A 55575-nucleotide genomic window follows, 5' to 3' on the forward strand; every position below is an offset into this window, starting at 1 on the left:
CCTGTCGGCCGCCGCGCAAATGGCACTGGTGCTGCAGGCCCCCACCTTGCTGCAGCGGCGTGGACTGGATCTGCGGCGGCTGCAGCAGCAGGTCCAGGCCGCCTTGCACGAAAGCTGGCCCACGGCCAGACTGGCGGGCTTGATGCACCTGAGCGTGGCCCAGTTCCATGCCCGTTTTGTAGAGCTGACTGACCGCACCCCGCAGGACTGGCTGCGCGGCCTGCGTCTGGATGCAGCCGTGCTGCAGCTCAAACAGGGGACGGCACTCGAAGCGACCGCCTTGCGCTGCGGCTACGCCTCGGCAAGCGCCCTGGCCTATGCATTGCGGCGCGAGCGCGGCGTGACATCGCGTCAACTGCGTGAGCCGCGCTGAGCCGGCGCACTTCAAGCGTTTCTCGACAGATGGGCGGCCCGGGCCCGCGCATGATGGCTCACTCATGTCTGTCACTTCCGCTATCTCTTCCTCATCGTCCCGAAATGCCTTGGGTCCTGTCGGCCTGGTACTGGCGGCCGCCATGCTCTGGGGCACCACGGGCACGGCACAGTATTTCGCGCCCGCACAGCTCTCGCCCTACTGGGTGGGCGGCCTGCGCATGGTCATGGCTGCACTGTTCTTTGGCGCGCTGGCGCTGCTGCTGGACCGAGGCCATGCGCGCCAGCCCATGCGCTGGGCGCGTATCGTGTTCTGCGGCCTCTGCATGGCCATCTACAACCTCAGCTTCTTTGCCGGCGTCAAGGCCAGCGGCGTGGCCCTGGGTACGGCGCTGGCCATAGGCAGCGGCCCCATCTGGGCCGGTCTGATGCAGGCTGTGGTGCAAAAGCGCATGCCCAGTGCCCAATGGTGGCTTGGCACCTGCACCGGCGTGGGCGGAGGCATTGTCATGGCGCTGGCCGCCAGCGACAGACAGCATCTGCCATGGGCGGGCATGGCCCTGTGCCTGCTGGCCGGCCTGTCCTACGCCGCCTACGCCCTGGTCAATCAGGCCCTGGTGCTGCAATCGCGTGTGGCCACGGTCAACGCCTGGGTCTTTGCCTGTGCAGCCCTGCTGTCGCTGCCCGTTTCGGCCTGGCTGGGCGGGCCGCTGCAGATCAGCGCCGAAGGCTGGGCCGTGGTGATCTATCTGGGCATGGTCGCCACGGGCTTTGCCTATCTGCTGTTTTCCGTGGGCTTGCGCGGCATGTCTGCCGCGACCGGTGTGGCCCTGAGCAAGGCCGAGCCAATCACCGCCTTTGCGCTGTCGCTGCTGGTGGTGGGTGAGCGACCGGCCTGGTGGTCCGTGCTGGGTCTGCTCGGCGTGATCGGCGGTCTGTGGCTGGTAGTGCAGGCAGAGCGCAAGACTGCAGAAACCGTCTGACCCGAGGCCTCGTCGGGCTCGCATAGACTTGGTGCTCATGCACGCCCTCATCTCATCCCTGCGCCTGCCCGCCACCCGCAGTTGCCTGCTGCTTGCACTGGCCTGCGCGCCGCTGATGCCTGCACAGGCGCAGGTGGAAGTCGGCAAGGCATCCGTCATGCGTCAGCTGGTGCCGGCCGAGACGCTGGAGAACTCGGCGACCCAGCAATACCAGGAGCTGCTGCAGAAAGCCAAGGCCCAGGGGGCGCTGGCAGATGCCGGCAACCCTCAGCTGCAACGCCTGCGCACCATTGCCCAGCGCCTCATCCCTTATGCCGCGCAATGGAACCCGCGCGCCAGCCAATGGCGCTGGGAGGTCAACCTCATAGGCAGCAAGCAGATCAACGCGTTCTGCATGCCCGGCGGCAAGATCGCCTTCTACACCGGCATCATCGACCAGCTCAAGCTCACGGACGACGAGATCGCCATGATCATGGGTCACGAGATGGCCCACGCCCTGCGTGAGCATTCGCGCGAGCAGCTGGCCAAGAACCAGGCCACCAGCATAGGCATATCGCTGGGCGCGCAACTGCTGGGTCTGGGCGATATCGGCAATGCTGCGGCACGCCTGGGCGGCCAGCTGCTCAGCCTCAAGTTCAGCCGCAACGACGAAAGCGATGCAGACCTGGTCGGACTGGAGCTGGCAGCCCGCGCCGGCTACAACCCGCAGGCCGCCGTGAGCCTGTGGCGCAAGATGGGCCAGGCCACCGGCGAAGGCGGCATAGGCTTTCTCTCCACGCACCCGACAGGCCCCGATCGCATCCGCCAGCTGGAAGGAAACGTGCCGCGCGTCATGGGCTTGTACGAGCAGGCACGCAGGCGCTGAACACCGGCGACAAGGCGGCTGAAAACCCGCTTTTCGCCAGCCATGCGGCGCTCTATATTGGGCTGTGACAAGCGCACAGCACAGGAGTGATCGCACATGCAGGCCCTGGACACCCATGAAGTCTTCAACCAGTTCGATGAGCTGACCGACATCAACCTGCTGCAGTCCGATGCGGCCTTGCAGGAAGTACTGCAGCGCCAGCAGGCCCAGGGCTTTGTGCCGGCCCTGAGCCGATTTGCCCAGCAGCTTGGCGAGAAGCAGAACTGGGAGCATGCCGAGCTCGCCAACCGCCATACCCCCGAGCTGCAGCGCTTCGACGCGCGCGGGCGTGTGCTCGATGCCGTGGAATTCCACCCCAGCTGGCATCGCCTCATGGAGCTGTATCGCGAGCAGGGTCTGATCTCTCTGCCCTTCGAGAGCCAGGGTCGCGGTCGCTGGAGCGCCTGGGCCGCCGGCTTCTACCTGCACGGCCAGGTGGAGCAAGGCACGCTATGCCCGGCCACCATGACCACAGCGGCCATCCCCGTGCTGCAAAAAGAGCCCCGGCTCTGGAGCCAGTTGCAGGCCCAGTTGTTCAGCCACGAGTACGACGCACGCGATCTGCCGCTGGCCCAGAAAAAATCCATCTGGATAGGCATGGGCATGACGGAAAAACAGGGTGGCTCGGACGTGCGCGCCAACACTACGGTGGCCCGTCCGGTGCATGAGGGCGGCCGCGGCGGCGAATATCTGCTGCGCGGCCACAAATGGTTCTTCTCGGCCCCCATGTGCGACGCCCATCTGGTGGTGGCGCGCATGGCCACGGCAAGCGGCGAACTCGGCGGCCATGCCTGCTTTTTCGTGCCGCGCTGGCGCCCCGATGGCAGCAAGAACCCGGTGCGTGTGCAGCGCCTCAAGGACAAGGTCGGCAACCGCAGCAACTCCAGCGCGGAAGTGGAGCTGCAGGACGCCTGGGGCATTCTCATGGGCGAGGAAGGACGCGGCATTCCCACCATCATCGAAATGGCCAGCTATACGCGCTTGAACTGCGTGCTGGGCAGCGCGGCCATTGTGCGCAGCGCCACCGTGCAGTCGATTGCCTATGCACGTCAGCGCTCGGCCTTTGGAAAGCATCTTGCAGATCAGCCGCTGATGGCCTCCGTACTCGCGGATCTGGCACTCGAAAGCGAAGCCTCCATGCAGCTCGCCATGCATCTGGCGCAGGCCTATGAGTCGGAGGCCGACGGCGACCTGCTGGCTCGTGCCTGGAAACGCATCATGACTCCGGCCGCCAAGTTCTGGGTCTGCAAGCGCTCGGTGGAGATCACGGGCGAAGCCATGGAGGTCTTTGGCGGCAACGGCTATGTGCAGGAAAGCATCGTCTCGCGCCTGTTCCGTGAAGCGCCGGTCAACTCCATCTGGGAGGGCTCGGGCAATGTGATGTGCCTCGACGTTCTGCGCGCCATGGGCCGCGAGCCGGAAGCTGCGCGCCTGCTGCTGCAGGATCTCAGCGATATGGCTGCCGACCACCCCCTGCTGACGGCGACGGCGCAATCGCTGGCCAGGCGCCTGTCTGCCGCACCCGATGCACTGGAGCCGCAAGCGCGCCGACTGGTGCAGGACTTGTGTCTGCTGGCCCAGGCCTGCTTGCTGCACAGGCACGCGCCCGCCCCCATGGCCGATGGCTTCATCCAGACCCGCCTTGGCGCACAAGGCGGGGCCATGGTGGTCGGAGCGTTCGACCCTGCGGGGCTCGACATTGCGGCCATACTTGAGCGCGCCCTGCCCGCCTGAATCCGCTCAGGCCGCGACCAGTGTCTTCAGCTGCCTGAAGCTTTGCGCCAGGCTCTTGCCGCTGGTGTCCAACACATGGTCGGCCTTGGAATAAAAGGCCGATCGGCCGTCCAGAATCCGGCGCAAATCGTCCATGGCCTCGGGGTTGGCCGCCATGGGCCGCGTGTCGCCCTGGGCCACGACACGGCCCATATGCTCGTCGGGCTGGGCCTGCAGCCAGACCGTGGTGCAGTGGCTGAGCAACTCATTGAAGGTCGCGGGGTCCGAGACAATGCCACCCGGCGTGGCAATCACCACATCGCTGTAGATCTGCACGGCCTCTTCCAGTGCGCGACGCTCGTAACGGCGATAGGCACCCGCGCCATAGAGGTCGTAGATCTCGCGCACGCTGCAGCCGGCCACCCGTTCGATCTCCTGATTCAGCTCCAGAAACGGCACATTCAGCTGCTCTGCCAGCATGCGGCCCAGCGTGGACTTGCCCGCGCCGCGCAGGCCTATCAGGGCAATGCGAGAAGCCCGGTGCGGGTCTCCGCTGGGCGCCGTCCCCAGAATCTCTCCGGCCGCCAGTCGCACGCGCTGCAAATCGGCCTCGCTGCGGCCCTCGAGCAACTCGCGCAGAAGCAGCCATTCGGCGCTGGCCGTCGTCACATCGCCCAGCAACTCGGCCATGCTGCACTGAAGTGCCTGTGCGATCTGCTGCAGCACGAGGATGGAGACATTACCCGTGCCGTATTCGAGATTGGCCAGATGGCGCTCGGACACCACGGCCGCAGAAGCCAGCCCGCGGCGCGTGAGACCGCGGCGCGCACGCAGATTGCGCACCCTCTCGCCCAAGGCCTGCAGCAACGGGCTTTTGCCCGCCTCATCCCCTTCCGCAACCGACGCGGATGCCATGTCTAACTGATCCATAAAGCTCCTCAGAGGCCGTGAATGATAAACAGTCGGGGTTAACGCGAATCATGCAATATATTGCTTGACACTGCATTGTCTCGTATTTATCTTTTAATTGCACGCACAATATTGCATGTTGCACCAAAGATTTGATGCTGATCAGAACAGCACTTCAGGAGACCCCCATGACTGAGTTACTGGCCAACCATGTGGCAGGCCGCTGGCAAACCGGCAGCGGCCCGGGCAGTTTGTTACGAGATCCGGTACTGGGGGCCGAGCTGGTGCGTGTCGACGCCACCGGGCTTGATCTGGGTGCCGCCTTTGCCTTTGCACGCGACACCGGAGGCAATGCCTTGCGCGCCCTGAGCTACGCCCGGCGCGCCAGCCTGCTGGCCGATATTGCCGCCGTGCTGCAAAGCCGGCGTGACGCGTACTACGAGATCTCCACCGCCAACAGCGGCACCGTCAGAAACGATACCGCCGTCGATGTGGACGGCGGTATCTACACCCTGAATCAATACGCCAGATGGGGCGCAGCACTGGGCGACGCCAGACATCTGAGCGACGGCGAAGCCGTCGCGCTGGCCAAGGACGGAGCCTTTCTGTCCCGCCATATCCAGGTCCCGACGCGCGGCGTGGCGCTGTTCATCAACGCTTTCAACTTTCCTGCCTGGGGACTGTGGGAAAAGGCGGCTCCGGCCCTGCTCTCGGGCGTGCCCGTCATCGTCAAACCGGCCACGGCCACCGCCTGGCTGACCCAGCGCATGGTCAAGGATGTGATCGATGCCGGCATATTGCCCCCGGGCGCGCTGTCCATCGTCTGCGGCAGTGCCGCCGGCTTGCTGGATCAGCTGCAGCCCATGGATGTGGTCTCCTTCACAGGGTCTGCGGACACTGCAGCGACCATCCGCTCTCACGCTGCCATTACCCGCCATTCGGTGCGCAGCAATATCGAGGCCGACAGCGTGAACTGTGCAATGCTGCTGCCCGGCCATGGCCCGGACAGCGAAGCCGCCACCTTGCTGGCGCGTGAAGTGGTGCGCGAAATGACGGTCAAGTCCGGCCAGAAATGCACGTCCATACGCCGCGTGCTGGTGCCGCAGGCCCTGTATGACAACCTGGCCCAGGCCATCAGTGCGCAGCTGGCGAAGATCTCCGTGGGCAACCCGCGCAACGACGCTGTGCGCATGGGATCTCTGGTCAGCCGCGAGCAGTACGACGGCGTGCAGCAAGGCCTGGGGCGCTTGCTGGAACACACCACGGCCCTGCATGACGGCCGGCGCAATGCGCTGATCGATGCCGACCCGGCGATTGCGGCCTGCGCCCAACCCGTGCTGCTGGGCACCCAAGACCCCGATGGCAGTGCACTCGTGCATGACATGGAAGTCTTTGGCCCGGTGGCCACGCTCCTGCCCTACCGTGATCTGGCCCATGGCCTGGCACTTGCGCATCGCGGCCAGGGCTCGCTGGTCTGCTCGATCTACGGTGATGACGACCAGGCCCTGGCCGCCAGCGCCACCGAGCTCGCCGCCAGCCACGGCCGCGTGCACGTGGTCACGCCCGCTGTCGCCAAGCTGCATACGGGCCATGGCAATGTCATGCCCCAGTCCCAGCATGGAGGTCCGGGCCGCGCCGGCGGCGGCTCCGAGCTCGGCGGCCTGCGGGCACTTGATTTCTATCATCGCAAAAGCGCCATACAAGCTGCACCGCAGGTTCTGCAAGCACTGGCCGAAACGACGGGAGCATGAGCCATGACCGACTTCAGCCAAGCCTTCAACTTTGCCCAGCATCTGTTTGATCTCAACCAGGGGCGCGGTGACAAGAACGCCTACACCGATGACCAGGGCACGCTCAGCTATGCGCAGTTGCAGGAGCAGGCCCGCCGCATGGCCCACGGTCTGCTCGCTGCCGGCATCCATCGCGAGGAGCGCGTGCTGCTGGTCATGCACGATATGCGCGAGTGGGTGATCTCCTTTCTCGGAGCCATGTACGCTGGTGTAGTGCCGGTGGCGGTGAATACCTTGCTCACCGCAGCCGACTACGCCTACATGCTCGAGCATTGCCGTGCACAGGCGATTCTGACCAATGGCGCGCTGGTTCCCGTGGTGCAGCAGGCCCTGGAGCTGGCGCAACATGAGGTCAACCATATCTGGGTCGCCAGACCCGAGGAAGCATCGCCAGGCCTGCCGCCGGCCTTCGAGGCACTGCAGCCTTGGCTGCAGCAGCAAACGCCACTGGCCCACGCCGCCAGGAGCATGGGCGACGACCCCGGCTTCTGGCTCTATTCCTCAGGTTCCACCGGTAAGCCCAAGGGGGCGGTGCATACCCACGCCAACCCCTACTGGACGGCCGAGCTGTATGGAAAACCGGTGCTGGGCCTGAACGAAAACGATGTCTGCTTTTCCGCCGCCAAGCTCTACTTCGCCTACGGCCTTGGCAATGCCCTGACCTTCCCTCTGAGCGTGGGAGCCAGCGTGGTGCTGATGGCCGAGCGCCCCACGCCGGAAGCCACTTTCAGGCGCTGGACCGAGCACCGGCCCACAGTGTTTTTCGGAGCGCCTACGGGCTTTGCGGGCATGCTGGCTCACCCCGCCTTGCCGGCACGCGAACAGGTCAGCCTGCGCATGTGCTCGTCGGCCGGCGAAGCCCTGCCGGCCGAGATTGCCCAGCGCTTCAAGAACCACTTCGGTGCCGATATCGTGGACGGCATCGGCTCCACCGAAATGCTGCATATCTTCCTCTCCAACCGCCCGGACGATATACGCTACGGCAGCACCGGCAAGCCTGTGCCCGGCTATGCGGTGGAGCTGCGCGGCGAGGACGGACAGCCCGTGGCCGATGGCGAGATCGGCGATCTCTACATCAAGGGCCCGAGCGCTGCCCTGATGTACTGGGCCAACCGCGACAAGACGCGCGACACCTTCCAGGGCGCCTGGCTCAAGAGCGGCGACAAATATGTGCGCGACGCCGAGGGCTACTACACCTATGCGGGCCGCAGCGACGACATGCTCAAGGTCAGCGGCATCTATGTCTCGCCATTCGAGGTCGAGTCCACGCTGCAGCAGCACCCTGCGGTGCTGGAAGCGGCCGTCATCGGCGTAACCGACGAGCAGGGCCTGACCAAGACCAAATCCTATGTGGTGTGCAAGCCTGGGCAGAGCGCCAGCGAGGACGAACTCAAGGCCTTTGTGAAGAACCGGCTGGCGGCCTACAAATACCCGCGCTTCATTGAATTCGTGGACGAACTGCCCAAGACCGCAACCGGAAAGATCCAGCGCTTTCGCTTGCGGGAACTGGACACAAAACCACGCTGACGGTCTGCTGCAAGCGCGCAAAAATCGTTAGCGACAGCGTCATCCAACTAGGGCAATCGCTGGTATTGCTTTAAACCTAAAGTTGTTAGAGTGCGCTCGTGCATCAGTGCGAACCCCAGCACCACAGCCAGTCATATCCCTTGATCTGAGAACAAGCCGGCATTCATCCATCAACCAGCAGGAGACAAGCATGAGCAAGCAATGGGCAATATGGAGCGCGATCGCACTGGCTGCCGCCGCAAGCGGCAGCAGCGCCATGGCGCAGGAGAAGATCAAGGTCGGCTTCATGCTGCCTTTCAGCGGCACTTATGCAGCTCTGGGAGTGGCGATCGAGAACGGCTTTCGCATGCAGGTCGCCGAACAGGGCGGCAAGCTGGGCGGACGCGAGATCGAATACTTCAAGGTCGACGACGAATCCGACCCCGCCAAGGCCACGGACAACGTCAATCGTCTCATCAAGCGCGACAAGGTCGACGTGATCATCGGTACCGTGCACTCCGGCGTGGCGATGGCCATGGCCAAGGCCGCCAAGGAAAGCGGCACCGTGCTCATCGTGCCCAATGCAGGAGCCGATGCAGTCACCGGCCCCATGTGTGCTCCCAATATCTTCCGCAGCTCCTTCTCCAACTGGCAGACCGCCTATCCCATGGGTTTGGTTGCCGCCAAGGAGGGCAAGAAGACCGCCATGACCATCACCTGGAAATACGCGGCGGGTGAGGAAGCGGTGAATGGCATGAAGGAAGGCTTCGAGAAAAGCGGCGGCAAGGTCACTAAGCAGCTGACGCTACCGTTTCCCAACGTTGAATTCCAGGCCCTGCTGACCGAGATCGCAGCGGCCAAGCCCGATGCGGTGTTCTCCTTCTTTGCGGGTGCAGGTGCCGTGAAATTCGTCAAGGACTATCACGCCTCTGGCCTGTCCAAGACCATTCCGCTCTACGGACCGGGCTTTCTGACCGACGGCACGCTGGACGCCCAGGGCGAGGCCGCCCAGGGCATGCTGACCACGCTGCACTATGCCGACGAACTGGGCACGGCGCGCGACCAGGCCTTCCGCACCAACTACGCCAAGAACTACAAGCTGCAGCCCGATGTCTATGCCGTGCAAGGCTATGACGCAGCGCAGATGCTGGCCGTGGGCCTGAAGGCGGCCGGCGGCGACATCGGCAAGAAGGATGTCTTCCGCACCGCCATCGAAAAAGCCACGATTGCCAGCCCGCGCGGCGACTTCACCTTGAGCAAGGCCCACAACCCCGTGCAGGACATCTATCTGCGCAAGGTCGACGGCAAGGAAAACAAGAAGATCAGCGTGGCGGTGAAGGCGCTGGCGGACCCGGCCCGCGGCTGCCGCATGTAACAGAAGCAAGCCATACCGCCCTGGATACGTCGCTGCTCTGCGCATGCCGCACCTTGGGTGCCGGCCCCGGCAGAGCGCCTCGTCTCCAACGCGAATCCGTGATTCGCGGGGCGGTAGCTGCCGCTGCTTCAGCCCTCCCGCTTCAACAAGGATTGCCGTGGATCTCGCCACTTTTCTGGTGCAGTGTCTGAACTCGATTCAGTACGGACTGCTGCTGTTTCTGCTGGCCTCCGGCCTGACGCTGATCTTCGGCATCATGGGAGTGATCAACCTCGCCCATGGCAGCTTCTACATGATCGGAGCCTATGTGGCGTTCTCGCTGGCACCTTATCTGGGCCAGCATTTCATCACCATGCTGCTGGTCGGCGTGGTGCTGGCCGTGGTGCTGGGCTATTTTCTCGAATGGGCATTCTTCAGCTTTCTCTACGAACGCGATCACCTGCAGCAGGTGCTGATGACCTATGGCCTGATCCTGGTGTTTGAAGGCCTGCGTGCCATCCTTGTAGGCAACGATGTGCATGGCGTGGAAAAGCCGGCCTGGCTGGCCGGCAGCTTTCCTCTCATGGGCATGATGCAGTACCCCTGGTACAACGTGTTTGCCGCTGGCGCCTGCCTGCTGGTGGCGCTGCTGATGTACTACACCGTCAACCGCACGCGCCTGGGCATGATGATTCGCGCCGGTGCCAGCAACCGCGACATGGTGCGCGGCCTGGGCATCAACATCAAGCGCCTGTACCGCATCGTGTTCGCCGTGGGCGTGGCCCTGGCGGCCCTGGCCGGCATGATCGCGGCGCCCATGAGTTCGGTCTATCCGAACATGGGCTCCAGCGTGCTCATCATCTGCTTTGTGGTGGTGGTCATCGGCGGCATTGGATCGATTACCGGAGCGCTGATTGCCTCGCTGCTGGTGGGCTTTGTGGATACCTTCGGCAAGGTGTTCTTCCAGGAGCTCAGCGGCATGAGCATCTATCTGCTGATGGCCGTGATCCTGGTATGGCGCCCTGAGGGCCTGATGGGGAAAAGATGATGAAGTTTCCCTTGAGTCGCTTCGCGCCTTCCCCCTCTCTCGCTACGCGGGAGGGGGACAACACCTTCGCTGCGGGATGGACCTTGCCCGGTGTCCCCTGCTTGGTTCACGCCAGTTTTACAAGCAGTGCCAAGGATCATTGATATGAGCGACACCTCCTATACGCCGCTGCCGCAATCCAATCAGGCCTATGCCGAAGCCCCGGCCGTCACCAACCAGAGCCGCCCGATTCGCGCGCACAGCGTCTGGGTAGGGGTGGTGCTGCCGCTGGCCGCCGCAGTGCTGCTGGCGGCCGCCCAGCCCTTCTGGTCGGCCTATCTGTCCGATCTGGTGGTCAAGATAATGATCCTGTCCATCTTTGCGCTGAGCCTGCATATCCTGGTGGGCGGCGCAGGGCTGGTCAGCCTGGGCCATGCAGCCTACTTCGGACTGGGTGCCTATGCGGCGGTGAAGGCTGCCGGCCAGGACGGCAGCAACTTTCTCGTCATGCTGGGAGCCGCAGTCGGCGTCTCGGGCCTGTATGCGCTGGTGGTGGGCGCCCTGAGTCTGCGCACCAAGGGCGTGTACTTCATCATGGTCACGCTGGCATTCGCGCAACTGGCTTTCTTCGTCGTGCACGACGTGGGCTACTTTGGCGGCAGCGACGGCATCTACCTGATGCAGCGTCCGGCCATCGGAGCACTGGACATGGAAAGCAGCAGCACGCAGTACTTCGTGGTGCTGGCCACACTGGTGCTGGTCTATGCCTTCATCGCCATGCTGCGTCACTCCCGCTTCGGCCATGCCCTGGCCGGTATCCGGGTCAACGAGCAGCGCATGCGCGCTGCCGGCTTTGCCACCTACGGCTACAAGCTCGCCGGCTTTGTGATCGCCGGTGCGCTGGCGGGGCTGGCGGGCTTTCTGCTGGCCGCACGCGATGCCGTGGTCAACCCCGAACTGCTGGCCTGGCACCATTCCGGCGAGGTCCTGCTGATGCTGATTCTGGGCGGTGTGGGTTCTCTGCGCGGTGCGGTGCTGGGCACCATCACATTTGTGCTGCTCAAGGAGCTCCTGAGCACCCATGCCATCGTGGGCAATGCCGCAGACCACTGGCAGCTGACGCTGGGCCTTGCCATCATCGCGCTGGTCGCGCTGCTGCCCAAGGGCCTGGTCGGCATCAACGATAAATGGCAGAAGAAGGCAGCAGCGCGGACCGGCAAGTCGCCAGAAGCTGTCGAGCAAGGAGCGGATCATGGCTGATGCAGGCAATGCTCCAAAGATGTCCGTGCGCGGCCTGACGCGGCGCTTTGGCGGGCTGGTGGCCGTGAACAATGTGGACCTGGATCTGCATCAGGGCGAGGTCCATGCCGTCATCGGCACCAACGGCGCAGGCAAGTCCACGCTGATCAACATGCTCTCGGGCGAGATAGCGGCCAGCAGCGGCAGCATTGCACTTGAAGGCCGGGACGTCACGCAGATGCCGCAGCCACTGCGCGCCAAGGCCGGCATCGGCCGCAGCTACCAGCGCACCACCATCTTCCCCGAGTTCACGGTGCTGGAGAACTGCCGGCTCACTGCCCAGGCCCAGGCGCTGCCCAGGCCCTGGCGCATCTGGGAGTCGGCCCAGCATTGCGCGGCCAGCATGCAACGGGCGCAATCTGCGCTGCAGCGCGCTGGTCTTGCCCAGCATGCCGGGCGCATCGCCGGCAGCCTGAGCCATGGTGCCAAGCGTCAGCTGGAAGTCGCCATGTGCCTTGCCACGGCACCGCACGTGCTGCTGCTGGACGAACCTCTGGCAGGCATGGGCGCCGAAGAGACAGAACGCATGCTGGAGCTGCTGCAGGAGCTCAAGTCCGCACATGCCGTGCTGCTGGTGGAACACGATATGGATGCCGTTTTCCGCATTGCCGATCGCATCACCGTCATGGTCAACGGCAGCGTGGTGGCCACGGGCACGCCCGATCAGATTCGCAACGACCCGGTCGTGCGCACCGCCTATCTGGGAGAGGAAGAGCATGCTTGAAACAAAGCACCCCCTGAGCGGATCTGCCGCTTCCCCCTCTCTCGCTGCGCGGGAGGGGGACGGCACCATCGCTGCGGGGCGGCCCTCGCTTGGTGCCTCTGGCACAGGCACGCGCCCACTTTCCGGGACTTCGAACCATGCCATGTTCAGCCTGCACGAGGTGCACAGCTTCTACGGCGACAGCCATATCCTGCACGGCATCTCGCTGGATCTGCCCCAGGGCCAGGCCGTGGGCCTGCTGGGCCGCAACGGCATGGGCAAGACCACGCTGATCCGCACGCTGATGGGCTATGTGCCGGCGCGCTCGGGCCAGGTGTTTGCCGATGGCAAGGAGGTGACGAATTCCGCCCCCGAGAAAATGGCGCGTCTCGGCATTGGCTATGTCCCCGAAGGTCGCGGCGTATTTCCCAATCTCTCCGTCAAGGAAAACCTCTTGATGAGCGCCAGAGCCGGCCTGGACGGTAGCCGAAGCTGGACCTACGAGCGCGTGCTGGAAACCTTTCCACGCCTCAAGGAGCGACTGTCCAACGGCGGCGATCAGCTCTCGGGCGGCGAGCAGCAGATGGTCTCCATAGGCCGCGCGCTGATGACCAACCCGCGCCTCATGATCCTCGACGAAGCCACCGAGGGGCTGGCTCCGCTGGTGGTGGCCGAAATCTGGCGCGTGATTGCCCAGATCCGCGAGACCGGCATCTCCACGCTAATCGTGGACCGCGACTACAAGAAGGTGCTGGCCCATACCGACAAGGCCGTGGTGATGGAAAAAGGCCGGCTGGCCTTGCAGGCGGAGTCTGCGGATCTGCTGCAGCAGCCGCAGAAGCTGTCGGCGTTGTTGGGAGTGTGACTGTCGTCTTGTTTTGATAGCTTTTCAGGCCTGATAGATAAGCGTTTGAGACCTGCTCTGTTTGATGTTTGGATTGCAACCGTATGCCTGATCTATGGACAGAGGCCGGGACTCGCCCCGGCTGGCGACCTACTTTCTAGCGCGCTAGAAAGTAGGCAAAGAGCGCTATCCGATTGCCTGTGTCCCTGCGCTTCGCTCCGGGTAAACCTGCGTCACACAATTCAGCCTACGGTGCCGCCCAACTCGCTGCGCGGCATGCCGCTGCGCTCAGACAAACGGCGGCAAGTCAGTTCACAAAGCAATGCTGTCCTGCGGCAGCATTGCCCGCAGCCTGCACCGCGTGCCGCAGGCACAGCCAGACGGGTGGGAGCGGACAGCCTGCAAGACTTGTGGCGAAATCAGGCTCAAGCGCTTATATGAATTGCGGTGGCAGCTATCAAATTTATCTCGGAGCTATCCTGTCTCCGGTATTGCCCCTTGTGCCCACGCCTGCGACGGCAGCCTCTTGTGGCGCGCGGCTGCACCGTAGAGTGCAGACGCATCGTCATCACTTTTACGGCAATGTGTTTGAACGAAGAGCGAAGCTCGAAGTGAGTTTTGCCGTACAGCCACAAGAGGTTGTCGGCGCAGGTTGCCCACAGGCGAAGCCGAAGGGACGTGGGCAGTAGGGGCCTGCTCTTTGCCTACTTTCTTGCGAAGAAAGTAGGTCGCCAGCCGGGCGAAACCCGGCCTATATCCTCAAAACAAAGCGGTCTCGCAAACCAAAACCTACTGAATCCCGCCCAACGAAGCAGCATCCAGTCGCACATTCTTTGCGGCCTCGGGCGGCAGGATCGCCATCGTCAGGCTGCAGTTGCAGGTCAGCTTGCCTTCCTCATCGCGCAGCTCCACCGCCCAGACATGCGTGGTGCGCCCGAGGTGCGTGGGCCGCGCCGTGGCGGTGATCCAGCTGCCCTTGCGGCCTGCGCGCACATGGCTGGCGGTCACGCTCAGCCCCACGCAGCGGTAGCCTTCGGGAATGCTGCAGGCCGCAGCCATCGACCCCAGCGTCTCGGCCAGCACCACGCTGACACCGCCGTGCAGGATTCCGTAGGGCTGGCAGGTGCGTTCATCCACATGGATGCGGGCGCGCACATAGTCGTCGCCGTATTCGGTGAACTCAATGCCCAGATGGGAAATTGCAGTGTTTGCGCTGCCTGCGTTCAGCGCTTTCAGATCGAGCTCTCGGGTCCAGATCGCCATACCAGTCCTTGTGGTGCATGAAAAAAGGACGCTCCTTGCAGAGCGTCCTTCGATGCTAAGGACTTGGAGCAGCAGACGCCAGCACCAAGCGGACTATGCAGCATCACCCAGTCAATGCCTCAAGCCATGTGGCATAGCGGACAGTGCACCCACACGCCAAGTCAGAGACACCAAGCAAGGCCTGGGCGGCCCCGCCTGTCCTCCCCTGGGGGAAGCCGCGAAGCCGCCCAGGCGCAGCAGCTCAGCGGGAGCCTATTCAGGCGCGCATATCGCCCTTGTCCATGAAGCGCTGATGCCAGGACAGCGCCTCGGTCAGGATATGGGGCGTGTGCTGTGCACCCTGCTGGCGCGAGCGGTCGAAATAATCCTGCAACTGGGCGCGGTAGTCCGGATGGACGCATTGGTCGATGATGACCTGCGCACGCTGCTTGGGCGACAGGCCGCGCAGATCGGCCAGACCTTGCTCGGTGACGATGATCTGGGTGTCATGCTCGGTGTGGTCCACATGCGAGCACATGGGCACGATGCAGCTGATCTTGCCGTCCTTGGCCACCGAAGGCGTGACGAAGAAGGACAGATAGCCGTTGCGGGCAAAGTCGCCCGAGCCGCCGATGCCGTTCATCATGCCCGTGCCCATGACATGGGTGGAGTTGATGTTGCCGTAGATGTCGGCTTCGATCATCGAGTTCATGGCGATGATGCCCAGGCGGCGCACCAGCTCGGGATGGTTGGAGATTTCCTGCGGGCGCAGGATGATGCGCTCGCGGTAGAAGTCGATGTTGTCCTCGAAGTCCTTGTAGGCCGCCGCAGACAGCGAGATGGAGGTGGCCGAGGCCTTGCTCATCTTGCCCGCGCGCAGCAGATCCAGCATGCCGTCCTGCAGCACTTCGGTAAAGCCCAGCAGGTTCTCGAACGGGCCGGTCAGCAAGCCTGCCAGCACGGCATTGGCCACATTGCCCACGCCCGACTGGATGGGCAGCATTTCCTTGGGCAGGCGGCCCATCTTCATCTCGTGGACCAGGAAGTCGATGATGTAGCCAGCTATTCTTTGAGAGTTTTCGTCCGGTGTGGCGAACACATTGTCGCGGTCGCCCTTGTGGGTCTCGACCACGGCCACGACCTTGGCGGGGTCCACCTTCAGGTAGGCATCGCCGATGCGGTCGTCGGCATGCGTCATGTTGATGGGCATGCGGCGCGGCGGGATGGCCGTGCCGTAATAGATGTCGTGCATGCCCTCCATCCGGGCGGGCGGCTTGGTGTTGACCTCCAGAATCACCTTGTCGGCAATCTCCAGCCAGGTCTTGTTGTTGCCCACGGCCGTCGACGGGATCAGCAGGCCGTCGGCGGTCACGCCCAGCACCTCGATCACGGCGACGTTCATGTGGCCCAGAAAACCGAACCAGGCATGCTGCGCCACGTGGGACAGGTGCATGTCGATGAAATCGATCTCGCCTGAGTTCACAGCCTTGCGCGCGATGGGATCGGTGTTGAAGGGCAGGCGCTGACCCAGGGCATGGGCTTCGGCCATCACGCCGTCGCACTCGGCGGCGGTGGACGCGCCGGTCCAGACATTGATCTTGTAGGGCTTGCCCTGGGCATGCTCGGCCTTGGCGCGAGCCGCAATGGCCTGGGGCAATGCCTTGGGGTAGCCGGCTCCGGTGAAGCCGCTCATGCCGACATTGACACCGTGGGGAATCAGGGCGGCTGCCTCTTCGGCCGTCATGACGCGCGAGAGGAATTCTGGGTAACGTACGCGATCTGCGATGGACATTGCATGCTCCAACTAAAAAAAACCGCCCGAGTAGGGCGGCATATCTCCAGCGAGAAATGTTACCAGCGCGGAACATTAATACCGGGATTCTCGGCAAAGGCCCCGCGCTGCTGTCAGGGGAATGTTCCCCCGATTACATGTTGGCACTCACTTGGCCTGTACCTTGGTTTCAGATTTGCGCTCGCCCATGGCCAGCAGTGCGTACAGGATGATGGCGCCGAAGGTGGCGCAGCCGATGCCGCCCAGCGCGAATTCGCCGAACCTCAGCGTGAATTCTCCGGTGCCCAGAATCAGGGTGATGGCAGCCACGATCAGATTCTTGGTGTCGGAAAAGTCCACCTTGTTGTCCACCCAGATCTTGGCGCCGGCAATGGCGATCAGGCCGAACACCACGATGGAGACACCGCCCATGACGGGCAGGGGAATGGCCTGGATCAGCGCACCGAACTTGGGCGAGAAGCCCAGCAGCACGGCCAGCAGGGCCGCCACAAAGAACACGGCCGTGGAGTAGATGCGGGTCGCCGCCATCACGCCGATGTTCTCGGCATAGGTGGTCACGCCCGTGCCGCCGGCTGCGCCGGAGACCATGGTGGCCACGCCGTCACCGATGAAGGCCCGGCCCATGTACTGGTCCAGGTTCTTGCCCGTCATGGCCGTCACGGCCTTGATATGGCCCAGGTTCTCGGCCACCAGAATGATGACCACGGGCACGATCAGCAGCATGGCGTTGCTGGTGAACACCGGCGCATGGAAGCTGGGAATGCCGAACCAGGCGGCATTGAGCACGCCGCTCAGATCCACGGGCTTGCCCCAACCCAGGCCGTTGGTGAAGACGGCGTAGAGCACGCTGGCAATGATCAGGCCGATCAGAATCAGCAGGCGCTGCAGCATGCCGCGCGTGAACACGGCCACCAGCGCCACGGACACAAAGGTCAGCGCCTGCATCCAGGATTCGAAGTTGTTGGACGCCATGTTCTTGATGGGAATCGAGGCCAGGTTCAGGCCGATGATGGCCACCACGGCACCCGTCACCACGGGTGGCATGAAGCGTTCAATCCAGGCCGTGCCCACCATCTGCACCAGCAGGCCGACCAGCATGTAGACAAAGCCGCAGGCAATGATGCCGCCCAGCGCCACGCCGATATTGGCGTTGGCAGGTCCCTGGCTGGCCACATAGCCGGTGGCGATGTTGACCACGCCGATGAAGGCAAAGGAAGAGCCCAGATAGCTGGGCACCTTGCCGCCGGTGATGAGAAAGAAGATCAGCGTGCCGATGCCGCTCATCAACACCGCCAGATTGGGATCGAACCCCATGAGGATGGGAGCCAGCACCGTGGAGCCGAACATGGCAATCACGTGCTGGATACCCATCAAACCGGTCTGCGTCCAGGGCAGTCGCTCATCGGGGCCGATGACGCCACCGCCCTGCAAGACATCGGACGATCGCTCCGTCCATTGAAACATTCCCATCCCATCGCTCCTTGGAGATATAAAAAACGGAGCAGATTATGGCAAGCAGTGCTTGCCCGCTGGGGCCGTGCAAGCACTGGTAAACCAGGGACTGTGGTCTCTCGCACACGCGGGAAAACGGCTGCACCAGGACAAACTATCAAATACATAGCTTGCAGCGCAATACCTTCAATGAATTAGTGGATAAACAGATCTAAAGTTGTTTATCAGCAAGCGCTAGCAGCTATCAAATTCACTGCTTCTGCTGCAGCGCACGCGCAATGCGATCGCGCTTGACCGTGGGCTTGGGCACCTTGAACGGGAACCACATGCGCACATCCTCCTCCAGCCCGATGCCGTGCATGAAGTTGTAGATGGCCTTCTTGAGCGCCGCGCCCAGTGCGTCGTGATCGACGCCTGTGGGGTCGATGAAGGGGCGGTCGTTCTTGGCAAAGTTGCCCTCGGGCAGCGGCGGCAGCTCGATACCGTATTCCTCGGGGTTGAGGCCCACGGGCGAGTGCACGGTGCAGCTGAAGCGGTGAAAAAAGCCGCTTTGAATGCAACCGTTGAGAAACAGCTGGCGCACATACTCGAGCGCGTCCACCGTGTCCTGCACGGTCTGCGTCGGAAAGCCGTACATCAGGTAGGCATGGACCAGAATGCCGGCCTCCGAGAACGCCTTGGTCACGCGTGCCACCTGGTCCACGGTCACGCCTTTTTTCATCAGCGCCAGCAGCCGGTCGGATGCCACTTCCAGACCGCCGGAGATGGCGATGCAGCCGCTGTCGGCCATCAGCTCGGCCAGCTCGGGCGTGAAGGTCTTCTCGAAGCGCACATTGCCCCACCAGGAGATGCCGGCGTTGCGCGCAATCAGCTCCTGCGACAGCGCCTTGAGTGCCTTGGGCGGTGCGGCTTCATCGACAAAGTGAAAGCCGGTCTGGCCGGTCTCGGCGACGATGGCCTCGATGCGGTCGGCCAGCACGGCGGCGCTGGCGCCCTCGTAGCGCCCGATATAGTCCAGGCTGACATCGCAGAAGCTGCACTTCTTCCAGTAGCAGCCATGGGCCACGGTGAGCTTGTTCCAGCGCCCGTCGCTCCACAGACGGTGCATGGGGTTGAGCATGTCCAGCAGCGACAGGTATCGGTCCAGCGGCAGGCCGTCCCAGGTCGGCGTTCCGACCTCGGCAAACGCGATGTCGGACTCCATCATGTTCACGTACTGCACCTTGCCGTCGTCGCCGCGCACAAAGGTGCGCACCAGACGCGATCTGCCGCGCTCGCCGCGCAGATGCTCGAGCAGCGCCAGCAGCGGGCGTTCGCCCGCATCCAGCGTCACGAAGTCGAAGTAGTCGAACACGCGCGGCTCGGCCAGCTCGCGCAGCTCGGTGTTGACAAAGCCGCCACCCAGCACCGTGGCAATCTGCGGAAAGCGCCGCTTGATGGTCTGGGCAATGCGAAACGCCGCATAGGCCGAGCCTGGAAAGGGCACGGACAGCAGCACCACCGTCGGCTGGTGACGCTCCACGGCCTCCAGCGTCAGGCGCTCCAGCACCTCGTCCACCAGATTGGGCTCTGCCTCCAATGCGCTGGCCAGCGGATCGAAAGTGGGCTGGCTGCCGGCCAGCGACTCGGCATAGCGCACGAACTCGAAGCGCTCGTCCACGGCATCGCGCAGCACATCGGCCAGATCGTTGAGGTACAGCGTGGCCAGATGCTTGGCCTTGTCCTGCAGTCCCAGGGCCCCGAAAGCCCAGCCCAGCGGGTCGCCACCTTCCTCGTCCTCATACACGTCCAGCGTGGCAAAGCGCGGGCCTTCGGGCAGAAAGTGGCGCCCCACGATGCGGTGGGCCAGCGTGGAGTCTCGCCCCTGCAAGAACGCAATCGTGGGCGCGATCGTGGCCAGATAGCGCTCCTGCTGCGCGACAAAGGACTGCACGGCAGGCGTGTGCTTTTTGGCAGGCAGGGCCTGGATGCGCTCGGCCACCGCGCGCAGGCCATCTGGCGAGAGCAGCTGCAGCACCAGGGCCAGTGCCAGGTCTTCCTGCATGGCGGTGATGCCGCGCGAGCGCAGAAAGCCGGTCAGATAGGCCGTGGAGGGGTAGGGAGTGTTGAGCTGCGTCATCGGCGGAATGACGGCCAGCACGCGGGTGGGCAAAGCGGACATGGGGTGCGGGTCGCCGGCATGCGCCGTTGACGGTGTAGACAGGCCCCGATTATCGGTTTGACCGCGCATCCGTGCTGCACAGGTGACATCTGCGGGGGCCACCACCAATGACTTGCGCGGACTGCAGCGCTAGGCTGAGGCCATGTCCTGTGCCTCCCCCAATACCGCCCCCCATATTCCCCAGATCCGGCTGTACCAGAACTGGCTGCGTGAGACGCGCGGCCTGAGCTTCGCCGACTACGACGCGCTGTGGCGCTGGTCGACCAGCGATCTCGATGCCTTCTGGCAAAGCATCTGGGATTATTTCGACCTGCAGTCGCCCACGCCGCACAGCGCGGTGCTGGCCCGCAACACCATGCCCGGCGCGCAGTGGTTCCCGGGAGCGCAGGTGAACTATGTGCAGCAGGTGCTGCGCCATGTCCAGCCGGCCCATGCCGCCGGCATGCCGGCCGTCATCAGCCGCAACGAGCAGGGCCTGCAGCGCGAGCTGAGCTGGCCCGAGCTGCAGCGTCAGGTGGCGGCCCTGGCCCTGCATCTGCGTGCCCAGGGCGTCGCCAAGGGCGACCGCGTCGCGGCCTATCTGCCCAATATTCCCGAGGCCATGGTCGCCTTTCTGGCCTGCGCCAGCCTGGGCGCCATCTGGAGCATCTGCGCACCCGATATGGGCACCCATGCCGTGCTCGACCGCTTCAAGCAGATTGCACCCAAGGCGCTGATCGCCGTGGACGGCGTGCATTACGCCGGCAAGGACATAGACCGGCGCGAGGTCCTGCAGGAGCTGCGCAGCGGCCTGCCCAGCGTGCAGCACGTGGTGCTGGTGCCCAATCTGAATACCTCGATAAAGATAGCTGACACCGCAGACTACACCAGCGTTACAGCGAGAAATGATGCAGATACTGCAGCCTTTGAACCCGAATGGCTGGCGTTCGACCATCCGCTGTGGATCGTCTACTCCAGCGGCACCACCGGCCTGCCCAAGCCCATAGTCCACGGTCATGGCGGCATGGTGCTGGTGGCCCTGCAGCTCAAGGGTCTGCACAACGACATCGGCTGCAGCTACGAGCCCAACAGCTGGGGCGAACGCTATCACTGGTACAGCTCCACGGGCTGGGTGATGTGGAATGCCCAGGTCTCGGGCCTGCTGGGCGGCACGACCTGCGTGATCTTCGACGGCAGCCCCGGCGGCAGCAAGGACAAGCCCGACTGGGGCACGCTGTGGCGCTTCGCGGCCGAGACCGGCGTGTCCAGCTTTGGCTCGGGTGCGGCCTTCTACGCCAACTGCATGAAGGCCGGTGTCGATCTGTCCGCCTGTGGCGATCTGTCACGCATACGCGGCCTGGGCAGCACGGGCTCGCCACTGTCTGCCGAGGTACAGCAGTGGGGGACGGAGCAGTTTGCCAAGCTAGGGCACCCTGACATCTGGTGGAACAACCTGTCGGGCGGCACCGACTTCGCGGGGGCCTTTATCGGCGGCAACCGCGATCTGCCGCTGGTGCCCGGCGTCATGCAATGCCGCCAGCTGGGCGCGGCCGTCGAGGCTTGGAACGAAGAGGGCCAGCCCGTGATGGATGAGGTCGGCGAGCTGGTCTGCACCCAGCCCATTCCATCCATGCCGCTGTTCCTGTGGGGCGATACGGACGGGAAAAGGTATCTATCGAGCTATTTCGACATGTACCCGGCGGGCCATGGCCGCCAACCCGGCGGCGGTGACGGCCCGGCAGCGATGGGGCCGGTCTGGCGTCATGGCGACTGGATCAAGCTGCTCGGCGAGGGCGGCTGCATCATCTACGGCCGCAGCGACGCCACCATCAACCGCCACGGCCTGCGCATGGGCACCAGCGAGATCTACAGCGCCGTCGAGGCCCTGCCCGAGGTGCTGGACAGCATGGTGGTGGACCTGGAATATCTGGGCAAGGACAGCTATATGCCGCTGTTTGTCGCCCTGCGCCCCGGCGTGGAGCTGGATGCGGCCCTGCGCGAGCGCATCAACAAGGCCATCCGCTCGGCGCTGTCGCCACGCTTTGTGCCCGACGATATCTTTGCCGTGGCCGAGATCCCACGCACACTCAGCGGCAAGAAGCAGGAGCTGCCCATCAAGAAGCTGCTGCTGGGCCAGCCCCTGGCCAAGGTGGTCAACAAGGACACCATGGCCAACCCCGGCTGCCTGGACTGGTACGAGGGCTTTGCCAGGGAATACCTGACCAAGGCAGAGACGGTGGCCTAACGCCCGGTAAACAAAGGCTGTCGCTTCTCGCGCCAGGCCGCGCCGCCTTCCTTCAGATCGGCCGATTCGATGGTGACCTGCACGGCAGCATCGATGCCGGCCTTGTCATGTACGCCGCGGGCAATGGCGTTGAGGTGCTTCTTCATGCCCAGCAAGGCCAGTGGCGCCATGCCGGACAGCGTGGCCTGCAGCTGCGCCACGCGCTCGCCGATATCGGCGCCGTCCGCCAGATCGGTCAGAAAGCCGCAGTCCTTCATCGCCTGGGCCTGTAGCTTCTCGCAGGTCAGAAACAGGCGCTTGGCCGTATCCAGGCCCAGCCGGGTCACATAGCGCTCCAGGCCCGAGCCATAGAAATGCAGGCCCAGCCGCGCGGCGGGCATGAACATCTGGCTGTTGGCACCACCGACGCGGAAATCGCAGGCCAGCGCCATATCGGTGGCCCCGCCAAACACCCCGCCCTGGATCGCGGCAATCGTTACGGCGCGGCAGTTTTCCACGGCATCCACCATTTCGCCGAAGGAGCTGCCCTCGTTCTGGCTGTTGGCAATCTCGGCGATGTCGTAGCCGCTGCAGAAATGCCTGCCCACCGCCTGCAGCGTCAGCACCAGCACGGCCGGGTTGGCATTGACCTCATCGATCTGGCGGCGCAGCACGCTCAGGTCTTCGGGCAGCAGTTTGTTGGCAACGTCGGGTCGGCGCAAGGTGATGCTGGCACAGGCGCCCTGGATCAAAAGCTCTGGAGACATGACTGTATTTTCATCCAGACCTGCGCAGAGAGAGCCCTCTGAGGTGCATCAAGTGTTGCAGTGCAAACACTCGGTGACCTTATCTTTTGCCGGTTGACAGGTACACTTTGTCGTCCTCATAGAGCACCTGATGTGCGCTGATCCCATCCATGTCTGTTGAACCGACCGGCGCCGAGCGCCCCAGCTTTGACCTCAAGAGCGCGCAACTGCCGGTGCTTTCCGTGGTGCTTCGCAGCACCGACATGCAGGCGCTGGCCCAGGATCTGACCCGCCGTCTGGCCGACGACCCCGACTTCTTCGACAACGATCCCGTGCTGATCGATCTCAGCCAGGTGTGCGAAGCCGAGCAGGAGATCGACTTCCCGGCCCTGCTCGAGGCCCTGCGCAACCACCGCACCGTGCCGGTTGCCGTGCGCAGCGGCAGCGAGGCCCAGATGGAGGCGGCCAGGGCCCTGGGTCTGAGCGCAGCTCCCGATGCCATGCCGGCGCGTCGCGCCGAGCCGCAAATCCACGAGATCATTCGCGAGGTGGAGGTCGAGGTGCCCGCGCCTCTGGCCGATGCCGTCATCGTGGACCGGCCGCTGCGCTCGGGACAGCGCGTCTATGCCAAGGGCACCGACATTGTGGTTCTGGACATGGTCAGCTATGGTGCCGAGGTGATTGCCGACGGCAACGTCCATGTCTATGCCCCTCTGCGCGGCCGCGCCGTGGCCGGGGCCAGCGGCAATACCGGCGCCAGAATTTTTAGCACCTGCATGGAGGCGCAACTGCTTTCCATCGCGGGTATCTACCGCACAATTGAAACCGATCTCCCCAAAGAAGTCGCCGGCAAAGCTGCCAAGGTGCGTCTTGAAGGAGAAAAAATCATTATCGAGCCGGTATGAGACACACCGGACACCCTATCAACCTGCCCCATTTGTCTTAAAGGAATCGTGCAAACATGGCCAAAATCGTCGTCGTGACCTCCGGCAAAGGCGGTGTCGGCAAGACCACCACCAGCGCCAGCTTCGCATCCGGCCTCGCTCTGCGCGGCCACAAGACCGCAGTGATTGACTTTGATGTGGGTCTGCGCAATCTCGATCTGATCATGGGCTGCGAACGCCGCGTGGTCTATGACCTCATCAATGTCATCCAGGGCGAAGCCAATCTGAACCAGGCCCTGATCAAGGACAAGCAGTGCGAAAACCTGTTCGTGCTGGCCGCTTCGCAGACCCGCGACAAGGAAGCCCTGACACAGGAAGGCGTGAAGAAGGTGCTGGACGACCTGTCCGCCATGGACTTCGAGTTCATCATCTGCGACTCGCCCGCCGGCATTGAAAGCGGCGCGCTGATGGCCATGCACTATGCCGACGAGGCCCTGGTGGTGACCAACCCCGAAGTCTCGTCGGTGCGCGATTCGGACCGCATTCTGGGCATGCTCAGCTCCAAGACCGAACGTGCCGTCAAGGGCGAGAGCATCAAGGAACATCTGCTGATCACGCGCTACAACCCCAACCGCGTGGAAGACGGTCAGATGCTGTCGCTGGAGGACATCCAGGACATTCTGCGCATCGAGCTGATCGGCGTGATTCCCGAATCCGAAACCGTGCTCCAGGCTTCCAACCAGGGCATTCCGGCCGTGCACATGCAAGGCACGGACGTGGCCGAGGCCTATCAGGACGTGGTGGCACGCTTCCTGGGCGAAGAAAAACCCATGCGCTTTACCGAAGCCGTCAAGCCCGGCTTCTTCAAACGCATGTTTGGCGGGAGGTAAGCCCTATGTCCATGTTGTCGTTTCTGCTCGGAGAGAAGAAGAAGTCCGCCTCGGTCGCCAAGGAGCGTCTGCAGATCATTCTCGCCCGCGAGCGCGTGGGCGGAGAAAGCGGCAAGCCCGACTATCTGCCGGCCCTGCAAAAAGAGCTGATGGCCGTGATTTCCAAGTATGTGGACATCAACCCCAATGACATCAAGGTACAGCTGGAGCGCCAGGAAAACCTTGAGGTCCTGGAAGTCAAGATCGAGCTGCCGGACGCTACACGCGGCTGATATCAACGCATCCTTTCATGGCGCACAGCGCCTGATGGACAAGAAAATGGGCCTCCAAGGCCCATTTTTCATTGGGCTGCCGCCCGGCCCCCGCGCAGCGCGAAGGCGCGGGGTGTGGTGCCTCATTCCCGCACCGGCTCCCGCATGGTCACCAGCTCCTCGGCCACGGTCGGGTGTATGCCTATGGTCGCATCGAACTGCTGCTTGGTCGCGCCACATTGCAGCGCCACGGCAAAGCCCTGCATCAGCTCGCCCGCGCCCTCGCCCACCATATGCACGCCACGCACGCGCTGGTCGGCCTTGGAGACGATGAGCTTGAGGAAGACATTCTCGGGCTCGGCCCCCATGCGGTTGGTCAGCGGCCTGAAGCTGGACTGGAAGACCTGCACCGCGCCAAAGCGTACGCGCGCCGCCTCCTCGGACAGTCCCACCGTGCCCACCTGCGGATGGGAGAACACCGCCGTCGGCACCAGTTCATAGTCGGGGGCGCTCTTGTCGCCCTGACCGAACAGACGATGGGCGACCACCGAGCCCTCGGCCAGCGCCACGGGCGTCAGGGCCATTCGATCGACCACGTCGCCCACCGCATGGATGGAAGGCACATTGCTGCAGAAATGCGGGTCCACCTCGATGGCGCCCCGGTCGTTGACCTTGACCCCTGCCGCCTCCAGCCCCAGCCCTTCGATCAGGGGCACGCGCCCCGTGGCGTACATCACGCAGTCCACCACCAGTTGCTCGCCGCTCTTGAGCTGCAGGTGCAGGCCGTCCTCCTGCTTGTCTATGGCCTGAATCTCATCCTCCCAACGGAAGTTCACTCCCAGTTGGGCCATCTCCTGGCCCAGGTGCAGACCCAGGTCGGCATCAAAGCCGCGCAGCAGCTGCTGGCGGCGGTGCAGCAGGGTGGTCTCGGCGCCCAGGCCGTTGAAGATGGAGGCGAACTCCACGGCGATATAGCCACCGCCCACGACCACCACGCGCCTGGGCAGCTGCGGCAGATGGAAAGCCTCGTTGGAGGTGATGGCATGCTCGATGCCCTGGATATCGGGCAGGCTGGGCGTGCCACCCGTCGCGATCAGGATATGGCGGGCATGCAGGGTCTGCCCGTTCACCTGCACGCCATGCGGCCCTGAGAGCCTTGCACGGCCGTGGATGACGGCAACCCCTGCGCTGGCCAGCATGCGGCCGTAGACGCCGTTCAGGCGCTCGATTTCGCGGTCCTTGTTGGCAATCAGCGCAGGCCAGTCGAAACGCGGCTGCTCCAGCTGCCAGCCAAAGCCCCGCGCCTCCTCGGCCAGCTGGCTGAAATGCGCGGCATGGCTGAGCAGCTTCTTGGGGATGCAGCCCACGTTGACGCAGGTACCGCCCAGCTGGGCGGCTTCCACCACGGCCACACGGGCCCCCAGGCCGGCAGCCACGCGGCTGGCGCGCACGCCCCCCGAGCCGCCGCCTATGACCAGAAAGTCGTAATCAAAGTCTTGTTGCTGCATGTTCTGTCTCGCTGGTTGGGAGGTTCAAAGCAGATGCTTGCTGCTTTGCACTCTACAAGACAAGACTGCCGCAGGTGGTTTAACGCAGCGTTAAACCACCTGCACGACCCAGTTTGATCGGCGAACGGCCTAGAACGGCTTGTCGCCCTTGACCGTGGCGCGGTGCATGCGGCGCACGGCCGGGAAATAGTCCTGAATCGCGTAATGCTGGGTGGAGCGGTTGTCCCACATGGCGATGGTGTTGGGCTCCCAGTGCAGGCGCATCTGGTATTCCAGGATCGCGGGCTGGCGCAGCAGATAGTTCATCAGATCCTGCTGCTGGGCATGAATTTCGTTGGCCGAGCGGAAGCTGTCGAAGTTCGAGCTGAAGTTGGCGAAATGCGTGACGAAGGTTTCGTTGACGTAGAGGATCTTGCGGCCGCTTTCGGGGTGGGTGCGCACCACCGGGTGCACCACGGGCGGGTATGTGCCGCGCGCCTGGGCTTGCTGTGCGGGCGTCATGCGCGCGCCGAACGAGGGCAGGATGTCATGCACGGCATACAGGCCGGCGATCTGCTGCTTGCGCGTCTCGGGCAACTGCTCGTAGGCCTGCTCCATATTGATCCAGACCGTGTCGCCGCCGACCTCGGGGCATTCCACGCAGCGCAGCACCGAGGCCATGGAAGGGGTCTCGCGCCAGGAGACATCGGTGTGATAGACGTTCTCGGTGCCCGGGATCTTGCTGTTGCCGCCGAGCAGCACCAGCTCGGCATGGTCGGGGTGATGGGGGAACACCGGGTGCCGCTCCAGCTCGCCGAAGCGGCGCGCAAACGCCACATGCTGGGCAGGCGTGATGTTCTGCTCGCGAAACACCAGCACCTTGTGTGCCACCAGCGCCTGGCGCAGCTCGCGCACCTGCTCCTCGCTCACGGGCTGGCGCAGGTCTATGCCCGAGACCTCCACGCCTATGGCGGGAGAGATGCGCCTGAGCTCGATCCCCGTGCTGCTTGCCGCTGCCACCTTGCGCTGGGTATGGGCCGGCCTGTCTTCGCAATCGATCATGATGTGTCTCCAAAGCGTTGCAACACTGTCCTCGGGCCTGACGCAGCAGGCCTGGGGGCAATCTAGGGCGGGCCTTGGAGATCGGTATCGTTCAAGCCGACTAGGTAGGGTTCCCAGTCGGCAGCCGGCCTTACCTGACGAAGCCGTGGGCGTGCATATGGCCCGAGTGGTAGAGCAGCGGCGCGCGGTCGGCATGGTGCTCGCAGCGCTCCACCTCGCCGATGAAGAGCAGATGGTCGCCCTCCTCGTGCTGGCGCAGATTGCGGCACTCGAAGACCGCGCTGCAGCCCTCGAGCAGCGGCACGCCATGCTCGGAGTCATGGTGCTGCGTGTGGCTGAAACGGTCGGCGCCCTTGCGGGCAAACAGCTCGGCCAGCGGCTTTTGCGAAGCCGCCAGCACATGGATCGCGTAGTGGGTGCTGTGGCGGAACACAGGCAGGGAATTGGCCTTCAGACCCAGGCTCCAGAGCACCAGCGAGGGCGCCAGCGACAGTGCGTTGAAGGAGCTGACCGTGGAGCCCACCGCGTGGCCTTCTGCACTGCGCGCCGTGATGATGGTCACGCCGGTGGCAAATTGCCCCAGCGCATCGCGAAATTCGCGCTGCGAGAAAGGCAAGGCCGAACGCAAGACGGAGGTAGGCAAGGCGGAGTTCACGAAATTCAGAGCTCAGGTCAGCGCCCACAACGGTGCGCCACGGTTCAAGATCAGCAGATCCCATGGGGGCATCTGCAGGGCTTGAGCAATTATCAACTTGAACCTAGCCGGTCACAATCCGTAAGGGCTTAAGGCCAGAAGCATCAATTTTGATAGCTTCCTACGCAGTATTTCAAAGGCCTGCAGACCAAAATCTTCGTCAATCCTGGGTCTGCACTGCCAGCAGCCCCTGACCGGCCTGCTGCGCCAGCCAGCCGCCGACCTTGGCCTTGCTGCAGCGCTGCAGCTGCATCAGCAGCGCATGCTCGGGCCAGGGCAGGGCATGGCGCTCGCACAGGTCCTGCTGCATGCGGGCCAGCAGGGCCGCCGCCATCTCGGCATCCGCCAGCGCCCGGTGGGCGCGGCCCGTGGAAGGCAGGTGCAGATAGCGCGCCAGATTGCCCAGGCTGTGACTGGGTGCCTGCGGGTAGATGCGGCGCGACAGCAGCACGGTGCAGGCAAACAGCTGGGGAGCGGCTTCGCCTGCCAGCGCCAGCTCGGCCTGCCAGAACTTGCTGTCGAACGATGCGTTGTGGGCCACCATGGGCGCACCGCCCACGAAGCGGGCCGCATCGCGCATCACCTCGGCGGCAGGCGGTGCGGTGCGCAGCATCGCGTTGGTGATGCCGGTGAGCTCGGTGATGAAGGGCGAGACCCAGGCCCCGGTCTGCATCAGGCTCTGGAAGCGGTCCACCACGCGGCCCTGCTCCAGCAGCACGATGGCCACCTCGGTGGCCCTGGCGCCCTGGGCGGGCGTCATGCCCGTGGTTTCAAAGTCGATGACGGCGATCGCAGCACTCATGACTGCATTGTGCCGTGGCCGGCGCCTCAGTCCGTGCCCAGCTCGTCTTCTCCGGGCAGACCCAGGCTTTGCACCACATGCTCGAGGATGCGGAACAGCTGCTCGCTCTCGGCGCTGCCCAGCTGCTCCTCGATCTCGGTGTAGATGGTTTCGAAATGCGGCACGATCTGCGCCACCATTTCCTGGCCGGCCGGCGTGAGGGCGAACTCGGAGCCCCGCAGGTCGGCCACATGGCGACCGCGCTTGATGAGCAAACGCCCTTCCAGCGTCTTGAGCAGGCGCGAAAGGCTGGGCATGCTGATGAAGGTCAGCTGCGACAGCTCCATGGGACGCAGGCGCTTGTCGGCCACCCACATGATGCGCAGCACGCGCCATTGCTGCTCGGTCAGTCCATGCGCACGCAGCGAGGGACGAAAGCGCACCATGACCGCCTCGCGGGCCTTGAGCAAAGCCATGGGCAATGAGCGCGCAAAGGAACGTGAAGTGTCAAGGGCAGGAGTGATGTCGTGCTGGGTCATGGCATGGACGAGTTGCTGGGGTGATTGTATGTAAGAGCCCCACGCAGCGATACCGTCAATCCGGGCAAAAGAGTCAGCCAGCCCGTACTCGTCCTGCAGTCCTATGTCCTGTCTCAAGCCGAGGCAATCCGCGCACCGCGAGCGATCTCGGGGGCCGGCTCATCCCAGAACCGGAAATCCAGCGCCGGGCGCTCGCCGCTCATCAAGGCCGCCATGGCCTTGCCCGACCCTGCTCCATGCGTCCAGCCCAGGGTGCCATGCCCGGCATTGACCCAGATGCCCGCCGCCCGGGTCGCACCGATGCAGGGGATATTGCTCGGCGTAGCGGGCCGCAGACCGCACCAGAACTGGGGATCGCCACCCTGCTCCGGCAGGCGCGTGTCGCAGACGCCGGGCATCAGCTCCTCCACGCGCCTGACCAGCATCTCGCAGCGCGCCCTGGCCGTGGGCGTGTCCAGACTCAGATCGAAGCCGCCCAATTCAATGGTGCCGGCCACCCGCAGGCGGTTGCCCAGACGGCTCATGGCGACCTTGCGGCTGTCGTCGATGGTGGAGACCATGGGGGCTTTTTCGGGCCGCAGCAGCGGCAGGGTGGCGCTATAGCCCTTGCCCGGATAGATGGGCACATGCACGCCCAGGGGCCTGAGCAGCAGCGGCGTGTAGGAGCCGCAGGCGACCACCACGGCGTCCGCGCTCAGCATGCGCCGGGCGCCATCGCTGCCCTCGCGAAGCTGCACCTGGGCAGGCTTGCCCCGGCGCGCCGGCTGCAGGCTCAGGATATCGTGGCCGTAGAGGAACTGCACACCGGCCTGGGCACAGAGGTCGGCCAGCTTTTCGGTGAACAGACGCGCATCACCGGACTCATCCGTGGCGGTGAACGTGCCACCCGCAATCTGCGCGGCATAGGGCGTGAATGCAGGCTCGATGGCCAGCAGCTCTTCGCGGCTGACCAGACGGCGCTGCACGCCGTATTGCCGCATCAACTCCACGCCTTCGGCGGCCTCGGCAAACGCCTGCGGGCTGCTGTAGAAATGGGCAATGCCGCGCTCCAGCCGCTCGAACTCGATACCGGTCTTCTGGACCATGTCCTTGAGCGCCAGATGGCTGTAGGCGCCCAGCGCCACGATCTGCTGGACATTGCGCGCAAAGGCGCGGTCATTGCACTGGGCCAGGAACTGCAGGCACCAGCGCCATTGCGCGCTGTCGAGCCGGGGCCGCAGCAGCAGCGGAGCCTGTTTGTCGAACATCCATCTCAGCGCCTTCCAGGGCGCCTGGCGATTGGCCCAGGGCTCGCAGTAGCTGACCGAGATCTGGCCGCCATTGGCATAGCTGGTCTCCAGGGCCGGACCGCTCTGGCGGTCCACCACGGTGACTTGATGACCGCGCTCGCGCAGATGCCAGGCGGTGCTGATGCCGATGATGCCGGCGCCCAGGACGATGATGTTCATGCGGCCAGTGTCTGCACTCTTGCAGGCAAACAAAAGCAGCATTAAATTTTCAGCAGTTTCATCAGAAATACTAATGGAATTGCCATGAGTTCCTGGGACCCTGTTGCGCTGGAATGCCTGGCCGCCATCGTGGAGGAAGGCGGCTTCGAGCGCGCCGCGCAAAAGCTGCACATCACCCAGTCGGCCGTGTCCCAGCGCCTGCGGGCGCTGGAGGCGCTGGTGGGCTCGGTGCTGGTGGAGCGCACGCGCCCCGTCAAGCCCACCAGCGCCGGGCGGCTGCTGCTCAAGCATGCCAAGCAGCTGCGCCTGCTGCGCGCCGATCTCGCGCACGAGCTGCAGGAGCTGGCACCGCAGACCGGGCAGAGCCTGGCCGGCGAAATCGTCTCCATCGCCATCAATGCCGACAGCATTGCCACCTGGGCCATGACGGCTCTGGACGAGCTGGTGAAGAGCGGCCTGCCGCTGGAGGTGGTGGTCGACGACCAGGACTTCACGCAGGAGCTGCTGCGCTCGGGCCAGGTCATGGGCTGCGTGACCACGCTGGGGCAGGCCCTGCGCGGCTGCACGGTGCAGCCCCTGGGTGCCATGCGCTATGTGGCCGTGGCCTCGGCCGAGTTTGCCCGGCAAAGACTGCCGCAGGGGCTGACGCGCAAGAACTTCAACCAGCTGCCCTATCTGTCCTTCAACCGCAAGGACGATATGCAGGCCGAGTTCGTGGCGCGCTGCCTGGGCCTGCGCAATGTGTCGCTGCAGCACCAGATCCTGCTGCCCAGCTGCGAGGCGCAGGTGCGCGCCGTGCGTGCCGGCTGGGGCGTGGGCGTGCTGCCGCAGCTGCTGGTGCAGCCTGCGCTGGAGGCCGGCGATCTGGTCGAGATTGCGCCCGGCCATGCATTGTCCATCGCGCTGTTCTGGCATTGCTGGAATCTGGAGTCGCGCGTGCTGGCCCATGTCAGCCAGGCCTTGCTGGGCAAGGCCCGGCAGCTGCTGCAGGTCGATTGACGCCGGCCATAAAAAAGGCCGTGCTTTGCAGCACGGCCTTGCGAGATCGGTTCAAACGGAGGTACTTTGGTTTTTGTAGCTGTGGACGCTCATCTATCCTTGATTTGACGCTGTTTTATGCCTGATGTGTATGCATATCAAGCGCAAGCAGCTATGAAAATCAGCGAATCAGCAGCACGGGGATGGTGCAGCCCGCCAGCACTTGAGAGCTGACCGAGCCCATGACCAGGCGGCCCAGCGCGCCGTGGCCATGCGTGCCCATGGCGATCAGGTCGAACTTGCCGTCCTGCGCGGCGTGGATGATGGTGTCGGCAATGGGGCCGACCTTGGAGATGCTGTGCGCCTCGACGCCACGCGCCTTCAGGAACTCCTGCACGGGCTGCAGGATCTTGGCGGATTCTTCGTCGTAGTACTGCTCCACCACTTCCTTGCCCAGCGCAGCGCGTGCACGCGGAGGCAGCAGCGGCTGCACGGTGATGATGGTGTACTCATGGCCCGTGCCCAGCATCTCCTGATGCGAGGTCAGATAGGCCAGCATTTTCTGGGTGTAGGCACTGCCGTCCACAGCGAGCAAGATCTTCATACCAATTTCTCCTTGTTGATGTCTCAAGCCTAAGGGCTAGGGACAGTCAGCATCTTGACTTGGCTCAAGTCAATTGTCGATGCCGGCAGAAAGTCCTCCTGCTCTCCCTTGCGGGCATAGCCGAGAGGATTGGCCACCACGCGGCATTGCCATTCGCTGCCGTCCTCGCGCCGGCCGCTGGCGATGTAGTCGCTGGCGCAATGCAGATGGCCGTGCAGCCAGAGCTGGGCATGGGGCAGAAAGTCGTCCATCACATTGCAGAAACCGGCCGTTCCGGGCACCAGCCCGTAGCGCGGATCGGCGCTGCGCAGGCTGGGCGCAAAGTGGGTCACGGCCACCGTGGGCCCGTCAAACGGCTGCTGCAGCGCGGCGCGCAGCCAGTCCTGGCAGAGCAGGCTTTCCTCGCGCATGGGCGCGGCCAGAAACGGCTCGCCCTGGCGGCTGCCGCCGGTCTTTTGCAGATAGAAATTGGCGGCGCGAAAAGCCTTCTCGCGCAGTCTGTGCAAACGCGTGGCATCGGTCACGCCCTCATGCATGGCCATGGCGTCGAAGTCGCTCCACAGCGTGGTGCCGATGAAACGCACGCCGTCCATGACCACGGTTTCACGATCGAGCCAGATCAGGCCCAGCTTGTCGCACACGCGCTGCAGGCGCAGTCTCGCCTCGTCGAAGTCCTGCATGTCGTACTCGTGATTGCCAGGCACGAACACCACGGGCGTGGGCCAGGTCGCGTATTGCGGCAGCGGCGAGAAACGCTCCAGCCCGAAGTTCTCGCCATCGACTTGGCTGCTGCTCTGGTAGGAGCCGATATCGCCGGCCAGCACCAGCACATCGGCGCCGGCCGCCGGCTGGGCCACGAATTGGGGGTGGACTTCAAGGTGCAGGTCGGACAGCAGCTGGATCTTCATGCGGCTAGTTTAGTCAACCATGCTGGGTGACCTGGGCCGAACCATTGGCAAAGGTGATCTCGGCCGAGCGCGTCAGCGTTTTCAGCAGCCAGTCATAGGCCTGCGGGTGCGGGCCGCGCCGGCGCCACAGCGCATCCACATGCACGGGCGTGACATCGAAGGGCAGATCGCGCAGCTCCAGCTGATCGCCCATGCCGGTCACGGGCACGAAATGGCGCGGCAGGATGGTCAGCAGATCGGAGTTGATCACCACGCGCGCTGCGGTGAAGAACTGGTTGACGGTGAGCACCACTTCGCGCGAACGCCCCAGCGAGGCCAGGGCCTCGTCGATGAAGCCGAAGGAGCGGCCCGAGAAGCTGACCAGCATATGGCGGGCCGCGCAGTAGTTGTCCAGCGTCAGCGGCACATGCGCCAGCGGGTGGTCCTTGCGCATCACGCACAGGTACTCGCCCTCGTACAGGCGGCGGCTGTCAAACGCCACCAGACCGCCGGCCTGTGCACGCGCCGTCAGATCGGCCAGCACGGCAGGGAAGTAACCCACGGCCATATCGGCCTCGCCATCGTCGAGCAGGGACCTGGGATCGCGCGTGGTCAGCGGCAGCAGGCGTATGCCCAGGCCCGGTGCCTCGCGCGCCAGGATCGGGTACAGCGGCGGAATCAGCGTGGCGGCCGTGGCATCGGCCATGGCGATCACGAACGTGGTGCTGGCCGTCTCGGGATCGAACTCGTCCGGTGCGAGAGCGCCCTCCAGATGCTGCAGGGCTTCGCGTATCACCGGCCACAGGGCCTGGGCGCGCGGCGTGGGCTCCACGCCCTGCCCCTGGCGCACCAGCAGCTCGTCGCCCAGGACCTCGCGCAGCCGGCGCATGGCATTGCTGACCGCCGGCTGGGTGATGCTGAGCTTGTGCGCCGCGCGCGTGAGGCTGCGTTCGGACATGACCTCATCGAAGACGCGCAGCAGATTCAGGTCCAGAGAGCGAAAGTTCAAAGACATGGCATCACCCGATACATCACTACTGTGAATGCTACAGATTCAAAATATAAATTTGAACATACCTAGGGTAATCCCTATAGTTACACCTATTCCCCGGGCAATTCGCCAAAAGCGTGGGTCAAAGGGTTAACTGCCATGAGCAACTTTATTTACAACTCCTACTGTGTCGAGCACCCTGGTGTGGTGCGTATCTATCAGGCCAGCGACGAACGCATGGCCGCCATTGCCGCCGAACATGAAGCGCAATCCCAGTCCCGATCGCACTGGATGGTGCTGGCCGTGGTGCTTGCTGCTCTGGCCGCCGGCGTCTTCCAGGCCACCGAGACCTGGAGCGACGGTCATATGATGGCTGCCTGGATGGTCCTGTGGGCCATGGCCTTTGCCAGCATCGCCCTCTTCTCCCAGCCCGCCCGCCGCGCCATCAATCTGGTGCGTACCGGCTACCGCGCCTGGGTCAAGAGCCGCCAGCAAGCCGCTGCCGATGAACGCGTCTGGAACGCTGCGCTGCAAGATGCCCGCCTGATGGCCGATCTGGCCCGTGCCATGGATCGCCAGAGCCGCTAAGCGCCCGGATCGCTTCCCCCGAAAAGCCGCTGCCCACAAGGCCGCGGCTTTTTGCATGGGGAAATAGAGTCAAACAAGCCTCTATCCCAGATTCAGAAAGTGCTTACAGCTACAAAAATAAAAGCAAGCAAAAAGCCCTGCTGAAAAAAACAGCAGGGCTTTTTTAATGTGCACAGTCTCAGCCAGGGACACCGCGCAAGGGCCGCCCCGCCGCGCTGGTGTCGTCCCCCTCCCATAGCGCGTAGAGAGAGGGGGAGCCGCGCAGCGGCTCAGGGGGAAAATCAAGCGCTCAAGCGCTTTTCCAGCTCAGCCTTGGTGTCCAGCATGGCCTTGGGCAGGTTGTAAGCCAGCTTGTCGAAATGCTCGCCGTGCAGCTTCATTTCCTCGGCCCAGGCAGCCTTGTCGATATTGGTCACGCTGTCGAACTGGGCGGCGTTGAAGTCCAGGCCGCTCCAGTTGATTTCAGCGTACTGGGGCGCAATACCGAAGGCGGTTTCCTGACCTTGGGCCTGGCCTTCCAGACGGTCGATCATCCACTTCAGCACGCGCATGTTTTCACCGTAGCCGGGCCAGACGAACTTGCCTTCGGCGTTCTTACGGAACCAGTTTGTGGTGAAGATCTTGGGCAGGGTTGCGCCCTGGCCTTCGATCTTGGCGCCCAGGTCCAGCCAGTGCTGGAAATAGTCGCTCATGTTGTAGCCGGCGAAAGGCAGCATGGCGAAGGGATCGCGACGCACCACGCCTTGTGCGCCAAAGGCGGCGGCCGTGGTTTCGGAGCCCATGGTCGCAGCCATGTACACGCCTTCGGTCCAGTCACGGGCTTCAGTCACCAGAGGCACGGTGGTGGAGCGACGGCCGCCAAAGATGATGGCGTCGATCTTCACGCCCTTCTGGTCGTCCCAGGCTTCGTCCAGCGCGGGGTTGTTGGTGGCAGCCACGGTGAAGCGGGCATTGGGGTGGGCGGCCTTGGCGCCGGTTTCCTTGGCGATCTGGGGTGTCCAGTCCTTGCCTTGCCAGTCGATCAGGTGATCGGGCAGCTTGCCCTGGTCCTTTTCCATGCCTTCCCACCACACGTCGCCGTCATCGGTCAGGGCCACGTTGGTGAAGATCACGTTCTTGTCCAGGCTCAACATGCAGTTCGGGTTGGTCAGCATGTTGGTGCCGGGAGCCACGCCGAAGTAACCGGCTTCGGGGTTGATGGCGCGCAGCGAGCCGTCAGCCTGGGGCTTGATCCAGGCGATGTCGTCGCCGATGGTCGTGACCTTCCAGCCGTCGAAGGCCTTGGGGGGCACCAGCATGGAGAAATTGGTCTTGCCGCAGGCCGAGGGGAAGGCGGCAGCCACGTGGTACTTCTTGCCTTCGGGGTTGGTCACGCCCAGGATCAGCATGTGCTCGGCCAGCCAGCCCTGGTCGCGGCCCATGGTGGAGGCGATACGCAGCGCAAAGCACTTCTTGCCCAGCAGCGCATTGCCGCCGTAGCCCGAGCCGTAGGACCAGATTTCGCGGGTTTCGGGATAGTGAACGATGTACTTGGTCTTGCTGCAAGGCCAGGTGGTTTCATCCTTCTCGCCTGCGGCCAGAGGTGCGCCGATGGTGTGCACGCAGGGCACGAACTCGCCGCTGGTGCCGATCACGTCATACACGGCCTTGCCCATGCGGGTCATGATCTTCATGTTGACGGCCACATAGGGGCTGTCGGACAGCTCGATGCCCACGTGGGCGATGGGCGAACCCAGCGGGCCCATGGAGAAGGGCACCACGTACATGGTGCGGCCAGCCATGCAGCCGTCGAACAGAGGGTTCAGCGTGGCGCGCATTTCGGCAGGGTCCATCCAGTTGTTGGTGGGACCTGCGTCTTCCTTCTTGGCGGAGCAGATATAGGTGCGGTCTTCCACACGGGCCACGTCCGAAGGATCGGTCCAGGCCAGGAAGGAGCCGGGGCGCTTGGCCAGGGGCTTGAAGGTACCGGCATCCACCAGTTGCTGGCACAGCGCGTCATATTCGGCTTGCGAGCCATCGCACCAATGGATCTGGGCGGGCTTGCACAGCGCAGCCATTTCGGCGACCCAGGCGATGAGCTTGGGGTTCTTGACGTAATCGGGAGCCTGGATGTTCAGGCTTTGCACAGCGGCGTTCATGGGGGAAGTCCTTCAATTAAAAACCAATTTTTCAAAGAAGCATCCTCTGTAGTCCGAGCCGGATGCGTCTTTGAAAAAAGGCTTTTGAAGGTGTCTCGCTTGCTTTCCCTAGCGCCTGTTGGCGCCTGCAGTCCATCCGATTAAGTCAAAACAACCTTGTTTTGAATAGCGGCGGGACATCGATTCTAGGGAGGGGCTTCGAATTTGTCAGCAATTCACTGGCAATAACTATGCATCTTATGCATCAAAGTATGTGCATTCCAAACATTGATGACGTGTTCGGATATAAAAAAACCCCGCATCGCGGGGTTGGGTCAGCCAGGGTTGGAATGCCTTGGGCAGGTGTCGGCCTCAGGCCATGTTCACGGCAATGAAGGCCAGCAGAAACATCATCACCGCACCGGCGGCCGGAATGATGACGGGGATGTAGGGAACCACGGCTTCGGCCGCATCCTGCGGCTCGTGGTCGACGGCGGGATCATGTGACATGCGATCAATGCTCCTTTCAACAATGGTTGACAGGCATTCTGGCTCAGAGGCCGCTGTCACCCGCTAGGGGAAAGCCCGCCAGCGAGCACATCAGCCAATGCGCTCGGCTTCCATGCCCGCCGCGCGCAGAGCCTGCAGCACCTGTTCCACATGGGGCTGATTGCGAGTCTGCAGCACCAGTTCGATCTCCACATTCTGCGCGGCCAGCATGGTGAAGGCACGCTGGTGGTGCACCTCCTCGATATTGGCCCCGGCAGCGGCCACGGTGGTGGTGATCTGGGCCAGCACGCCGGGCACATCGCGCGCGCTCACGCGGATGCGCGCCAGACGGCCGGAGCGCACCATGCCGCGCTCGATGATGGCGGCCAGCAGCATGGGGTCGATGTTGCCGCCCGACAGCACCAGGCCCACCTTCTTGCCCTTGAACTGCGCCGGATAGCGCAGCAGCGCCGCCAGGCCTGCCGCGCCCGCACCTTCGACCAGCGTCTTTTCGATCTCCAGCAGCATGAGCACGGCCTGCTCGATATCGCCCTCGTCCACCAGCAGCAAATCATCCACGCAGCGCTGCACCACTTCCTGGGTGATGAGGCCTGGCTGGGTCACCGCAATGCCTTCGGCAATCGTCGACGTGCCCATGGGCAGATCGGTATGGCGCAGCGCATTGACCATGGAGGGAAAGCGCTGGGTCTGAACCCCCACGACTTCGATCCCCGGCTTGATGGCCTTGGCCGCCGTCGCGATGCCCGCGATCAGGCCGCCGCCGCCAATGGCAATCACCAGCACATCCAGATCGTTCTGGGCCTGCAGAATTTCCAGTGCCAGCGTGCCCTGGCCGGCGGCAATCGCTTCGTCGTCATAGGGATGGACAAAGGTCAGCTGCTGCTCCTGCGCCAGCTGGTAGGCATGGGCACGGGCCTCGGCCAAGGTGTCGCCATGCAGCACCACCTCGGCGCCGAAGCCGCGCGTGCGCTCTACCTTCACACCCGGGGTGAAACGCGGCATGACGATGACGGCACGCAAGCCCAGACGTTGCGCGTGATAGGCCACGCCCTGGGCGTGGTTGCCCGCACTCATGGCGACCACGCCGCGTGCGCGCTCGGCATCGCTGAGCATGAGCAGCTTGTTCAGCGCGCCGCGCTCCTTGAAGGATGCCGTGAACTGCAGGTTCTCGAACTTGAGATAGACCTGCGCCCCCGTGATCTGCGAGAGCGTGCGTGATTCCACAAAAGGAGTTTGAAGGACGGCGCCATTCAGGCGCGCAGCGGCGGCTTGGATATCTGCAAAGGTCAGCATGGTGAAGCCATTTTGCAAGCAGCCCATCATCCCGCGCCAGTGCCGGGTTTGCCGACCAGCAGCCTTGGCCTCGATCGCTCTCCAATTGATAGCTGCAGGCCCTTTATGGAAAAGCGATTTCTCGCCAAAACATCTGAATTTCAGTGTTGTGCGGCGATTGACGAACAGCTAAGGATTTCCCTTAGTTAGCGCAAAACATGCAACATAGTGCCTAAAACCGCGTGCATTTTTTTGAGCCATCTGCATAATTGTGCCTACACCCAGTCAATAACTGCACTATTTTTCATCTCAGCAGGAGCCGAGCATGCAGCAGCAAACCGTCGTCGATTACCGCACCGACCCCAGCCAGTACCGGCACTGGTCGTTTGAAGTGGATGGCAATATCGCCCGGCTCAAGCTGGACATTGCCGAGGACGGCGGCATACGCCCCGGCTACAAGCTCAAGCTCAACAGCTATGACCTGGGCGTGGACGTGGAACTGCACGATGCACTCAACCGCATCCGCTTCGAACACCCACAGGTGCGCTCTGTCATCGTCACCAGCGGCAAGGAACGCATCTTCTGCTCGGGCGCAAATATCTTCATGCTCGGCGTCTCTTCCCACGCCTGGAAGGTGAACTTCTGCAAGTTCACCAACGAGACGCGCAACGGCATGGAGGACAGCTCCCGGCACGACGGGCTCAAGTTCGTCGCCGCCGTCAACGGCGCCTGCGCGGGCGGCGGCTACGAGCTGGCTCTGGCCTGCGACGACATCGTGCTGATCGACGACCGCTCTTCCTCCGTATCGCTGCCCGAGGTCCCGCTGCTGGGCGTGCTGCCCGGCACGGGCGGGCTGACGCGCGTAACCGACAAGCGCCATGTGCGCCACGACCTAGCCGACATCTTCTGCACCAGCGTGGAAGGCGTGCGCGGCCAGCGTGCCGTGGACTGGCGACTGGTGGATGCGATCGCCAAGCCCGCGCAGTTTGCCGAGGTGGTGCAGCAACGTGCCGCAGCACTGGGCGAGAGCAGCCCGCGCCCGGCTTCGGCCCAGGGCGTACAGCTTGCCAGGCTGCAGCGCGAGCAAAGCCCGGACGGCCTGCACTATCGACACGTCAGCGTGCAGATCGATCGCAGCAAGCGCAGCGCCACCATCACGGTCAAGGCCCCCCGTGGCGAACAGCCCGCCAGCCCTGAAGCCATAGAAAGCGCAGGCGCCGCCTGGTGGCCGCTGGCCATGGGCCGCGAGCTCGACGACGCCATCCTGCATCTGCGCACCAACGAGCTCGATGTGGGCACCTGGATTCTCAAGACCGAGGGCGATGCGCGCGCCGTGCTGGCGGCTGGCCAGACCCTGGTGACGCACCGCGATCACTGGCTGGTGCAGCAAACCACAGGCCTGCTGCGCCGTACCTTTGCACGCCTCGATGTGTCGTCGCGCTCGCTGTTCGCCTTGATCGAGCCCGGCTCCTGCTTTGTCGGCATGCTGGCCGAGCTGGTCTTCTGCGCCGATCGCGCCTACATGCTGGTGCTGCCCGACGAACCCGAGCGCGAGCCCGTCATCGAGCTCGATGCCTTCAACTTCGGCCTGCTGCCGCTGGTCAACGATCAAAGCCGTCTGCAGCGCCGCTTCTATGAGGAGTCCGGGCCGCTTGAGGCCGCGCGCGCTGCCGTGGGCAAGCCGCTCAACGGCGATGCCGCGCAACAGCTGGGACTGGTCACCGCCGCACTGGACGATATCGACTGGGAAGACGAGATCCGCATCGCCATGGAAGAGCGTGCCGCGATGTCGCCCGACGCGCTCACGGGCCTCGAAGCCAATCTGCGTTTCGCCAGCCAGGAAAACATGGTCACGCGCATCTTCGGGCGTCTGTCAGCCTGGCAGAACTGGATCTTCAACCGCCCCAACGCGGTGGGCGAAAAAGGGGCGCTGAAGCTCTACGGCACCGGACAGAAAGCCGGCTTCGATTTCAACAGGGTATGAGCCAACGGCCCTGACTCGGCGTCCGCCGGTCGCTCAGCACCAGTTCACGCGACTACACGGCTTCATGAATCGGCAAAACATCACAGGAGACTCCCCATGAGCAGCATCGACTACAGCCAGAAGATTCCCAACAACGTGGACCTCAGCGGTGACCGCACGCTGCAGCGTGCGCTGGAGAGCTGGCAGCCCAGCTTCATCCGCTGGTGGGACGATGTGGGCCCGGAAGGATCGACCAACTACGATGTCTATCTGCGTACCGCGGTGAGCGTGGATCCGCAGGGCTGGGCGCAGTTCGGCTACGTCAAGATGCGTGACTATCGCTGGGGCATCTTCCTGAACCCGGCGGATCAGGAACGCAGCATTCATTTTGGCGATCACAAGGGCGAGAAGGCCTGGCAGGACGTGCCCGGCGAGCACCGCGCCAACCTGCGTCGCATCATCGTCACGCAAGGCGATACCGAACCTGCGTCGGTGGAGCAGCAGCGCCACCTGGGCCTGACTGCGCCGTCCATGTACGACCTGCGCAATCTGTTCCAGGTCAATGTGGAAGAAGGCCGCCATCTCTGGGCCATGGTCTACCTGCTGCACAAGCATTTCGGGCGTGACGGACGCGAGGAAGCCGAGGCCCTGCTGGAGCGCCAGAGCGGCGATGAAAACAACCCGCGCATTCTGGGCGCCTTCAATGAAAAAACGCCGGACTGGCTGGCGTTCTTCATGTTCACCTACTTCACCGACAGAGACGGAAAATTCCAGCTCGCAGCGCTCGCCGAATCCGCGTTCGACCCGCTGGCGCGCACCACCAAATTCATGCTGACCGAAGAGGCGCACCACATGTTCGTCGGCGAGTCCGGCGTCTCGCGCGTTCTGGCACGCACCTGCCAGGTCATGAACGAGCTCAAGACCGACGATGTGAACAAGCTGCGCAATGCGGGCGTCGTCGATCTGCCCACGATCCAGCGCTATCTGAACTTCCACTACAGCGTGACCATCGACCTGTTCGGCGCCGACCAGTCGAGCAATGCCGCCACCTTCTACAGCTCGGGCCTCAAGGGCCGCTACGAAGAAGGCAAGCGCGAGGACGACCACAAGCTGCACGAGCAGAACTACAAGGTGCTGGAAGTGGTGGACGGCAAATTGCAGGAGAAGGAAGTGCCCATGCTCAACGCCTTGAACGAGGTGCTGCGCGACGACTACATCAAGGACAGCAATGCCGGTGTGGGCCGCTGGAACAAGGTGATGGAAAAGGCCGGCATCGACTTTCGCCTGACGGTGCCGCACAAGGCCTTCAACCGCCAGATCGGCGCGCTGGCAGGCGTGCGCATCAGCCCCGACGGCCGCCCCGTGAGCGAGCAGGAATGGCTGACCAGGAAGAGCGAGTGGCTGGCCAGCGACGACGACCGCAGCTTTGTCGCATCGCTGATGAAGCCATGCCTGGAGCCGGGCAAGTTCGCCGGCTGGATTGCGCCCCCCGTCATGGGCATCAATCGCCAGCCCGTGGACTTCGAGTACGTGAAATTTTGATACCCCCTGAGCGGCTGAGCCGCTTCCCCCAAGGGGGACGACATCCTCGCGGCGGGGCGACCCTTGCTCGATGTCACTGAGTTGGGTTGCCACGGTTTGGAGAACAAAATGAGCACCATCACGCTGATTGAAAACGGCATCCTGAAGCAGCATCTGATCGACCCGGAGATCTGCATTCGCTGCAACACCTGCGAGGCGACCTGCCCCGTGGACGCCATCACGCATGACGACAACAACTATGTAGTCATGGCGGACAAGTGCAACGGCTGCATGGACTGCATCTCGCCCTGCCCCACCGGCTCCATCGACAACTGGCGCCTGGTGTCGGCAAGCAAGCCCTACAGCGTGACCGAGCAACTGGGCTGGGAGAGCCTGCCCGAAGAACTTTCTGCCGATGTGCTGGCCGCCGCGCAGACGGCCGAGAATGCCGTCGATGTGCAGGACCTGAGCCAGGCCCAGGCCGTGATTGCGGCCGCTGCCGGTCTGGCCGAAAGCGGCGCTGCGGAAGTCTTTCGCGCAGCCAGCTATGGCGCCACCACACCGCCCTGGTCTGCCGCCCATGCCTACACCAATCTGCATGGTCCCAAGGCTCCGGTGAAGGCCACGGTGGTGGGCAATCTGAACTGCACGGAAGCCGGCTTCGACAACGAGACCCACCATATCGTGCTGGACTTCGGCGCCATGCCTTTTCCGGTGCTCGAAGGCCAGTCGCTGGGCATTGTCCCGCCCGGTGTGGATGCCGGCGGCAAGCCCCATGTGGCGCGCCAGTACTCGATTGCCAGCGCCCGCAACGGCGAGCGCCCCGGCTACAACAACCTGGCATTGACCGTGAAACGCGTGGTCGAGGATCACCAGGGCCAGCCCGTGCGCGGCGTGGCCAGCAACTATCTCTGCGATCTGCAGGTAGGTGACAAGGTGCAGGTCATCGGTCCGTTCGGCAGCAGCTTTCTCATGCCCAACCACCCGCGCTCGCACATCGTGATGATCTGCACCGGCACGGGCAGCGCGCCCATGCGCGCCATGACGGAGTGGCGCCGCCGCCTGCGCAAGAGCGGCAAGTTCGACAGCGGCAAACTGCTGCTGTTCTTCGGTGCGCGCACGCCTCAGGAGCTGCCCTACTTCGGCCCCTTGCAGAACCTGCCCAAGGATTTCATCGACATCAACTTCGCCTTCTCGCGCGTGGCCGGCCAGCCCAGGCGCTATGTGCAGGACGCCATGCGTGAGCGCTCGGCCGACCTCATGGAGCTGCTGCGCGACGACAACACGCACATCTATGTCTGCGGTCTCAAAAGCATGGAGGACGGCGTCGTGCTGGCCCTGCGTGATGTGGCCCAGCAAGCAGGACTGGGCTGGGACGAACTGGGCTCAAGGCTCAAGCGCGAAGGACGTCTGCACCTGGAAACCTACTGACGCCTGCAGTCCTCGCCCCCGTCTGCGGCCAACAGGATCCGCGCATCAAGGCGGCTGCTGCATGTCATGCCCTTGACAGCGCAGCCCCTGCCGGCGCCCTACAGTGCAACGACCATAACCCACGAAAGACATGGCATGAATGCACGGGCGAACTTTCTGCGCATGCAAGACAGCACGCGTGAAGACTGGCAGTTGATCGGCGGCGAATTCGCACACTTCACCAGCGGCCTGCCCGATCGGGTGATGGCCCATCTGAAGCTGCTGGAAGGCGACTATGGCGGCTTTCCGGTGGACCGCTATACCCACTCCCTGCAAACCGCCACGCGCGCGCTGCGCGACGGCCGCGACGAGGAGTATGTGGTGTGCGCACTGCTGCACGACATTGGCGACACCCTCGGGTCCTTCAACCACCCCGACATAGCCGCAGCGGTTCTCCAGCCCTTTGTGAACGAGGCCAATCACTGGATGGTCCAGCATCACGGCATCTTCCAGGGTCACTATTTCTTCCATCACATCGGCCTGGACAGGGACATGCGCGAGCAGTTCCGGGAGCATCCGCACTACACGCGCACGGCCGAGTTCTGCGAACTCTATGACAACCCGGCCTTTGATCCCCGGGCCGAGACCCTGCCCTTGAGCGAATTCGAGCCCATGCTGCGCCGCCTGATGCAGCGGCCCCGGCAAAGCATCTACAAGGCCGCCATGGAATCAACGATGCAGGACGCCCGGAAGTCGTAGCACACGCCGGCATGGCGCCTGCAGCAATCATAAAAAAATGAGCTGTTATCGCCCGCCCATCAACAAACCTGGAAATGATTCGATCCATATTTGTTTTTCCACAGGCGGTTGCAGCTCATCTTTTTGATGCGTCCTGGCCCGCTCCGCAAGCGTGCTGCCGTCGCAGCTAATGCGCGTAGGCGTCCTGTGCCAACGCACAGGCCAGTATCCAGGCCGGGTCCACCAGCTCGGCGCCGCGGGCCTGCGATGCCTGCGGCAGGGCCAGCGGAATCTCGGTGCAGCCCATGATCACGGGCACGGCGCCATGGCGCTGCAGCAGCGGTGCCAGCGCCTCGCCGAAGCATTGCACGGCCAGCGGCATATCGCCCTGCTTCACGCCCTCGTAGATGCCTTGCATGAGCCGGGCCCGACCCGCCGGTCCGGGCCGCAGTGCGGCAATGCCGCAATCGGCCAGCGCCGCGTCGTAGAGCCCGCTGCCATAGGTGCCGTCCGTGGCCAGCACCAGGGCCTGGCGCGCGCCGCCTGCCTTCAGGTGCAGCGCCGTCTGCTGCGCGATGTGCAGCACGCGCAACTGCGGGAAAAGCGCCTGTATCTGCCCATGCCAGGCATGGGCCGTGTTGCAGGCCAGGGCCATGCTGCGCACGCCCAGGGCCGCGAGCCGGCCCGCACCCTGCAGCAGATGCGCAGCCGGGCCCGCAGGGGACTGCGGATCGCTGCGCAGCGCCTGCGTGCGATCGGGCATGGGCAGCTGCACCAGCCAGTGTTCGGGATAGGCCTGGTCGTGCACGGGCAGGCCCTGGCCCTGCAGGTGCCGGGTGCAGGCCTGCACGAACAGGCGCACGAAATCCGCGCCCGCTGCAGGCCCCATACCGCCGAGAATGCCGACCGCCTGCATCTCAGAACGCCGGCTTGTCGCCGCGCTCCTGCACGTTGCGCTGCAGCTGCTCGCTCATGGGCAGACCCAGAGCTGCGTTCTTGGGCGGGATGGGCTGCATGAACCATTTGTCGTAGAGCCTGGCGAAGGCGCCCGACTTCATCATGTCGCCGATCACGCCATCCACCAGCTGCTTGAACTGCGGGTCGTCCTTGCGCAGCATGCAGGCATAGGGCTCGACCTGCAGTGCATCGGCCACGACGTGGAAATCCTTGGGATTCTTAGCGTTGGCGATCAGGCCGTAGAGCAGGATGTCGTCCATGCCGAAGGCCGCGGCGCGGTCGTTCTCGACCAGCAGAAAGCCGTCGGCATGGTCCTTGGCCATGACGATGTTCATGCCCCAGCCCTGCTCGGCATTGGCCTTGCGCAGCACCTGCAGATTGGTGGTGCCGGTGGTGATAGCCGCTGTCTTTCCCTTGAGGTCGGCATAGCTCTGGATGCCCGAGCTCTTCTTCACCAGCAGCCGCGTGCCGGTGTAGAAGTGATTGATGGCAAAGCCCACCTCCTTGGCTCGCACCGTGTTGTTGGTGGTCGATCCGCACTCCAGATCTATGGTGCCGTTGGCCAGCAGCGGCATACGGTTCTGCGAGGTCACCGCCTGCCAGCGCACCTCCAGCGCGGGCAGGTTCAGCACCTTCTTCACGGCTTCGGCGACTGCCTGCGAAAGCTCCACGGTCATGCCGATGGGCTTGCCGTTGTCCAGGTAGCTGAAGGGCACGGAGGACTCGCGGTAGGCCAGCGTGATGCGCCCGCTGTCGCGCACCTTGGCCAGGGTATCGGCATGGGCAGCGCCCAGAAAACCCAGGCCCAGTGCCGCACAAAGCACGGTGGAGTGAAGTTGCATGCGGTGTCTCCTCTTCGGTGGTGGATGTGCCGCCAGTGTAGAAAGCGCGCCCGGCTGCGGAAGATGACAATATCGGGCTGGTCCATGCCTCTGGTTTATGGGTAGCTGCGCAGGCACCGCCATGCTCCGGGTAAACACCGCGACCGAGGGCCACCCGGCCGCACGCATCGCGCGGGCAGGCCATAACCTGGGTGCATACCCTGCATGCCAAATACCATGGCTGCCCGGCCCCGCACGGGCCTACAGTGCGACAGCATGGAGAAACGATCAATGCATGTCTGCATCGTGGGCGCCGGCATCGTCGGCCTGGCCACTGCCTATGCGCTGCAGCGCGCGGGCTGCCGGATCACGGTCCTGGAACGCGGGCCTGGCCCGGCAGCGGGCGCCAGCGGCGGCAACGGCGCGCAGCTCAGCTATTCCTATGTGCAGCCGCTGGCCGATCCCGGCATCTGGAAGATGCTGCCGCAGCTGCTGCTGGAAAAGGACTCGCCGCTGGCCCTGCGCCTGCGCGCCGATCCCGCCCAATGGGCCTGGGGACTGCGCTTTCTGGGCGCCTGCAATGCGCGCGCCTCCATGGCCGGCACGCAGGCGCTGCTGAGGCTGGCCGCCGAAAGCCGGCAGGCTTTCGAGCGTCTGCAGGCGCAGGAATCCCTGAGCTGCGCACTGCACACGCCGGGCAAGCTGGTGCTGTACCAAACGCAGCAGGGCCTGGATGCAGCGGCCCGGCAGGTGGCCCTGCAATCGCGCCTTGGCGGCGCCAGCCAGCAGGTCGTGGATGCGGCAGTCGCCGTGCGCCTGGAGCCCGCGCTGGCAGGCTACGCGGGCCGCATGGCGGGCGCCGTTCATACCCCCAGCGAAAGCGCCGCCGACTGCCGCCAGCTGTGCGAGCAGCTGGCGGCGCTGCTGACCGCACGCGGCGCCGAGCTGCGCTACGACACCGAGGTGCTGGGCTTCGAACGCCAGGGCGACGCCGTCACCGGCCTGCGCACCACCGCAGGCCTGCTGCAGGCCGAGCACTACGTGCTGGCCAGCGGCTGGGAAAGCCCGGCCCATGCACGCCAGCTGGGCCTGCGCATTCCCGTCTATCCGCTCAAGGGCTACAGCATCACCGTGGACATACCGGCCGACCACACCCATGCCGCGCCACGCGTGAGCGTGACCGACACCGCGCGCAAGGTGGTGTTCGCGCGCCTTGGCGAGCGCCTGCGCGTGGCCGGCATGGTGGAAATCATCGGCCGCGACACACGCATCGATCCGGCCCGCATCGACAGTCTGCGCCGCTCCACCCAGCAGGTCTTTGCCCAGCTGCCGCTGCAGGGCTCGCTGCATCCCTGGAGCGGCATGCGCCCGGCCACCCCCACGGGCCTGCCCATCACCGGCCGCCAGCGCGGCGGACCGCGCAATCTGTGGCTGCAGACTGGTCATGGCGCGCTGGGCCTGACGCTGGCCTTCGGCTCGGCACAGCGGCTGGCCGCGCAGATGCACGCAGCCTGAACGGGCCTGCTCAGGAGGCGTTCAGAAGCTCCCGCAGAGCCTTGTGCATTTCCTGGGTCATGGCACGCGCCAGCACCGATCCCGGGCGCTGGGGCAGGCTCAGCGCGTTCACGCCCACGGTGATGCGCGGCAACAGCGGCACCACGTGCACACGGCGCCGGTCGGCCGCCAGGGCCGTGCAACCGTCCATGATGGCCGCGCCCAGCCCGTACTCGGCCATGGACAGCGCCGCATGGTAGGTCTGCACCGTCACCACGGGCGACAGCCCCACGCCATGCTCGCGGCAGGCCTGACCCAGGCGCATGCCCAGCGGGTCGCGCGCATCGAGCGCGACCACAGGCAGCTCGGCCAGATCCTTGAGCTCCATGCCTTCGGCGCGCACGCGCGAAGGCGGCAGCAGTCCCTTGGGCAACACACAGAACATGTCGACTTCGGCCAGCAGTTCGTGCTCCAGCGCGGGCTGGCCCGCGGAGCTGATCACGAAGCCCACATCGGCCTCCTGCAGCAGCAGGGCCGACACCACCTGCGGCGTGTGCAGCGCCTGCACGTGCACCTGGACCTGTGGATGGCGACGCCTGAAGCCCGCCACGGCGCGCGGCAGCACCTCGCGGCTGAGCGCAAACACCGTCAGCACATTGAGCCGGTCGGCCGACTGGCCGTGGCGCAGGTTGGCGGCCAGACGCTGCACCTCGTCGAGCTGCTCGAACAGCTTCTCGATATGCGGAAACAGGGCCAGCGCTTCATTGGTCGGCGTCAGCCGCCCCCGCGCGCGCTGGAACAGCGCAAAGCCCATCTGCAACTCGGCATGCTGCAGCGTGCGGCTGACCGCGGGCTGGGTGACGTTGATGAGGCGCGCAGCCGCGCTGACGCTGCCGGTCTGCATCACGGCATTGAAGACTTCGATATGTCGCAGACGCATGCTCCGCCTCCCGCCCCTTATTCACTCGGACTGGGCGCGCGCCAGGCGTTCGCTCTTCCAGTACACATCGTCGCCGCCGTCGATGCGGTTGAGCACGCGGGCCAGCACGAACAGCAGATCGGACAGGCGATTCAGATACTGGCGCGGAGCGGCTCGCATGGCCTCGGCCTGCTCCAGCGCCACCACCTGGCGTTCTGCACGGCGCGCCACGGTGCGACATACATGGGCCTGCGCGGCAGCGCGCGTGCCGGCCGGAAGGATGAACTCCTGCAGGCGCGGCAACTGTGCGTTGTAGTGGGCCAGTGCGTTGTCGAGCTGCAGCAGCGCATCGTCCTTGAGCAGCTCATAGCCCGGCATGGACAGCTCGCCACCCAGGTTGAACAGCTGGTGCTGGATGTCGATCAGCAGGTCGCGCACATCCTGGGGCATCGGCTCGCACAGCAGCAGACCGATATGCGAGTTCAGTTCATCCACATCGCCCATGGCATGCGGGCGGCCGCTGTTCTTGGAAACGCGGGTGTTGTCTCCGAGGCCGGTGGTTCCGTCATCTCCGGTGCGGGTGGCGATTTGCGTGAGGCGGTTGCCCATGGGTCATCCCTTGTCAAAGCTGCGATTTTTCAGGGCCGGCACGGCCCTCAGATACGGCCGCCATTGTGCGTTACAGCCCGCAGGCAAATGTAGTCTGAGGCAACAGCAGGCAAAAGTGCTGGCCCTTTGCCGCCTCACAGGGTGCAATGCACTCCTGTTATCGCATAGAGAAGGAATGCCATTCATGAACAAGAAGAATCTGCTCAATTGCAAGGTCTCGTCATTCGAAGTCGTCAGCGTGGTGCTGTTCTCCGCACTCACCCTCGGCGGGGGCATGGCTTTTGCGCAAACCGGCAGCGGCAATGCCGGCGAGAACAAGGAACCGGCGCGCATCGTGCAATCGGGCGCGGCCACCGGCGTGCAGCAGGCCCCCACCGCCAAGAACAGCGTGCAGGCGGCCTTCGAGCGTGCCGACGCCAATCGCGACGGTCAGCTCAGTGCGCAGGAAGCGCGCCAGCTGCCCGCCATTTCCCAGCGCTTCGAAGAGATTGACAGCGACCGCAACGGCCAGCTGTCACGCGCCGAATTCGACAAGGGAGCTCAGCAGTACTGAGGCCTTGCCGCGGCGATTTCCGGATCACGCCGCAGCGCTGAGTTCCTCCTGCGGCAAGGCAAACTCGGCCCCGGCATAGTCCAGGCGAATCTCGAACTCGCGGCGCAGCAGGCGCTGCGCCCAGTCTTCGACCAGGCTGCGCTGCGCAGCACTCACCCCGGCCCCCATTTCCAGCCGAACCAGACTCGGCTCCTCGAGGCCGAAGGCACGATAGCCACCCAGCGGCAGCAGGCCCCGTGCATGGTCCTCGACGGCGCGAAACAAGGCCTCGCCGGAGTCGCAGATCGCCGAGGCTACAAACACCTCGGGGTCGCGCGCCACCCAGTCCAGCACATTGCCGATCTGCGCCACGCCATGTGCGCGGCAGGCCTGCGTCACACCGGGGCGGCCGCCATCGAGCATGGCAAACACAATGTCCAGGTCCGTCTTCTCGACCATCGCCGAAACACAGGTGCGGGCCCAGCCCGGACGATGCTGGTGGCCACAGAACTGGGTGACGAGCTGCCCCTCAAAACCGGCACGCCTGAGACCATCCGCATAGGCCGCGCGGCCACGCAGACCCGGCGGCACCTTCTCGCCCGAGAAATGCCCCACCTTGCCCGTCTTGCTCCACTGGCTGGCCAGCACCCCGGCGAGGAAGGCCGACTGCTCCTGCAGCACCTCGTAACGCGCCACATTGGCTGCCGTCCAGCTGCCCTGCGTAACCGCAAAGGCCTGCTCGGGCCAGCGCTCGGCCAGTATCTGCACCGGACCGTCACCCTGACCGCCATGCGCCAGAATCAGCGCGTAGCGACCACCGCACAATGCGGACATTTCGGCAGCACGCTGCTGGGCCGACTGGCCGGCCACCCAGAGCACATCGACCTCGTGGCCGGCCTCTCTGGCCTTGTGCGCTCCGCGCAGTCCCGACTCGTTGAAACTGCCCTGTCCTTCGGGGCCAAACAGCACCACGGCATAGCGTGGCTTACGGGGTGAATACAGTTTCTCGCTGCTCATCGTTGTCTCTTCTGCTTAAAGTTTTGCACCTGTTTTCTTCGCGATATCTCCCCAGGCCAGATGCTGGTCCGCAATCAGCTGGGTGAAGGCTTTGGATTCCATGTCCCGGGTCACGAATCCCTGGGCTTCCAGCGTCTGCGCAAACTCGGGACGCGCACTGATCTGCCGCACCGCGCTGGCGATTTTTTCGGCCAGAGCCCTGGGCAGGCCAGCCGGTGCCGAGATGCCGACGAAGTTCTCCGAGACCAGCTGTGCCAGTCCCAGTTCGGCCACGCTGGGCACCGTCGGTGCCTGCGCCACGCGGCGTGAGGATGTCAGCGCCAGCAGTTTGAGCCGGCCCTGCTTGTGCAGCGCGATGTTCTGCGGCAGCGCATCGATGGCCAGCTTGATATGGCCGCTGAGCAGATCCGCACGCATGGGGCCGGCGCCGCGGTAAGGCACATGCTCCATGGACAGCTTGAGCGTCTGCGCAAACTGCTCGCCCACCAGATGGCCTACCGAAGCGGCGCCGCCGCTGCCAAAAGCGACGGGAGCAGGCTGCTCCTTGATCCAGCTCACCAGCTCGCTCAGGCTGTTGACGGGCACCGAAGGGTGCACGGCAAACACCGTGGGCACTGCGCCGATGTAGGCCAGATGTTCGAAGCTGCGCAAGGGGTCGTAGCCAGGGCTTTGCAGCAGCGATGGCGCTATCGACAGTGCCGCCGAATTGGATACCAGCAGTGTGTAGCCGTCGTTGGCGCTGTGCGCCACGATCTGCGCGCCAATCGACGAGCCCGCACCGGGCTTGTTGTCTATGACCACGCTCTGGCCCAGCTTCTCGGCCAGTGCGGGAGCCAGCACCCGGGCCACGATATCGCTGGAACCGCCCGGCGGAAAGGTCACGACCAGTTTGATGGGCCGCACCGGCCAGGCCTGCGTCTGCGCTGCACGCACATGCCATGCCGCGCCCAGCATGCCTGCCGCCGACACCCCGGCAAGCCCCTGAATGAATGATCTGCGACCCGTATCGCGCATAGCTCCGCCCTCCGAACTGCTTTTGGTTTGAAGCGAGCTCTGCAGCGCACGCCATGAGGCTTGCCAATATAGGCACACCCGGCACAAACCCTAAACACTGAATTCTCATTAGCTAGGGCGAAACTTATCTATGTGCCCGCGCAAGGCGGCTGCGCTGCCGCGAAAGCCACGATGTCTGCCAAGGCATGTGCAAAACCAGCCGCCGCAGCCTCGTGCTCCCCGGCCTAGTGCGCAATACGTACACGCCCGGATCGGACCTGGTGGTATTCTTTTTCTCCTCTGGAGACCCCGATGAACGCACCCGTTGCCCATACCTCGCTGCAGCCCGATTTCGTGCAGCGCCCCATTCCCGAAGAGTTTCTGCAGGCTCTGCAAACACGTTTCGGCAGCCAGTGCTCCACGGCCTTGGCCGTGCGCGAGCAGCATGGCCGCGACGAAGGCGCGATTGCCGCGCCCCCGCCGGCAGCCGTGGTGTTTGCCGAATCCACCCTGGACGTGCAGGACGCCGTCAGGCTCTGCGACCAGTACGGCGTGCCCGTGATTGCCTATGGCGCCGGCTCGTCGCTGGAAGGCCATCTGCTGGCCGTGCAGGGCGGCATCACCATCGACGTCAGCCGCATGAACCGCGTGCTCTCGGTCAACACCGAAGACCTGACCATCACCGTGCAGCCCGGCATCACGCGCAAGGCCCTGAACGAGGCCATCAAGGACACCGGCTTCTTCTTCCCCATCGATCCCGGTGCCGACGCATCGATCGGCGGCATGACCTCGACCCGCGCCAGCGGCACCAATGCCGTGCGCTACGGCACCATGCGCGAGAACGTGCTGGCCCTGGAAGTGGTGACGGCCAATGGCGAAGTGGTGCGTACCGGCAACCGCGCCAAGAAGAGCGCTGCCGGCTACGATCTGACGCGCCTGCTGGTGGGCAGCGAAGGCACACTGGGCATCTTCACCGAGATCACGCTGCGCATCTACCCGCTGCCCGAAGCGGTGAGCGCAGCCATCTGCTCTTTTTCGAGCATCGAAAACGCCGTGCACACGGTGATCCAGACCATCCAGATGGGCATTCCCATTGCTCGCGTGGAGCTGGTCGATGTGAATTCCGTACGCATGGTCAACGCCTACAGCAAGCTGTCCCTGCGCGAGGAGCCCATGCTGCTGATGGAGTTCCACGGCTCGCCCACGGGCGTGAAGGAGCAGGCCGAGATGGTTCAGGACATTGCCCATGAATTCGGCGGCAATGCCTTTGAATGGGCCGAGCGCCCCGAGGACCGCACGCGTCTGTTCACCGCCCGCCACAACGCCTATTTCGCGGCCGTCTCCAGCGTGCCTGGCTGCCGCTGCATCACCACCGATGCCTGCGTGCCCATCAGCCGCCTGGCCGATGCGCTGCTGGAATGCGTGACCGAGGCCGATGCCAGCGGCATACCCTACTTCCTGGTCGGCCACGTGGGCGACGGCAACTTCCACTTCGGCTATCTGATCGACCCCGACAACGACGCCCAGCGCGAGCAGGCCGAGCAACTCAACCACACGCTGGTGGCACGCGCGATTGCGCTGGGCGGCACCTGCACGGGCGAGCATGGCATCGGTATCCACAAGCAGGGCTTTTTGCTCGAAGAGGCGGGAGCCGGTGCGGTGCAGATGATGCGTGCCATCAAACAGGCTCTGGACCCCAAGAACATCCTGAACCCGGGCAAGATCTTTCAGCTGCAGTGAGCCTTGCTAGCGCTGGCTGAAAACGCCCCAACCATGAAAAAGGGCCTGCAGTTGCAGGCCCTTTTCTGTTCTCGGATCGAGGCTTTACTTGCCGACCTTGAGCTGACCGCCACGACCCAGGCCGCCCTTGACTTCCTGTGCCTTGTAGTTGCGCAGCGAGATCACCATATTGTTGTAAGCGTCCATGAAGGCAGCCACGGTGGCCTTGCCTTCGGGTGTGCGCGAGAAACCGCCCAGACCGCCGCCCACGCCGCCGCCGAAGGCACCCAGTGCAGCGCCGAAGTTGGTAGCCGTGGAGTTGCCTTCGGAGATGGAGATCTGCACGCCCGAACGGATGTCGAACATGCTCAGCGTCACCACCGAAGCCTTGCTCTGCATGGCGCCGCCGATCAGCGTGCCCACGTTGCCGAACAGACCGCCCACGCCGGCAGCCAGCTGGCCGGTGGCATCGTTGTCAATGATGATCGAGGGCTCCATGTAGTAGTCAGCAGCCACGCGCTGGCCCTTTTGCTGCCTGGAGCCGGCACGGAATTCACCGGAATTGCGCTGCTTGTCGGTGATCGCCGACATCTTGCTTTCGGTGCGGTTGTTGCCCACCGAAGTGATCACAAAGCAGTTGGACTGCTGCACGGCCAGACGGATCAGAGGCTCGATGGTGGTGATCTTGGTGGCCGCGCCGAAGCTCGCATACCACTCCTTGCCGCGACCGTCGTCAACGGCCAGCGTGCCCAGAGGAGCGTCGCAACGCTCGAGAGAAGCGTTGGCATTCACGCTGGTAGCGCCGCCCGCTGCGCCCGTGGCAGCCGTGGGAGCCGTGCCGGTGGAAATGGTGCCGCCGCCGGGGGTCACGCAACCGCCCAGTGCCAGGGCCGATGCGATGGCTGCCAGACGCAGCGTTGTCTTCTTGGACATAGAGATGCTTTCTACAAATGAAAAATGTTGAGGCGCTCGACGCGCTTCAGCGGTAATACCAGCCCGACGAGCCCCACACCAGGTAGTAGGGCGCGCTCACGTACCAGCGATTCCAGGACTTGCGTTCGTCCTCGATGGCCTGATAGCGAGCATGAGCATTCTGTTTGGCGGCCTGCGCCTGGGGCAGCAGAGACTTGGCTTCCTTGAAGCCCTTGGCGGCGGCGCGCGACAGCCAGGCCTCGGCTTCGGCGGGGTCCGGACCCATTTCTTCAAAACCCAGCAGATACAGGCGGCCGAGCGCGAACTGGGCCGGGCCATGACCGGCATCGCCGGCCTTGCGCATCCACTCGATGGCCTGATAGCTGTTGCGCTCCACACCGTCGCCGCGCAGATAGCGCAGACCCAGATCATAGGCGGCGCGAGGGTCGGCCTGGGTCTTCTGCAGATCGGCTTCGGCCCTTTGCACCAGGGCGGCCTGGCGGCGTTCGGCTTCCGGGTTGACCGGCTCGCCACGGAAGGTCGCGACATTGCGCGGCAGCTCGGAGCAGTTGTTGCCTTCGCACAGACGCACCGTGGGCGACGCAGGTGCCAGCTGATCCTGCGGCGTCTGTGCCGCGCATGCCGTCAGCGCAAGAGCTGCCAATGAAAGGCTTGGTAGAGCCAGGCGCATGAATCACTCCTCTTGATTTTCCGCCGGTGAAAGCCGAAAAGTATACATAAGCAAAAAATGGTAATTTTTACGGCGAGATGAACGCCCGCATACCCCTCCTTGGGGGGGTAATTTGCACAATATACAAGTGGCGATGCAGTGAGTACTTGCGTTGCATCACCCGGTCGCACACCTGCATAAGATCCTTCACAAAATTAACAATCTGATGGAAAACAAATCGTCTTTCCTGGTATGGCCTCTGCCTGCGCTGCTGACGTGGCTGCTGGCCTGGGTCGCCTTCTTTGCGCTCGGCCATA

Annotated in this window: 51 protein-coding genes (2 of these 51 cut by a window edge); 25 read left to right on the top strand and 26 right to left on the bottom strand. The window is 64.1% G+C overall.

Translation table 11 applies throughout. The annotated features are described in order from the left end of the window. The 4 genes from DJFAAGMI_RS17510 to DJFAAGMI_RS17525 all read left to right on the top strand — a co-directional run. A protein-coding gene (locus DJFAAGMI_RS17510; RefSeq protein WP_211458106.1) for a helix-turn-helix domain-containing protein crosses the window boundary here: on the top strand, positions 1–373 show its 3' portion. Its footprint begins 323 nt before the window's first position; the window shows 373 of its 696 coding nt (coding positions 324–696); its start codon lies beyond the left edge, outside the window; it ends in the stop codon at positions 371–373. Between the two features lie 109 nt (positions 374–482). Continuing rightward, on the top strand, positions 483–1355 hold the full coding sequence (locus DJFAAGMI_RS17515; protein WP_211458399.1) for a DMT family transporter: 873 nt from the start codon (positions 483–485) through the stop codon (positions 1353–1355). Positions 1356–1392: 37 nt separating this feature from the next. Further along, positions 1393–2220, top strand: coding sequence for a M48 family metallopeptidase (locus tag DJFAAGMI_RS17520; RefSeq protein ID WP_211458107.1), 828 nt, complete (start codon positions 1393–1395; stop codon positions 2218–2220). Between the two features lie 96 nt (positions 2221–2316). After that, complete coding sequence (locus DJFAAGMI_RS17525) at positions 2317–3993, top strand: acyl-CoA dehydrogenase family protein (protein WP_211458108.1); 1677 nt, start codon at positions 2317–2319, stop codon at positions 3991–3993. 6 nt (positions 3994–3999) lie between these two features. On the opposite strand, the gene DJFAAGMI_RS17530 is transcribed toward DJFAAGMI_RS17525, so the two are convergent. Then, positions 4000–4902 carry a helix-turn-helix transcriptional regulator gene (locus tag DJFAAGMI_RS17530; RefSeq protein ID WP_003059848.1) on the bottom strand — a complete coding sequence of 301 codons (903 nt, stop codon included), beginning with the start codon at positions 4900–4902 and terminating at the stop codon, positions 4000–4002. A gap of 167 nt (positions 4903–5069) precedes the next feature. Between DJFAAGMI_RS17530 and DJFAAGMI_RS17535 the strand changes: the two genes are divergently transcribed. From DJFAAGMI_RS17535 to DJFAAGMI_RS17565, 7 genes are all read left to right on the top strand, one after another. Beyond that, complete coding sequence (locus tag DJFAAGMI_RS17535) at positions 5070–6632, top strand: 3,4-dehydroadipyl-CoA semialdehyde dehydrogenase (protein ID WP_211458109.1); 1563 nt, start codon at positions 5070–5072, stop codon at positions 6630–6632. Positions 6633–6635: 3 nt separating this feature from the next. Beyond that, positions 6636–8198, top strand: a complete 1563-nt coding sequence (locus DJFAAGMI_RS17540) for a benzoate-CoA ligase family protein (protein ID WP_211458110.1) — start codon at positions 6636–6638, stop codon at positions 8196–8198. A 190-nt stretch (positions 8199–8388) separates the two neighbouring features. Beyond that, positions 8389–9552: an ABC transporter substrate-binding protein gene (locus DJFAAGMI_RS17545; RefSeq protein WP_043003219.1), complete on the top strand. Its 1164-nt coding sequence runs from the start codon at positions 8389–8391 to the stop codon at positions 9550–9552. A gap of 157 nt (positions 9553–9709) precedes the next feature. Next, the gene (locus tag DJFAAGMI_RS17550; RefSeq protein WP_043003220.1) at positions 9710–10579 is read left to right on the top strand and encodes a branched-chain amino acid ABC transporter permease; all 870 of its coding nucleotides are present in this window, start codon (positions 9710–9712) and stop codon (positions 10577–10579) included. A gap of 144 nt (positions 10580–10723) precedes the next feature. Beyond that, positions 10724–11818, top strand: a complete 1095-nt coding sequence (locus DJFAAGMI_RS17555) for a branched-chain amino acid ABC transporter permease (protein ID WP_211458111.1) — start codon at positions 10724–10726, stop codon at positions 11816–11818. Further along, the gene (locus DJFAAGMI_RS17560) at positions 11811–12581 is read left to right on the top strand and encodes an ABC transporter ATP-binding protein (RefSeq protein WP_211458112.1); all 771 of its coding nucleotides are present in this window, start codon (positions 11811–11813) and stop codon (positions 12579–12581) included. Before DJFAAGMI_RS17555 ends, DJFAAGMI_RS17560 begins: the two co-directional genes overlap by 8 nt. Before the next feature lie 142 nt (positions 12582–12723). Further along, the gene (locus DJFAAGMI_RS17565; RefSeq protein ID WP_211458113.1) at positions 12724–13425 is read left to right on the top strand and encodes an ABC transporter ATP-binding protein; all 702 of its coding nucleotides are present in this window, start codon (positions 12724–12726) and stop codon (positions 13423–13425) included. Between the two features lie 768 nt (positions 13426–14193). Here the strand turns inward: DJFAAGMI_RS17565 and DJFAAGMI_RS17570 are convergent. From DJFAAGMI_RS17570 to DJFAAGMI_RS17585, 4 genes are all read right to left on the bottom strand, one after another. Next, positions 14194–14667, bottom strand: a complete 474-nt coding sequence (locus DJFAAGMI_RS17570; RefSeq protein ID WP_211458114.1) for a PaaI family thioesterase — start codon at positions 14665–14667, stop codon at positions 14194–14196. 256 nt (positions 14668–14923) lie between these two features. Continuing rightward, complete coding sequence (locus tag DJFAAGMI_RS17575) at positions 14924–16438, bottom strand: acetyl-CoA hydrolase/transferase family protein (protein WP_211458115.1); 1515 nt, start codon at positions 16436–16438, stop codon at positions 14924–14926. A gap of 147 nt (positions 16439–16585) precedes the next feature. Continuing rightward, complete coding sequence (locus DJFAAGMI_RS17580; protein ID WP_043003226.1) at positions 16586–17908, bottom strand: solute carrier family 23 protein; 1323 nt, start codon at positions 17906–17908, stop codon at positions 16586–16588. 232 nt (positions 17909–18140) lie between these two features. Continuing rightward, positions 18141–20051: a B12-binding domain-containing radical SAM protein gene (locus DJFAAGMI_RS17585; RefSeq protein WP_211458116.1), complete on the bottom strand. Its 1911-nt coding sequence runs from the start codon at positions 20049–20051 to the stop codon at positions 18141–18143. Positions 20052–20193: 142 nt separating this feature from the next. Between DJFAAGMI_RS17585 and DJFAAGMI_RS17590 the strand changes: the two genes are divergently transcribed. Continuing rightward, entirely contained in the window at positions 20194–22275 is a 2082-nt protein-coding gene (locus tag DJFAAGMI_RS17590) for an acetoacetate--CoA ligase (protein ID WP_211458117.1), read from the top strand. Here the strand turns inward: DJFAAGMI_RS17590 and DJFAAGMI_RS17595 are convergent. Then, complete coding sequence (locus DJFAAGMI_RS17595) at positions 22272–23021, bottom strand: enoyl-CoA hydratase/isomerase family protein (protein ID WP_211458118.1); 750 nt, start codon at positions 23019–23021, stop codon at positions 22272–22274. The genes DJFAAGMI_RS17590 and DJFAAGMI_RS17595 overlap by 4 nt on opposite strands. 149 nt (positions 23022–23170) lie before the next feature. Here DJFAAGMI_RS17595 and minC point away from each other — a divergent pair, with 149 nt between their 5' ends. From minC to minE, 3 genes are read left to right on the top strand one after another with little or no spacing between them, the layout of a single operon-like run. After that, complete coding sequence (gene minC / locus DJFAAGMI_RS17600) at positions 23171–23905, top strand: septum site-determining protein MinC (RefSeq protein WP_211458119.1); 735 nt, start codon at positions 23171–23173, stop codon at positions 23903–23905. Between the two features lie 56 nt (positions 23906–23961). Next, entirely contained in the window at positions 23962–24774 is an 813-nt protein-coding gene (gene minD / locus DJFAAGMI_RS17605; RefSeq protein ID WP_003059885.1) for a septum site-determining protein MinD, read from the top strand. 5 nt (positions 24775–24779) lie between these two features. Further along, positions 24780–25046, top strand: a complete 267-nt coding sequence (gene minE / locus DJFAAGMI_RS17610) for a cell division topological specificity factor MinE (RefSeq protein ID WP_003059887.1) — start codon at positions 24780–24782, stop codon at positions 25044–25046. Between the two features lie 122 nt (positions 25047–25168). Here the strand turns inward: minE and gorA are convergent, their stop codons facing one another. The 6 genes from gorA to DJFAAGMI_RS17640 all read right to left on the bottom strand — a co-directional run bounded on the left by gorA (position 25169) and on the right by DJFAAGMI_RS17640 (position 31078). After that, positions 25169–26533 carry a glutathione-disulfide reductase gene (gorA, locus tag DJFAAGMI_RS17615; protein WP_211458120.1) on the bottom strand — a complete coding sequence of 455 codons (1365 nt, stop codon included), beginning with the start codon at positions 26531–26533 and terminating at the stop codon, positions 25169–25171. A gap of 129 nt (positions 26534–26662) precedes the next feature. Next, positions 26663–27574: a TauD/TfdA dioxygenase family protein gene (locus DJFAAGMI_RS17620; protein WP_211458121.1), complete on the bottom strand. Its 912-nt coding sequence runs from the start codon at positions 27572–27574 to the stop codon at positions 26663–26665. Between the two features lie 130 nt (positions 27575–27704). Next, the gene (locus DJFAAGMI_RS17625; RefSeq protein WP_034406713.1) at positions 27705–28229 is read right to left on the bottom strand and encodes a flavin reductase family protein; all 525 of its coding nucleotides are present in this window, start codon (positions 28227–28229) and stop codon (positions 27705–27707) included. 199 nt (positions 28230–28428) lie between these two features. Next, positions 28429–29070 (bottom strand): 3'-5' exonuclease, encoded by a 642-nt coding sequence (locus DJFAAGMI_RS17630; protein ID WP_211458122.1) that lies wholly within the window; start codon positions 29068–29070, stop codon positions 28429–28431. Positions 29071–29096: 26 nt separating this feature from the next. Next, on the bottom strand, positions 29097–29588 hold the full coding sequence (gene hpaR, locus DJFAAGMI_RS17635) for a homoprotocatechuate degradation operon regulator HpaR (protein ID WP_211458123.1): 492 nt from the start codon (positions 29586–29588) through the stop codon (positions 29097–29099). A gap of 113 nt (positions 29589–29701) precedes the next feature. Beyond that, on the bottom strand, positions 29702–31078 hold the full coding sequence (locus DJFAAGMI_RS17640; protein WP_211458124.1) for a D-amino acid dehydrogenase: 1377 nt from the start codon (positions 31076–31078) through the stop codon (positions 29702–29704). A gap of 42 nt (positions 31079–31120) precedes the next feature. On the opposite strand from DJFAAGMI_RS17640, the gene DJFAAGMI_RS17645 reads away from it, so the two are divergent. Further along, a complete protein-coding gene (locus DJFAAGMI_RS17645) occupies positions 31121–32035 on the top strand; it encodes a LysR family transcriptional regulator ArgP (protein WP_211458125.1) in 915 nt (304 codons plus the stop codon). 160 nt (positions 32036–32195) lie between these two features. Here DJFAAGMI_RS17645 and DJFAAGMI_RS17650 read toward each other — a convergent pair whose 3' ends face one another. Genes DJFAAGMI_RS17650 through DJFAAGMI_RS17660 form a run of 3 tightly spaced genes read right to left on the bottom strand, consistent with a single transcriptional unit; the run spans position 32196 to position 34520 of the window. Next, the gene (locus DJFAAGMI_RS17650; protein ID WP_167007445.1) at positions 32196–32618 is read right to left on the bottom strand and encodes a universal stress protein; all 423 of its coding nucleotides are present in this window, start codon (positions 32616–32618) and stop codon (positions 32196–32198) included. 29 nt (positions 32619–32647) lie between these two features. After that, entirely contained in the window at positions 32648–33526 is an 879-nt protein-coding gene (locus tag DJFAAGMI_RS17655; RefSeq protein WP_211458126.1) for a metallophosphoesterase, read from the bottom strand. A gap of 13 nt (positions 33527–33539) precedes the next feature. Next, the gene (locus tag DJFAAGMI_RS17660; RefSeq protein WP_043003240.1) at positions 33540–34520 is read right to left on the bottom strand and encodes a LysR family transcriptional regulator; all 981 of its coding nucleotides are present in this window, start codon (positions 34518–34520) and stop codon (positions 33540–33542) included. Between the two features lie 135 nt (positions 34521–34655). On the opposite strand from DJFAAGMI_RS17660, the gene DJFAAGMI_RS17665 reads away from it, so the two are divergent. Then, complete coding sequence (locus tag DJFAAGMI_RS17665; protein ID WP_003059907.1) at positions 34656–35084, top strand: hypothetical protein; 429 nt, start codon at positions 34656–34658, stop codon at positions 35082–35084. A 281-nt stretch (positions 35085–35365) separates the two neighbouring features. On the opposite strand, the gene DJFAAGMI_RS17670 is transcribed toward DJFAAGMI_RS17665, so the two are convergent. The 3 genes from DJFAAGMI_RS17670 to DJFAAGMI_RS17680 all read right to left on the bottom strand — a co-directional run bounded on the left by DJFAAGMI_RS17670 (position 35366) and on the right by DJFAAGMI_RS17680 (position 39004). Beyond that, positions 35366–37222, bottom strand: a complete 1857-nt coding sequence (locus DJFAAGMI_RS17670; protein WP_043003241.1) for a phosphoenolpyruvate carboxykinase (GTP) — start codon at positions 37220–37222, stop codon at positions 35366–35368. Positions 37223–37573: 351 nt separating this feature from the next. Continuing rightward, the gene (locus DJFAAGMI_RS17675) at positions 37574–37711 is read right to left on the bottom strand and encodes a hypothetical protein (protein ID WP_167007454.1); all 138 of its coding nucleotides are present in this window, start codon (positions 37709–37711) and stop codon (positions 37574–37576) included. 90 nt (positions 37712–37801) lie between these two features. Further along, on the bottom strand, positions 37802–39004 hold the full coding sequence (locus tag DJFAAGMI_RS17680) for a threonine ammonia-lyase (RefSeq protein WP_211458127.1): 1203 nt from the start codon (positions 39002–39004) through the stop codon (positions 37802–37804). Positions 39005–39308: 304 nt separating this feature from the next. Between DJFAAGMI_RS17680 and boxC the strand changes: the two genes are divergently transcribed. The 4 genes from boxC to DJFAAGMI_RS17700 all read left to right on the top strand — a co-directional run bounded on the left by boxC (position 39309) and on the right by DJFAAGMI_RS17700 (position 44636). Then, a complete protein-coding gene (gene boxC / locus DJFAAGMI_RS17685) occupies positions 39309–40967 on the top strand; it encodes a 2,3-epoxybenzoyl-CoA dihydrolase (protein WP_211458128.1) in 1659 nt (552 codons plus the stop codon). A 96-nt stretch (positions 40968–41063) separates the two neighbouring features. Next, positions 41064–42488 (top strand): benzoyl-CoA 2,3-epoxidase subunit BoxB, encoded by a 1425-nt coding sequence (gene boxB, locus DJFAAGMI_RS17690; protein WP_211458129.1) that lies wholly within the window; start codon positions 41064–41066, stop codon positions 42486–42488. Between the two features lie 108 nt (positions 42489–42596). After that, positions 42597–43898: a benzoyl-CoA 2,3-epoxidase subunit BoxA gene (boxA, locus tag DJFAAGMI_RS17695; protein ID WP_211458130.1), complete on the top strand. Its 1302-nt coding sequence runs from the start codon at positions 42597–42599 to the stop codon at positions 43896–43898. Positions 43899–44033: 135 nt separating this feature from the next. Next, positions 44034–44636 carry an HD domain-containing protein gene (locus DJFAAGMI_RS17700; protein WP_211458131.1) on the top strand — a complete coding sequence of 201 codons (603 nt, stop codon included), beginning with the start codon at positions 44034–44036 and terminating at the stop codon, positions 44634–44636. Between the two features lie 166 nt (positions 44637–44802). Here the strand turns inward: DJFAAGMI_RS17700 and DJFAAGMI_RS17705 are convergent, their stop codons facing one another. Together DJFAAGMI_RS17705 and DJFAAGMI_RS17710 are read right to left on the bottom strand one after the other, a co-directional pair. Next, the gene (locus tag DJFAAGMI_RS17705; RefSeq protein ID WP_211458132.1) at positions 44803–45531 is read right to left on the bottom strand and encodes an aspartate/glutamate racemase family protein; all 729 of its coding nucleotides are present in this window, start codon (positions 45529–45531) and stop codon (positions 44803–44805) included. Between the two features lies 1 nt (position 45532). Further along, positions 45533–46414: an amino acid ABC transporter substrate-binding protein gene (locus DJFAAGMI_RS17710; protein ID WP_043003247.1), complete on the bottom strand. Its 882-nt coding sequence runs from the start codon at positions 46412–46414 to the stop codon at positions 45533–45535. Between the two features lie 270 nt (positions 46415–46684). Between DJFAAGMI_RS17710 and DJFAAGMI_RS17715 the strand changes: the two genes are divergently transcribed. Beyond that, positions 46685–47908, top strand: a complete 1224-nt coding sequence (locus tag DJFAAGMI_RS17715) for a D-amino acid dehydrogenase (protein WP_211458401.1) — start codon at positions 46685–46687, stop codon at positions 47906–47908. A 10-nt stretch (positions 47909–47918) separates the two neighbouring features. Here the strand turns inward: DJFAAGMI_RS17715 and DJFAAGMI_RS17720 are convergent, their stop codons facing one another. Both DJFAAGMI_RS17720 and DJFAAGMI_RS17725 read right to left on the bottom strand, forming a co-directional pair. Then, a complete protein-coding gene (locus tag DJFAAGMI_RS17720) occupies positions 47919–48827 on the bottom strand; it encodes a LysR substrate-binding domain-containing protein (protein WP_211458133.1) in 909 nt (302 codons plus the stop codon). 21 nt (positions 48828–48848) lie between these two features. Beyond that, positions 48849–49415 carry a cob(I)yrinic acid a,c-diamide adenosyltransferase gene (locus DJFAAGMI_RS17725; protein WP_149355367.1) on the bottom strand — a complete coding sequence of 189 codons (567 nt, stop codon included), beginning with the start codon at positions 49413–49415 and terminating at the stop codon, positions 48849–48851. A 184-nt stretch (positions 49416–49599) separates the two neighbouring features. Between DJFAAGMI_RS17725 and DJFAAGMI_RS17730 the strand changes: the two genes are divergently transcribed. Then, positions 49600–49968 (top strand): EF-hand domain-containing protein, encoded by a 369-nt coding sequence (locus DJFAAGMI_RS17730; protein ID WP_043003328.1) that lies wholly within the window; start codon positions 49600–49602, stop codon positions 49966–49968. Positions 49969–49992: 24 nt separating this feature from the next. On the opposite strand, the gene DJFAAGMI_RS17735 is transcribed toward DJFAAGMI_RS17730, so the two are convergent. Together DJFAAGMI_RS17735 and DJFAAGMI_RS17740 are read right to left on the bottom strand one after the other, a co-directional pair. Continuing rightward, positions 49993–50964 carry a BMP family lipoprotein gene (locus DJFAAGMI_RS17735; RefSeq protein WP_211458134.1) on the bottom strand — a complete coding sequence of 324 codons (972 nt, stop codon included), beginning with the start codon at positions 50962–50964 and terminating at the stop codon, positions 49993–49995. 15 nt (positions 50965–50979) lie between these two features. Next, a complete protein-coding gene (locus DJFAAGMI_RS17740) occupies positions 50980–51978 on the bottom strand; it encodes a Bug family tripartite tricarboxylate transporter substrate binding protein (RefSeq protein WP_050873103.1) in 999 nt (332 codons plus the stop codon). 291 nt (positions 51979–52269) lie between these two features. Between DJFAAGMI_RS17740 and DJFAAGMI_RS17745 the strand changes: the two genes are divergently transcribed. Continuing rightward, entirely contained in the window at positions 52270–53697 is a 1428-nt protein-coding gene (locus DJFAAGMI_RS17745; RefSeq protein ID WP_211458135.1) for an FAD-binding oxidoreductase, read from the top strand. 84 nt (positions 53698–53781) lie between these two features. Here the strand turns inward: DJFAAGMI_RS17745 and DJFAAGMI_RS17750 are convergent, their stop codons facing one another. Next, positions 53782–54609: a hypothetical protein gene (locus DJFAAGMI_RS17750; RefSeq protein ID WP_003059942.1), complete on the bottom strand. Its 828-nt coding sequence runs from the start codon at positions 54607–54609 to the stop codon at positions 53782–53784. A gap of 46 nt (positions 54610–54655) precedes the next feature. Beyond that, positions 54656–55279 carry a tetratricopeptide repeat protein gene (locus DJFAAGMI_RS17755; RefSeq protein ID WP_003059943.1) on the bottom strand — a complete coding sequence of 208 codons (624 nt, stop codon included), beginning with the start codon at positions 55277–55279 and terminating at the stop codon, positions 54656–54658. Positions 55280–55484: 205 nt separating this feature from the next. Here DJFAAGMI_RS17755 and DJFAAGMI_RS17760 point away from each other — a divergent pair, with 205 nt between their 5' ends. Next, positions 55485–55575, top strand: partial view of a class I SAM-dependent methyltransferase gene (locus DJFAAGMI_RS17760; RefSeq protein ID WP_211458136.1) — the 5' end (the start) only. It continues 662 nt past the right edge of the window; 91 of the gene's 753 nt are visible here — the first part of the coding sequence; it begins with the start codon at positions 55485–55487; the stop codon falls past the right edge of the window.

It is taken from the genome of Comamonas brasiliensis, from assembly GCF_018292285.1.
GTDB lineage: Bacteria > Pseudomonadota > Gammaproteobacteria > Burkholderiales > Burkholderiaceae_C > Comamonas > Comamonas brasiliensis.

What these genes read in the sequence shown, in the direction of transcription:
- DJFAAGMI_RS17520 (WP_211458107.1), top strand. Translation starts at nt 1,393, where the DNA reads ATGCACGCCCTCATCTCATCCCTGCGCCTGCCCGCCACCCGCAGTTGC.
- DJFAAGMI_RS17525 (WP_211458108.1), top strand. Translation starts at nt 2,317, where the DNA reads ATGCAGGCCCTGGACACCCATGAAGTCTTCAACCAGTTCGATGAGCTG.
- DJFAAGMI_RS17530 (WP_003059848.1), bottom strand. Translation starts at nt 4,902, where the DNA reads ATGGATCAGTTAGACATGGCATCCGCGTCGGTTGCGGAAGGGGATGAG.
- DJFAAGMI_RS17535 (WP_211458109.1), top strand. Translation starts at nt 5,070, where the DNA reads ATGACTGAGTTACTGGCCAACCATGTGGCAGGCCGCTGGCAAACCGGC.
- DJFAAGMI_RS17540 (WP_211458110.1), top strand. Translation starts at nt 6,636, where the DNA reads ATGACCGACTTCAGCCAAGCCTTCAACTTTGCCCAGCATCTGTTTGAT.
- DJFAAGMI_RS17545 (WP_043003219.1), top strand. Translation starts at nt 8,389, where the DNA reads ATGAGCAAGCAATGGGCAATATGGAGCGCGATCGCACTGGCTGCCGCC.
- DJFAAGMI_RS17555 (WP_211458111.1), top strand. Translation starts at nt 10,724, where the DNA reads ATGAGCGACACCTCCTATACGCCGCTGCCGCAATCCAATCAGGCCTAT.
- DJFAAGMI_RS17560 (WP_211458112.1), top strand. Translation starts at nt 11,811, where the DNA reads ATGGCTGATGCAGGCAATGCTCCAAAGATGTCCGTGCGCGGCCTGACG.
- DJFAAGMI_RS17565 (WP_211458113.1), top strand. Translation starts at nt 12,724, where the DNA reads ATGTTCAGCCTGCACGAGGTGCACAGCTTCTACGGCGACAGCCATATC.
- DJFAAGMI_RS17570 (WP_211458114.1), bottom strand. Translation starts at nt 14,667, where the DNA reads ATGGCGATCTGGACCCGAGAGCTCGATCTGAAAGCGCTGAACGCAGGC.
- DJFAAGMI_RS17575 (WP_211458115.1), bottom strand. Translation starts at nt 16,438, where the DNA reads ATGTCCATCGCAGATCGCGTACGTTACCCAGAATTCCTCTCGCGCGTC.
- DJFAAGMI_RS17580 (WP_043003226.1), bottom strand. Translation starts at nt 17,908, where the DNA reads ATGGGAATGTTTCAATGGACGGAGCGATCGTCCGATGTCTTGCAGGGC.
- DJFAAGMI_RS17585 (WP_211458116.1), bottom strand. Translation starts at nt 20,051, where the DNA reads ATGTCCGCTTTGCCCACCCGCGTGCTGGCCGTCATTCCGCCGATGACG.
- DJFAAGMI_RS17590 (WP_211458117.1), top strand. Translation starts at nt 20,194, where the DNA reads ATGTCCTGTGCCTCCCCCAATACCGCCCCCCATATTCCCCAGATCCGG.
- DJFAAGMI_RS17595 (WP_211458118.1), bottom strand. Translation starts at nt 23,021, where the DNA reads ATGTCTCCAGAGCTTTTGATCCAGGGCGCCTGTGCCAGCATCACCTTG.
- minC (WP_211458119.1), top strand. Translation starts at nt 23,171, where the DNA reads ATGTCTGTTGAACCGACCGGCGCCGAGCGCCCCAGCTTTGACCTCAAG.
- minD (WP_003059885.1), top strand. Translation starts at nt 23,962, where the DNA reads ATGGCCAAAATCGTCGTCGTGACCTCCGGCAAAGGCGGTGTCGGCAAG.
- minE (WP_003059887.1), top strand. Translation starts at nt 24,780, where the DNA reads ATGTCCATGTTGTCGTTTCTGCTCGGAGAGAAGAAGAAGTCCGCCTCG.
- gorA (WP_211458120.1), bottom strand. Translation starts at nt 26,533, where the DNA reads ATGCAGCAACAAGACTTTGATTACGACTTTCTGGTCATAGGCGGCGGC.
- DJFAAGMI_RS17620 (WP_211458121.1), bottom strand. Translation starts at nt 27,574, where the DNA reads ATGATCGATTGCGAAGACAGGCCGGCCCATACCCAGCGCAAGGTGGCA.
- DJFAAGMI_RS17630 (WP_211458122.1), bottom strand. Translation starts at nt 29,070, where the DNA reads ATGAGTGCTGCGATCGCCGTCATCGACTTTGAAACCACGGGCATGACG.
- hpaR (WP_211458123.1), bottom strand. Translation starts at nt 29,588, where the DNA reads ATGACCCAGCACGACATCACTCCTGCCCTTGACACTTCACGTTCCTTT.
- DJFAAGMI_RS17640 (WP_211458124.1), bottom strand. Translation starts at nt 31,078, where the DNA reads ATGCTGCTTTTGTTTGCCTGCAAGAGTGCAGACACTGGCCGCATGAAC.
- DJFAAGMI_RS17645 (WP_211458125.1), top strand. Translation starts at nt 31,121, where the DNA reads ATGAGTTCCTGGGACCCTGTTGCGCTGGAATGCCTGGCCGCCATCGTG.
- DJFAAGMI_RS17650 (WP_167007445.1), bottom strand. Translation starts at nt 32,618, where the DNA reads ATGAAGATCTTGCTCGCTGTGGACGGCAGTGCCTACACCCAGAAAATG.
- DJFAAGMI_RS17655 (WP_211458126.1), bottom strand. Translation starts at nt 33,526, where the DNA reads ATGAAGATCCAGCTGCTGTCCGACCTGCACCTTGAAGTCCACCCCCAA.
- DJFAAGMI_RS17660 (WP_043003240.1), bottom strand. Translation starts at nt 34,520, where the DNA reads ATGTCTTTGAACTTTCGCTCTCTGGACCTGAATCTGCTGCGCGTCTTC.
- DJFAAGMI_RS17665 (WP_003059907.1), top strand. Translation starts at nt 34,656, where the DNA reads ATGAGCAACTTTATTTACAACTCCTACTGTGTCGAGCACCCTGGTGTG.
- DJFAAGMI_RS17670 (WP_043003241.1), bottom strand. Translation starts at nt 37,222, where the DNA reads ATGAACGCCGCTGTGCAAAGCCTGAACATCCAGGCTCCCGATTACGTC.
- DJFAAGMI_RS17675 (WP_167007454.1), bottom strand. Translation starts at nt 37,711, where the DNA reads ATGTCACATGATCCCGCCGTCGACCACGAGCCGCAGGATGCGGCCGAA.
- DJFAAGMI_RS17680 (WP_211458127.1), bottom strand. Translation starts at nt 39,004, where the DNA reads ATGCTGACCTTTGCAGATATCCAAGCCGCCGCTGCGCGCCTGAATGGC.
- boxC (WP_211458128.1), top strand. Translation starts at nt 39,309, where the DNA reads ATGCAGCAGCAAACCGTCGTCGATTACCGCACCGACCCCAGCCAGTAC.
- boxB (WP_211458129.1), top strand. Translation starts at nt 41,064, where the DNA reads ATGAGCAGCATCGACTACAGCCAGAAGATTCCCAACAACGTGGACCTC.
- boxA (WP_211458130.1), top strand. Translation starts at nt 42,597, where the DNA reads ATGAGCACCATCACGCTGATTGAAAACGGCATCCTGAAGCAGCATCTG.
- DJFAAGMI_RS17700 (WP_211458131.1), top strand. Translation starts at nt 44,034, where the DNA reads ATGAATGCACGGGCGAACTTTCTGCGCATGCAAGACAGCACGCGTGAA.
- DJFAAGMI_RS17705 (WP_211458132.1), bottom strand. Translation starts at nt 45,531, where the DNA reads ATGCAGGCGGTCGGCATTCTCGGCGGTATGGGGCCTGCAGCGGGCGCG.
- DJFAAGMI_RS17710 (WP_043003247.1), bottom strand. Translation starts at nt 46,414, where the DNA reads ATGCAACTTCACTCCACCGTGCTTTGTGCGGCACTGGGCCTGGGTTTT.
- DJFAAGMI_RS17715 (WP_211458401.1), top strand. Translation starts at nt 46,685, where the DNA reads ATGCATGTCTGCATCGTGGGCGCCGGCATCGTCGGCCTGGCCACTGCC.
- DJFAAGMI_RS17720 (WP_211458133.1), bottom strand. Translation starts at nt 48,827, where the DNA reads ATGCGTCTGCGACATATCGAAGTCTTCAATGCCGTGATGCAGACCGGC.
- DJFAAGMI_RS17725 (WP_149355367.1), bottom strand. Translation starts at nt 49,415, where the DNA reads ATGGGCAACCGCCTCACGCAAATCGCCACCCGCACCGGAGATGACGGA.
- DJFAAGMI_RS17730 (WP_043003328.1), top strand. Translation starts at nt 49,600, where the DNA reads ATGAACAAGAAGAATCTGCTCAATTGCAAGGTCTCGTCATTCGAAGTC.
- DJFAAGMI_RS17735 (WP_211458134.1), bottom strand. Translation starts at nt 50,964, where the DNA reads ATGAGCAGCGAGAAACTGTATTCACCCCGTAAGCCACGCTATGCCGTG.
- DJFAAGMI_RS17740 (WP_050873103.1), bottom strand. Translation starts at nt 51,978, where the DNA reads ATGCGCGATACGGGTCGCAGATCATTCATTCAGGGGCTTGCCGGGGTG.
- DJFAAGMI_RS17745 (WP_211458135.1), top strand. Translation starts at nt 52,270, where the DNA reads ATGAACGCACCCGTTGCCCATACCTCGCTGCAGCCCGATTTCGTGCAG.
- DJFAAGMI_RS17750 (WP_003059942.1), bottom strand. Translation starts at nt 54,609, where the DNA reads ATGTCCAAGAAGACAACGCTGCGTCTGGCAGCCATCGCATCGGCCCTG.
- DJFAAGMI_RS17755 (WP_003059943.1), bottom strand. Translation starts at nt 55,279, where the DNA reads ATGCGCCTGGCTCTACCAAGCCTTTCATTGGCAGCTCTTGCGCTGACG.